This is a genomic window from Nocardia amikacinitolerans, from assembly GCF_900215415.1.
Taxonomy (GTDB): Bacteria; Actinomycetota; Actinomycetes; order Mycobacteriales; family Mycobacteriaceae; genus Nocardia; species Nocardia amikacinitolerans.
The window spans coordinates 853,028-910,698 of the sequence record NZ_OBEG01000002.1 but is presented as its reverse complement, the minus strand read 5'-3'; the positions used below and the strand labels follow the sequence as shown (position 1 = coordinate 910,698).

Here is a 57,671-nt window from a genome sequence, read left to right as displayed (position 1 = left end):
CCGGGGATCCGTCGGCGGCTGCGTCGTTCGAGGCTGCGGTTCGGTTTGCGCATGGCCCGCCCGGTGCGCAGGCACGAGACCAACTCACGGCGCAGCCCACCACGTCCTTGCAGGTAGAGTGCCTGATAGATCGCTTCGTGGGACACCTGCATCTCCGGGCGGTCGCGGTGTTCAAGGCGTAGGGCGCCGCTGATCTGGGCGGGGCTGTGCTTGGCGTTCAACCGATCCTGAACAGTTTCGCGCAACGCGTCGTTGAGGGCCAGTTTGCGTGGTTTGGGGCGACGCGCCCGCGTCTCGGACCGGGCCTGGGCCAGACTCGCTCGATACGGCGGTCTGGCCTCCCACCCGCCCCTGCGGGCGCCGAACCGGTGGGTGCTGCGGTAACGGCCGCGTCCGCCTCCGTTGTTGGCGATCTCGCGCATGATCGTCGACGGGTGGCGACCCAACCGCCGCGCGATCGACCGGATCGTTTCTTCGGCCGCGACGCCCACCGTGATTTCCTCTCGCTCCGAAAGCGTCAACCGCGACCGCGGGCCGCGGGTCTTCGGCTCGCCCAGTGCACGTTTCACCCCGCCAGCATCACGGAACCATCGCATCCCACTGGTCGCCGACGCGCCGACCGCCAACCCCGCGGCCGACGCAGACACACCACTACCAACAACCAAATCCCAAAACGAACGAGTCACCGCATTCAACGGCGGCAGGGCCATCGCAACACTCCACGGGGCTTGAGGGTGAGTGTTGCATCCACCCCCTGAACCCAAGATCTTCCAACGCCACCATATGACTCCCGTCGATCGCACGTAGTTGTCCGGCTCGAGGAGCGCAGTCGCATGCCGTTCGGGAGGCTCGACGAGCCCGACACGTCGTGGTACGTGTCCACCCGCTGGTCCAACTTGGTCTGATGGGCCGCGGGCGGTCAGCCACCGACTCCTCTGCCATGGACTGGGCAGCTTCGTCGCGCCCGACGTCAGTGCCGAGAGGTGAACTCCGGCGATCTCGTCGCGTCGGTCGTCAGCAGCGACGCGGTGGGCTGCGGCGATCCTGTCGCGTCGGCCGTCGCCAGCCCCGCGTGGACACCGGCGGCATATGCCGCAAGCGAAGGAGCGGTGGAGCCGGGCTGTGTCGCCGCTCTGGCGGTTGGAGCGGGGCCACTGGAACCGGGCCAATTCGGCGCGTAGGTGGTCCTGCGGGCTGAGGGGAAGATCGGGGTGGTCCCGGATGTGCGGGGCGCTGGAGGTGCCTACCGTCGAGGTATGCGTTTCGTACCGATCGTTGTGGCTGTTTCCGCGGTGGCCTTGCTGACCGCCGGGTGTGCGGCGGACAGCGCGACGGAGTCGGCCGGGGTATCGGATGCTCGGCTCAGCGCTGTGCAGGAGGACATCGACCGGGCGGTCGGGGCGGGGGTTGTCGGGGCGATCGCGACGGTGACCGAGAACGGCGAGACGGTGGTCCGCACGGCGGGGGTGGCCGACCTGAGCACCGGAGCGCCGATCCCGACGCAACCCGCGCAGCGGACTCGCGTCGGCAGCATCACCAAGACGTTCACCAGCGCGCTCGTGCTGCAACTGGTCGCGGAGGGGAAGGTGCGCCTCGATGAACCGATCGACACCTACCTGCCCGGTCTGCTGCGCGGTGACGGCATCGATGGGCGCGCGATCACGGTCCGGCAGATCCTGCGCCACCAGAGCGGCCTGCCGGACTTCGCGGACGACCCGCGCGTCGACGAATACCGCGCGGGACTCGAGAACCGCACGATGACGCCCGCCGACGGCATCGCGATGGTCAACAGCGGGCGGGCGGTGTTCGCGCCGGGCGAGCGGTACGAATACAGCAATGCGAATTACTTCGTCGCGGGGCTCCTGATCGAGCGGGTGACGGGGGCCCCGTACGCGGAGGAGTTGGAGCGGCGCATCCTGAAACCGCTGGGCCTCGCCGACACCTACCTGCCCGGTCCTGGCGAACGCGACATCCGCGGCCCGCACCCCGCGGGTTACGCGACCCTGGACGGCGTCGTCACCGACGTGTCCCGCATCGAGCCGTCGATCCCGTGGGCGTCGGGCGCGCTGGTCTCCTCGGGCACTGACCTGAACCGCTTCTACGGCGCGCTGCTGGCGGGCCGGGTGCTCGCCGCGGCGGAACTCGAGCAGATGCGCGACGGCGTGCCGATGGACCCGGAGTCGGGGATGGTCTACGGCCTCGGTCTCGGTTCCGTCCGATTACCCTGCGGCGCGGAGTACTTCGGCCACAGCGGCGGAATCCACGGCTACTACACGGTATCCGGCGCGACCGTCGACGGGCGCGCGATCACCGTAGCCCTCACGAAGGCGCCCGAGACCGAGCCCGACCTCATCGGCATGCTCGAACACGCGCTCTGCCCGTGAGCCTCGGCGCCCCACGAGACTCCACGACTTCAGCAGATGAGACCCAGCGCCGCTGAACCACTCACAGCGCTCATCGCAGCCCGAGCAGTTCACCCTGCGCACAGTCCAGCGCCAGCTGGAATCCCGAGGAAACCACGGCCACCATGGCGAGCGTGCACACGCCGGGCAGTACCGGCGAAACCACCTCGAAACGCGAAAACCACCGCACCCGAGTCCCTTCGGGCACGGACCGGAACGCCATGAACCCTTCGTCGTGCCGCAGCGGCGGCGTCGACCTGGTGATCCGATACCGCAGCAAGGTCGGCGGCCGATACTCGACGATCTCCTCCGTCAGACGCAGCAGCGGCGTGACCACCACCCGCACCGCACCGCGACCGTGGCAGTGCACATCACCGGGACGAATCAGCGTGACGCGCCGAACCACCGGCACCCGACGGTAATTCGTCGCGTCGGTGAGCCAGTCGAAGACGTCGGTGATCGGCGCTCGAATGGTCCGCTCGATGTCGACGGTGTGCATGCCCAGCCCTCAGACGAGGTTCTTTTCCTTGCGCATCCGGCGACGCAGATCGACCATCAGCGCGTGGCTGCCGCCGTGCCGCAGGAATCGCGGGATGAACCGGTTGACGAAGCCGACGAACACGAACAGGTGCTCGAAGCGGCGCTGATCGGCTGCGGTCCACTCCAAGCGCATCTGCTCGCGGAAGTACGGCGCGAGGAATCCGATGGTCAAGAACTTCAACAGATTTCGGAACGGCAGGCGCAGGTACCAGTGGATCATGCGCAGGTCCAGCAGGTCGTCGACGTAGGCGCGCACATAGTCGTCGAGTACGGCCTGCCGGCAGGCCTGGTTCCAGTAGACGTCGAACTCGGCGCGCGTCTTTGGCCACATGTCCTCGGTGACCTGAAGCGTGGTGCCCAGCGTCGAGGACGAGGCGTAGAAGGCTTCGGCCTGCTCGTCGCTCATCTTGCCTTGCAGCAGCTGGTAGGTGTCCTCGAAGCCGATGTAAAGGCATGCGGCGACCCACAATTGGAGGTTGCGGTCGAAGGCGTTGTACTTCACCGGTGCGCCCGGCTCGGACCGCACGTGGCGATGCACCGAGTCGACCGCCTTGCGGTAGGCCGCGCGCTCTTCGTCGGTGCCGAGGATCGCCACCGCCAGGTACTGGGTGGTGGTGCGGGCGCGCTTCCACGGATGCTTCATCAGCGCACCGGATTCCACCTTGCTCTCCGCGACGCCGTAACCAACACCGGGCCTTGCCATTTGCATCGCCACGTTGGCCGCCGCGCCCGCGAACGACCAGAAGTCCAGCGCGTCGGACAGTTTGATCGGCCGCTTGGTGAACGGGCGGTGCGCGGAGCTGATGGGGATGCGCGTCTGCTCCTTGGTCAGTGGCGCCGGTTCGTTCTGGTACGAGGGGTGGGCGACCGCGGTCATCGGAGTCCTTCCGTCGTCTTCCTCGGGTGTGATCACCCATCCGTCGATTATGTTACCGATCATTCTGCATGACAAGGCCGCGTCGTGTTCGGAGTTTGCCCAGTTTCTCGGGGGTATGAGCCGTTGGAAGTGTGGTCGGGTTCTGATCAAAAATATCCGCGGAGGCCTTCCGCTCCGCAGTGAATCGTGCGTAACATACGGGACCATGCCGGACCGGATCTCAGCGGTCGGGTACGCCGCGACGTCGCGATCTTCTTCGGTGTGCGCGGGTGACCTCGATCGAGTGCGGCCGGTGCAGGAAAGGATGCGACGTACATGCTCAAGAGGCTGGATCGAATATTCAGCTACGAGATGAAGGTCTCCGAGTTCCTCGGGACGCTCATCATCCTCGGAATCCCGTACGGGCTGATCGGAGTCGTCTGGACGCTGACCCACACGAGTCATCTGCGCGAGATGCACGGCATCGACGTGGTGATCTCGTTCCTCGGATCGATCGTGTGCTGGCCGGTGCTCACCTTCTCGAATGTGTGCATGACCTGATGATGATCTTGGTGTGGCTCATCGACATCTTGGTGATCGGCGTCAAGATCCTCGGTGGGCGGATGAAAGTGAATCCGATTCTGCGCTACGGGCTTTGGCTCACTGTGCTGAGCGCCCTCGCCGCGGGCGTCGCCGCCGTCGGCTACGGACTGGTGGAGCTACAGCACTTCCTCAGCGAACCGGCGTGAGCGGGTGTACCTGCTCGGGGCGTGGTTCTCTGCGTGAGTGCCTGCCAACGGATAAGGCCGGGTTGCCCGTGCGCCGTCTACGCATATGGGCACCTGCCATCCAGGGGTGCGCTGACCGGACGTGACGTGGATGGTGTCCGGAACGGATGTGATTGTCTGGTCACTTCTCCAGCGTCGAGCGTCTGATATGGGCGCGGAAGTACGGCGATCACCTGGACTTCTTCGCAGGTGAAACTGCCACTCGGTAGTCGAAGCCAGCTCGTCCCATGGGGAAGCATCCCATCGGAAATATTGAGAATTTCTATTCACATGTGACTTGTGTCGCCCGCCATCACTGTGCAACACTTCACACGCTCCGCGCCCTCGAGGGGGTCACCGTTACCGGTCGGCGAAGTGAGCGAAATCAGGCCGAGAAAGGACTCGGGCAGCGTGACAACCATCGAACGACCTCCGGGTCGGATCGAACCCGGGGACTCTCCGGAGCGCACCGACCTGGAGCAGACCGTCGAGGATCTGAAGGGTCTGTGGCGGCGTCATCCGCAGCGGTCGCTGGAAACACTGGGCAGGCAGGTGATGCTCGGGCGTGACGCGGTGATCGAACTGTTCCGTGCGATCGTCGCCCGGCGCTTCCCGTACCACGAGTTCATCCGGCAGTGCGCCTTCATGTCGAGCGTGTCCGCCGCGCCGACGGTGTTCGTCGCGATACCGATCGCCGTCGTCGTCTCGATTCAGGTCGGGGCGCTGGTCAATCAGGTCGGCGCGACGACGTTCATCGGCGCGGTCGCCGGCCTCGGCATCATCCGGCAGGGTGCGCCGCTGGTCACCTCGCTGATGATCGCGGGCGCCGTCGGCTCGGCGATCTGCGCGGACCTCGGCTCACGCACCATCCGCGAGGAGATCGACGCCATGATGGTGATGGGCGTCGATCCGGTGCGCAGGCTGGTCGCGCCGCGCCTGGTGGCGGCGGTGCTGGTCAGCATGCTGCTGTGCGGGTTCATCGTGTTCGTCGGCTTCGCGACGGCCTACATGTTCAACGTGTACGCCCAATCCGGCACGCCCGGTTCGTTCATCGGCTCGTTCGCGTCCTTCGCGGTGGCCAACGATCTCATCGTCGCGCTGGTGAAAGCGGCCATCTTCGGCGCGCTCACCGCGATCATCGCCTGCGACATCGGGCTGCACGCCAAGGGCGGCCCCGGCGGCGTCGCGAATGCGGTGAACTCCGCGGTCGTCACCTCGGCGCTGATGCTCTTCGCCACCAACATCATCCTCACCCAGCTGTACAACACGCTGTTCCCGACGAAGGTGATCTGAGGTGGGCACGAAGTACACCCCGCCCGCCCTGAAACCGTTCCGGGCCGTCGGTACCGCGGTCGCCGTCCCGTACCGGGCCAACCAGCGACTCGGCCACCAAGCCATCACATTCTTCCAGGCGCTCGCGGCGATTCCGTTCGTGCTCAAGCACTATCGCAAGGAAGTGCTGCGGCTGACCGCCGATGTCGGGTGGGGCAACGGTTCGCTCGTCGTCGGCGGCGGCACGGTGGGCGTGGTGATCATCTTGTGCGCGTTCGGCGGCATCACCGTCGGCATGGAGTCGTTCACCGCGCTCAACCTGCTCACGATGGGCCCGCTGACCGGCGCGATCTCGGGATTCGCCACCACGCGCGAGCTCGCTCCGATCCTGGCGACGCTCGCCTTCGCCATCCAGGCAGGTTGCCGGTTCACCGCGCAACTCGGCGCGATGCGGATCTCCGAGGAGATCGACGCGCTGGAATCCATTGCCATCCGGCCGCTTCCATATCTGGTGAGCACCAGGATGATCGCGTCCACGCTGACCATCGTCCCGCTCTACACCGTCGGCCTTGCCATGGCGTACCTGGCGACCAAGCTCTCGGTGCTCTTCCTCGGCGGCACCTCGGCGGGCACCTACGACCACTACTTCTTCCAATTCCTCATCGGGACCGATGTCTTCTTCTCGCTGCTCAAAGTCGTCGTCTTCGTGCTGCTCGCGTCGTTCATCCAGTGCTACTACGGCTACGTCGCCTCGGGTGGGCCGGAGGGCGTCGGCGTCGCGGCCGGTCAGGCCATCAAGATGGTGATCGTCGTGATGGTCTTCGCGAATCTGTTCATGACACTGGCCATCTGGGGCATCGACCCCGGCTTCCGGATCTCGGGATAGGGGCCGCGCATGCTTCTCGATCCCAGTGGCCGCGGGCCGAGCGCCCGCCAGCTCTCCCTGGCCGGCCTGGCCATGCTGACCGCCACCGCGATACTGCTCGGCCTGCTCATGCTGCGCTACAACGGCTTCTTCGAGGACAAGGTCCGCGTCACCGCCGAACTGACCAGCACCGGCGACGGCCTGCCCGCGCGCGCCGACGTGAAGTTCCGCGGCATGGTGGTCGGCACGGTCGCGGCCGTCGAGGTGGTCGCCAAGGGCGAACAGCAGCGCGCCGAGATCCACCTGAAACCCGCCGTCGCGCCGACGATTCCGGCCGGAGTCACCGCCAGGGTGGTACCCAACAACCTGTTCGGCGTCACCGCGATCGAACTCGTCGACAACGGCTCGGCGGGCGCGAAACTCACTGCCGGAGCCGTGATCCCGGAGGACACCAGCACCGCGACGATGCAATTGCAGACCACGCTCACCGTGCTGCGCGACGTGCTCGACAACATCCAGCCCGAGAAGCTCGGCCGGGTGCTCGCGACCCTCGCAGCCGCACTCGATCCCGCCGCGCGCGTGCCGGGTTCGACGATCGAGCGGCTCGACCGCTGGGTCACCGAAGTGCGTGCGATCCCCGGCGTCGGCGAGCTGCTCGGCGATCTCGGCCGTGCCACAACGGAGCTCAGCAAGTCGGCGCCCGACTTGGTCGGCGTGCTCGCCGAATCGGTGACGGCGGCCCGAACGCTCACCGAGCGTCGCGACAACCTCGTAGCCTTGCTGGCCAACGCGAGCAGCACCATCGACTCGGTCAATTCCTTGTTCGCCCGAAACCCGGATGCGGCAAAGGATCTGGTCCCCGGCTTGGACGAGCTGTTCGGCAGCTTGGCCCAGGACCCGCAGGCCATCCCGGACACCGCGCGCAACCTCAACGCGTCGCTGGCGAAGCTGGCCACCGTGTTCCACTTCGGCCCGAGCCGCCAGATGGTGTGGAAGATGGACGTCAGCTTCACGCCGTTCCAGCAGTACACTGCCGCGGACTGCCCGACCTACGGCTATCTCACCGGCCCGCGGTGCGGCGGCCCGACGGTGCCGGAAGTCGCACCGGAGCAGGAGTATCCGGCACAGTTGCAGCCGCGCTGGCTCGACGCGGCGGGTCCGCAGCCAACGCTCGCCCTCCCGGGAGTCGAAGGGGTCCCTGCGCTTCCTGGCCTTCCCGCCATTCCCGGCCTGGCCATTCCCGGTCTCCCCGCGATTCCCGGAATCACCGTGCCAGCCACGGGCACACCGGCGGCGCGGCCGATCGCGGGCGGCCGAGGGCACGCCGGAGTCGCGGCGATCGTCGGCGGCCAACCCACCGCCGCGCAGCTCCTGCTGCTTACGCCGCTGCTGGCCGGCGGGTCGGTGACCGTGTACGACACTTCACGCACCGAAGGGGGCAACTAAATGAAATCCAGAAAAGCCCTCGCGGGCTTCGGCTTCTTCGCCGTGCTGGCCATCACGCTGACCTACACCATCTGGTCTACCTTGCAACGCTCGGTGCCCGGTGACACGCACACATACTCGGCGACCTTCTCCGACGTAATGGGCGTGCGTGTCGGTGACGACGTCCGGATGGCGGGCGTGCGGGTCGGCCGCGTCGACCGGATCGACTTCGACGACGACTACAAGGCGGTCATCGATTTCCGCATCCAGGACCGCCAGCGGCTGACCACGTCGACCAAAGCGCTTGTGCGATACCAGAATCTGATCGGGCAGCGCTACATCGCGCTCGTCCCCGGCGAGGATGAGGGCGATCCGCTGCCGCCCGGCGGCCACATCACGCTGGCGAACACCGAACCGTCCTTCGACGTCTCGGCGCTGCTCTCCGGTTTCGAGCCGCTGTTCAGCGTGCTGCAACCCGATCAGGTGAACTCGCTGTCGGAGACGCTGATTCAGGCGCTACAGGGCGATGGCGTCTCGCTGAGCGCGCTGATCACCCAGGCCGCAGACCTGGCGGGCACCTTCGGCCAGCGCGACCGCATCCTCGGCGAGGTGATCACCAACCTGAGCAGCGTGATCGCCGGATTGGCCAACCGCTCAGCGGAATTGGAGACGCTCATCGCCCAGTCCAGGGCGCTCGTCGAGGCGCTCTACGCCGAAGGCGAGTCGCTGAAGCAGTCGGTCGATCTGGTGGCGAAGTCCACCGACTCGCTGGTCTCGCTCATCGCCCAGGTCCAGCCCGACCTGGCCGGGGCGCAGAACGACGCCACCACCGGCATCGCCATGCTGCTGCTCAACGGCGCCGCGCTGGACAAGGCCGCGGTGCAGTTCCCGACCCTGCTCAACGCGCTGGCCCGCTTCACCAGCTACGGCGCGTACGGCAACGCCTACATCTGCCGCCTGGACGTCTCGCTGTGGGGCGTGCTGCTCCCACCGGGCCTGGTCTCGCAGGTCGGCGGCGAATCCCAATCGGAGGTGTGTCGATGATGGCGCGGATTCGATTGCCGAGGTATTCGACGAACCGCTACCTCTGGCTCGGCGTGCTCGCCGCTGGCTTCGTCGCGCTGCTGCTGGTCGGATCCAGCGTAGTGTCCGAGGCGCGGCTGTCGGACAAGACGATCAAGGCCGAGTTCGCCCAGGCGGCGGGACTGCGGCCGGGCGCGACGGTCGACGTGTCTGGCATCGAGGTCGGTCAGGTCCGCGCGGTGCGGCTGGACGGCGACAAGGTGGTCGTCGATCTGCGCGTGCGCCGCGATCTGCGACTCGGCTCGAACGCGCGGGCCGCGATCAAGATGTCGACCATCCTCGGCAGGCTGCACATCGAGCTCACACCGGGCGACGGAAAGGGATTGCCGGACAATATCATCCGGCTGGCGAACACCTCGGTTCCGTACAACCTCGGCAAGGTCATCCAGGACCCGCAGTACAAGTCGTCCTTCGAGCGGATCGAGCGGATCGATCCGGACAAGCTGCGTCAGGCGCTGGACGTGTTCGACCAGCAGATGGGCGACTCGCCGCAGCTGACCGTCGCGGCGCTGGACAGCATCGGCGCGCTGGCCAAGGTGATCAACGACCGCCGCGACGAGGTCGACCTGCTGCTGAAGAGCATGGACGAGGTCTCGCAGCTGGTCGCGGACAACCAGAACAGCGTGCTGTTGCTGCTCACCCGTGGTGAGGCGATCGGCAACGCGGTCGCGCTGCGCCAGGACCTGCTGCGCCAGCTGCTCGACAACGTCGCGGCGCTGTCGGCGCTGCTCCAGGAGATGGGCATCGAGAACAACGACCAGCTCGGGCCGCTCATCCAGAACCTGAACACGATGACCGAGGGGCTGGAGAAGAACAGGGAGAACCTGGACCGGCTGTACGAGATCATGCCGGTGGCCATGCGGCAGTTCAACAACGCGCTCGGCAACGGGCCGTACGGCGAGGTCTGGGCGCCATGGGTTTTCCCGGACAACTGGCTGTGTTTCGCGCAAGCGGTACCGGGGTGCAACTGATGACTATTCGTGGAGTACTGAAACTGACCGCCCTCTGCGTGGTCGCGGCGGTGAGCAGCGGCTGTTCGCTGCTGCCCGAGAGTGTGAGTTCGCTACCCGACCGATATCTCGGCGAACAACTGCGGATCAGCGCGGATTTCGAGAACGTGGCGGGTCTGTACGCGGGCAACGAGGTGGCCGTTCTCGGTGTTCCGGTGGGCCGGGTCGACACCGTCACCGCGCGCGGCAGCTACGTCGAGGTCACCATGTCCATCGACAAGGACGTCGAGGTGCCCGCCGACGCCATCGCCGCGCTGGTCTCCCCGCAGCTGATCACCAACCGGCACGTCGAGCTGGCACCGGCCTACACCGGCGGCCCGACCCTCGCCGACGGAGCGCACATCCCGTTGGCGCGCACCAGGACTCCGGTCGAACTGGACCGGATCCTGGAGAATTTCGACCAGCTCGGCGCGGCGCTGAAAGGCGACAACGAGAACGGGCCGATGGCAAGCCGGGTGCTGTTCCCGCTGCTCGACGGCAACGGCGACCGATTGCGTGAGACGCTCGACGCGCTCTCCGCCGCCTTCGAGGTGACTCTCGCCAACAAGGACCAGATCGCCAACACCATCGTCAAATTGAACGAGATCACCCAGGTGATCGCGTCCAACGACCAGACGGTGCGCGACTTCAGCGGCAGGCTCACCGAATTGGTGCGTTTGATGGGTGAGCAGTCGCCCGGCCTGCACGCGGTGCTGACCCAGCTCAACGATTTCGTGAACAACACCTCGACGGTGGTCGGACAGAACCGAGACCAGTTGGCAGGCGCGCTCACCCGTTTCGTAGCGATCACCGAACAGATGCGCGCGAACTCGCGCCAGCTCACCGAGATCGTCGACGTCACACCGCTGTTCTTCGAGAACATCACCAACGCGATGAGCCGCGAGCATCAGGCCGTCCGACTGCACGGCCTGCTCGACAAAGCCGTGCTGGACGGCGAGGCGCTCGCACTGTTCTGCGAGCGAATTCAGCTGCGGCTGGACGGCTGTCGCACCGGAAAGATCCAAGACATGGGACCGGATTTCGGTCTCACCGCCGCACTGCTGGGGATCGCGAAATGAGGACGAAGGCGGCCTTGCGCCGCACCATCGCGGCCGGGCTCGTCGCCGCTAGCATCGGCGCCGCGACCGGCTGCGCGGTGACCGTGGACAACGTGCCGCTGCCCAAGCCGGGCATCGGCGCACCCGGCTACAAGATTCACGCCGCCTTCCGCGACGCGCTCAATCTGCCGGATCGCGCGCACGTCAAGATCGGCGGCACCGACATCGGCGTGGTGACCGCGATCAGCACCACCAACTTCGTCGCCGACGTGGAAATGGAGATCCGCGAGGACATCCGGCTGCCGCGCGGCACCACCGCGGAACTGCGGCAGGCCACCCCGCTCGGCGACATCTTCGTCGCCATGACCCTGCCCGCCGCGCAGGACAGCACGGAGATGCTGCGCCCGGGCGACACCATCGGCACCGAGCACACCTCCGCGGGCGCGTCGGTGGAGCAGTTGATGGTCTCGATCTCCATGCTGCTCAACGGCGGCGGGCTGAATCAGGCCGCCAAGATCACCGCCGAGATGAACTCCATGTTCGCGGGGCGAGCGCCGCAGTTGTCGCACCTGCTCATCGAATTGAGCAGCGCCATCGACGCGTTGAACCGGCGCACCGCCGACATCGACAGCGTGCTCTCCGGCGTCAACCTGTTGACCGGCGAATTGGCCGCGCGCAAAGCGGAACTCGGCGAGGCGGCCGACACCTTCCCTGCGCTGCTCGCACTGTTCGCCGAGAACAACAGGGACATCTCCGCATTGATCGGCAAGGTGTCGGTGACCATGTCCGCGCTCGGCGATTTCACCGAGACGACCGGGCCGGAGTTCGTCGGCCTCTTCGACAGCATTCAACGGCTGATGTCCGGATTCACCCAGATGGGCGACGAATTGGGACAGGCGCTGGAACGCTTCGATCAGATGTATCCGTCGGTCATGGCGTCGTTCGACGGGCCGAATCTGTCGGTGGCGGCGACGGTTTCGTATCTCAGCCTGGGCGCGCTGACCGATCCCAGTGGTAGCCGTCCGCCGGAACTCGGTGACGTGCCCGCCTTCATCGGCAGCCTCGCACAGGTCATCGAGAAGGTCATCGGCAGGCTCACCAGCCCGCCGCGCACGGAGGGCGGACGATGAACATCCCGCTCTGGAATTACCTGGTACGCAGGCGCATCGCCGTCGCCAACCTCGGCCTCGTATTGGTTCTCGTCGCGGGCTCGGTCTACTTGAGTTCGCAGGTGCTGCGCTTCAACCCGGTGCCGAACACGTACCTGGTCACCGTGCAGTTGCAGACCTCGGGCGGGTTGCTGGCGAACAACGACGTCACCTTCCGCGGCACCAGGATCGGACTGGTGCGCGAGATCCGGGTGGCCGACGTCGGCATCGAGGCCGTCGCCGAAATCCAGTCCTCGGCGCGCATTCCGATCGGCGGCACCGTCGCGGTCGGTCGCCTGTCCGCCGCGGGGGAGCAGTACCTGGATTTCCGGCCGGACTCCGACACCGGTCCCTTCCTCGGTGACGGCGATGTGGTGCCGGTGTCGCGGACGAAGGCGCCGGTCTCGGTGCAGTCCGTGCTGGCGAACGTGAGCGGCATGATCGGCGGGCTGAATCCGCAGCGGCTCACCGTGATCGTCGACGAGCTGGACAAGGCGTTGGCGGGCGGTCCGGATCGGCTGCGCAACATGATCTCCGGGATCAGCAGGGCCATGGCGGGTCTCGACGGCCTGCTGCCGCAGACCAGGCAGTTGATCGAGAACCTCGAGATCATCGCGGAGACGACCTCGCACGCCCAACCCGACCTGACGACCCTCACCACCGGTGCGGGCGCGCTGTTCGAACAGCTGACCGCCGCCGATCAGGAGGTCCGGCGCTTCCTCGACCTGGCGCCAGGCCAGCTGGCGACGCTGGGCGGCTTCGTGGCCGAGACCGAGGACCCCGTGACCAATCTGGTGACGAACTTCGTGGCCATCACCAAGTCGGCGAAGCTGCGCCAGCCCGCCATCGCGGCGCTGTTCCCGGCGCTGCGCATCGGCACCGAGGCGATCGGCGTCCCGGCGCACGACGGCGCGTTCCACACCCTCGTCGACCCCTGGCCGCGGCCGACCTGCGACTACGAGACGATCCCCGTCGTACCGACGCTGGCAACCACCGACACCAGGGTGCGGCTCTACAACTACTGCGTCACCAGCAATCCGGCGCTTCAGGTGCGCGGTTCGGCCAACGCACCGCGGCCAAACGTGCCCGACAACGGTTCCGGCCCGCCGCCGGGTGTGACCGGAAACGAACTGTCCCGACCCGTTCCCGGGCGATAGGAAGGAAAAGCCATGAGTGACAACGATGTCGACAAAGGCGCCGCGCCGGTGACGACGGGCGCGGCGGACACCGGTTCTGCGGAGCCGGCCGCCGCGGGTACCGAGGCGCAGGCTGCGCTGTCCACCGACAAGTCCTCCGCGGATGTGAAGGACACTGCGGTGGCGGCCACCGCCATCGCGTCCGCAGAGGCGAAAGGCGCTGCGGTGAAGTCGAGTTGGCGTGATCGTCTGCGAATCCCCCGCGGAACCAAGGGCGTGGTCGCGGCACGCGCCGCGGTAGCCGTCCTGCTGGGCGGCGCGATCGCGTCCACCGGATACTTCTTCGTGCAGAACAAGGACAACGAGGCCCTGCTCGCGGCGCACGAGGAGGCAAGGGCGGCGGCCTGCGCGTACGCGCCTGTGCTCGCGAACTACGACGCGAAGAACCTCGACGCCTACTTCACCGCGGTGCTGGACGGCGCGACCGGCGACTGGAAGAAGCAGTTCGACGACACCAGCCGCGAGCTGAAAGAGGTGCTGTCCCAGGGCGAGGTGGTCTCCAAGACCAACGACGTGCAGTGCGCGGTGAAGACCGGCGACGAGACCTCGGCCGAGGCGATCGTGGTGATCGGCCAGACCATCACCAGCGTCGGCACCCAGGGCAAGCCCGCGCCCGGCCAGCTGTCGATGGTGATGCGCATGGCCAAGGTGGACGGCAAGTGGTTGGTCAACAAGGTGAACTCGCCGCTCGTACCCGCTCCGCAGCAATAGGTTTCGGCCTAGCGGCGTTTCGGCAGTGCTGCGGGTGGTTCAACGCGGCGCCGCGGGCCTTCCGAACAGGATGACCTGCATCAGGTGGATGACCCGCGCCTGCGAGCTGGACGGATTGTCCGGTCCCAACCATTGACCGAGGTCGACGACCAAGGCGAAGGCGGCGTGCACCAGCACCCGCGACTCGGCGGCGGACAGTTCCGGGCGCACCCCGACGACGAGCTTCGCCCACTCTTCGACGTTGAGCCGCTGGATGTTTCGCAGTACCGTGCGGTCCTCCTGTGGCACGTTGCTGATCTCGGCGTAGTAGACGAAGGTCAGTTCGCGCTCGGCGAACGAGCCGGCGACGTAGAGCTCGATGAGCCTGGTGAGCGCGCGCTCCGGGTCACCGTCGGAGGCGGCGATGGCCGGACCGATGGCGGCCGAAACCCGGTCCGCCGCACGGCGAAACGCGGCCGCGAGCAGGTCGCCCTTGCTCCGGTAGAAGCGATAGACGGCCGAGGACGCGGGCAGCTCGGCGGCATTGGCGATGTCCTCGACGCTGACGTTCGGATAGCCGCGCTCGTGGAAGAGTTCGATGGCGCGCCGCAGCAGCAGCTCGTGCTTGAACCGGAGCGGGACCTCGGTGGCGCCCTCGGTGGCCGGCGCGTCGCCGACCGGCGGCAGGTCGCAGCGGACGACGTCCAAGCACGCCGTGCGCAGCAGCTTGGTCAGCGACCGTACCGGGATGGACACGTGGTGATCGGAGATGCTGCCGATGACGCTGAGCACCGCGGTGGCCAGAACGACGCTGTCCGCGTTCGCGAGTCCGGGCCGTGTCTCGGCGAGCAACGCGCCGACCACCCGATACGCCTCGATCAGCTGGTCGATCAGGATCCGGTAGTCGTCCTGCTCGAGGTAGCGGCTCTGCCACCGCAGCAGGGCCGCGCCGCGGCGGTTGGCGATCGACTTCTCGATGAAGGTATCGATGATGTGCTCGAGCCTGCGCTGCGCGTCGGCCTCGGCCAGGTCGTCCGGCAGGTGGACCGCCTCCGCGCAGAGCGCGCTCAGCCGCAGCGCCTCCTCGCGGAACAGCGCGTACTTGCTGGGGTAGTGGCGATACAGCGCGGTGGAGCTGATGTCGAGCCGGGATGCGATCTCTTCCATGCTGACGCCGTGGTAACCGAGTGCGCCGAAGGCCTCGGCGGAGGTCGCCGCGATCTGCGCCCGCCGGTTTCGCGGCCGACGACGGATCGCCCGTGCGTTCTCACCGCTCGCCGCCTCCCGGCGGGCGCCGCCTTTCTGCGCATCCATGCGGCGATGCTAACCCAAACGGATGCTCGGTAAAGCAGGCTTTCCCAGGCCGGAATCAAACTGAATGATAGATCACAAACAGGGAGTAACGGCCGCTATAACGGGCACGATTATACCGATGCGGACCAGAATGCTCGGTAACATTATCGCGGCATGGGCTCGGCTGTCGAACCCCGGTGCGGTGGTTTCAGCCCTGTGCCGGACGGCCGAACAACGCGACCTGCATCAGCAGTCGCACCCGGTCCTGCGCGGCGATCGGGTCGCTGCCGAACGCGCGGCCGAGATCGATCACCAGCGCGAAGGCCGCGTGGATCAGGAAGCGCGCCTCGGCGGGCGAGAGCTCCGGTCGCACCTCGCGTAGCAGCTTGGCCCACTCCTCGACGCTGAGCCGTTGGATATTGCGCAGGACGGTGCGCTCCTCGGCCGGAACATGTTGGAACTCGGTGAAATACACGAAGGTGAGGTCGCGCTCGGCGAAAGAACCGGAGACGTAGTACTCGATCAGCTTGGTGAGCGCGGCTTCCGGTCCGTCGGATGCGGCGACAGCGGGGCCGATCGCGTTCGAGACGCGTTCGGCCGCCCTGCGGAACGCGGCGGCGAGCAGATCGCTCTTGCCGCGGTAGAAGCGGTAGACCGCCGACGCCGCGGAAAGCCCTGCGGCGCTGGCGATCTCCTCGACGCTCACATTGGGATAGCCGCGGTCGTGGAAGAGCTCGACGGCCTTGTGTAGCAGCAGCTCGTGTTTGAACGACTCCGGGATCTCCACCGCCGCCGTGGGTTCCGCTTCCGCAGCGGCGGGCGGCAGTTCGGTGTTCGCCAGCGACCAGCAGGCCGAGTGGAGCAGGCGCGCAAGGGATTTGGCAGGCAGCGCGGCGTGGTGGTCGGCGATGCTCGTGATGGCGCTCAGCAGTGCGGCGCGGAGCACCCTGGCGTCGTCCTGGCCGAGTTCCGGGCGCAGCCCGCGCAATTCGGTGCCGAGCGCGTCCAACACGGTGGCCTGCTGCTCGGCCAGCGTCCCTTGGTCCTCCGGCTCCAGGTAGCGGCCCTCCCAGCGCACCAGCGTGACACTCGGGCGGTTCTCGATGGTGGCGCCGATCAATGCGTCCAGCACCGCGTGCAGCCGTTGCTCGGGGGAGAGTTCGGCGGCGTCGTCGGGCAGTTGGACCGACTCGGTCATCGCCCGGCCGACCCGCATGAGCTCCTCGCGGAACAGCGCGTACTTGCTCGGATAGTGCCGGTACAGCGCGGCCGAGCTGATCCCGAGCCCGGAGGCGATGTCCTCCATGCTCACGCCGTGATAGCCGAGGGCGCCGAAAGCGGCTGCGGACGCCGCGGCGATCTGCGCGCGCCGATTCTTCGGCCGCCGCTTGATCTCCCGTGGTGCCGAGTCGCCGCTGACTGCCTTTCGCGCCGTACGGCGATTGTCGACACTCATGCCGGACATCGTAACGACTTCGCGCCCGCCGTGATTTGCCCAGGTCGCGCTGCGTCGACCGGCTCGAGCGCTGGGCACGCGATCGAGCGCGGCGGCCGTTCCGTGTGGTCTCGATGCGCGGTCGCTTCGAGACCACACGGTTCGCCGTTCGGCTCGCCGCGGCGGCGAGGCGGGATGCGCCGCGCCGAACCGTTCGGAGATCGGCGATCGAACCATCCGCACTGGGGGCACCAGCAGTCTGTCTGTGTCGATAGCCGAACGGTGATAAACATACAGCAAAGTCGACCCAGGTAGATCCTAAATGCGGGTTCGAATAGTAAGTCACTACAGTGCCCTGGTCCGTTGTCGGCGGTGTTACCGTTGCGGTGGTCCGCCGCAGCGGCGGTCGTCGGGAGAAGGGGGCTGCCGTGTCGGCATGTCAAATCGCGGTGGTGTTGTATCCGGGCATGACGGCGCTCGACGCGATCGGACCGTACGAGGTGCTGCGCTTCGCGCCGGGTGCGGAAGTCCGCTTCGTCGGACACGAGATCGGACCGGTCGTCACCGACAGCGGCGCGCTCGCGCTCGGGGTGACCCACACCTTCGACGAGACGCCGGCCCCGCGGCTGGTCGTGGTCCCCGGCGGCCCGGCCGCGACCGCCGTCGCCGCGGACGAGCGGGTGCTGGAGTGGGTGCGCGCCGTGCACACCACCGCCGAATGGACCACCTCGGTGTGTACGGGCGCCCTAGTGCTCGCCGCGGCGGGCCTGCTGGATGGCCAACCCGCCACGACGCATTGGGCGGCGCAGCGCGCCCTCGGCCTGCTCGGCGCCGTGCCCCAACGCGGTGAACGGTTCGTGGTCGGCGACCGCATCGCCACGGCCGCCGGTGTCTCGGCCGGCATCGATCTCGCGCTGTGGTTGGTCGGCGAGATCTTCGGCGAGGAGCGCGCCGAGGCGATTCAGCTCGCCATCGAATACGACCCCCGACCGCCCTTCGACGCGGGCCACCCCGACAAGGTCGCGCCCGCGGTACGCCGCTCGGCGTTGATCGACCAGGTCCGGCTGCTCGGCGACCTGCGCCACAGCGAAACCCTGCTGCGCACCCTCACGGGCGCGCAGCAAGCGTTGTGGCGCAGCGCGATTCGCCGAACCCGCAGCTGACCGGCGGCCAGCCAGCTGAATGGCGACTACGACGAAGAGGAGGAGTGACCGTGGCACTCGAGGCCCAGAGCTGGAAGGACGTGCGCGCGAAGGCCGGGCTCGATCCGGCCAAGGTGCGGCAGGCTCGGCAGCGGGAACTGGATGCTCAGCGTGCCTTCCGCCGCACTCGGGTGCGCGACCTCCTCACCGGCGCGCAGCAGGCTCTATGGCGCAGTGCGATTCGCCGTATCCGCAGCTGACCGGCGCTTGGATTCAGCGCGCGGGGCGGATCTTCGCGTACCAGTCCAGCAGGTCCGGGTCGTCGACGGCGCTGCGCTCCACCACGCGGGCGGCCTCGGCGCCCTGGAACAGTTTCTTGATCGGCACCTCGAGCTTCTTGCCGGTGCGGGTGTGCGGGATGCCGGGGGCGACCAGGATCTCGTCGGGCACGTGGCGGGGCGAGACCTCGGTGCGGATGGTCGAGCTGATGCGGTCGCGCAGTTCGTCGGTCAGCTCGGCGCCGGGCGCGAGGACCACGAACAGCGGCATCCAGTACCCGCCGTCGGGCTGTTCCGCGCCGATCACCAGCGCCTCGGTGATCTCCGGCAGCCGCTCGACGGACTGGTAGATGTCCGCGCTGCCCATCCGGATGCCGTGCCGGTTCAGGGTGGAATCCGAGCGGCCGTGCACGACGATGCTGCCGTGCTCGGTGATGGTGATCCAGTCGCCGTGCCGCCAGACACCGGGGAACATGTCGAAATAGGCGTCGTGGTAACGCTTTCCGTCCGGATCGCGCCAGAAGCTCACCGGCATCGACGGCATCGGCTTGGTGATCACCAGTTCGCCGACCTCGCCGCGCACCGGCTTGCCCGCCGTGTCGAACGCGTCGAGCGCTACGCCGAGATACGGCGCCGAGAGCTCGCCCGGCCAGACCGGCACGGTGCGCACACCGCCGATGAAGGCCGAGACCACGTCGGTGCCGCCGCTGATGGAGGACACCGGAACATGCTCACCGACGTTGTCGCGCAACCACAGTGCCGAGGAGGGCGGCAGCGCAGAGCCGGTGATGCCGACCGTGCGCAGCGACGAGAGATCGTGCTCGTCGCGCGGGACGACGCCCGCCTTGATGCAGGCCAGCACGTAGCCGGGACTGGTCCCCACCACGGTCGCCCGGGTCTCGGCGGCGATGCGCCACAGCGCGTCCGGCGCGGGATAGGTCGGGCTGCCGTCGTAGCAGACGATCGTAGCGCCGACCAGCAGGCCGGCGATCTGGAAGTTCCACATCATCCAGCTCGGGCTGGTGTACCAGAAGAAGGTGTCATCCGTGCCGATATCCGATTGCAGTGCAATGGCTTTCAGGTGCTCGAGCAGCACGCCGCCGTGGCCGTGCACGATGCCCTTTGGCAGGCCCGTCGTACCGGAGGAGAAGACGATCCACAGCGGGTGGTCGAAATCCACGCTCTCGGTCTCGATGACGGCCCCGGCGTTGTCGGTGCTGACCGCCTCCGCCCACGACATGGCGTCCGGGACGTCGAGGCCGAGCCGCGAGACGACGACCGTCGTGCGCAGCGACCCGAAACCCGCTTGCAGCGCGGCGATGTCGGCGCGCTTGTCGTGCGCCTTGCCGCCGAAACGGTAGCCGTCGGCGGTGACGAGGACGGTCGGCTCCAGCTGGCCGAGGCGGTCGAGGGCGGCCTTCGGCGAGTAGTCCTGCCCGCACGCGCTCCAGATCGCGCCGAGGCTCGCGGTCGCCAGGAAGGCGATCACCGCCTCGGGGATGTTCGGCAGGTAGCCGACGACCCGGTCGCCCGGCCCGACGCCCAGCTCGCGCAGGGTGCGCGCGAAGGCGGCGGTGGCGTCGATCAGCTCGACCCAGGACACCTCGCGGGTCGGCTCGTCCTCGCCGACGGCCAGAATGGCGGGCCGGTCGGTGCGGGCCTGGCGCACGACCTGGTCGACGTAGTTGAGCTTGGTACCCGGAAACCATTGGGCCCCCGGCATCTCCGTGCTGGCCAGCACCTCGCCGTCGATCTCGCCGAGCTCGAAGTACTCCCACACCGCCCGCCAGAAGCCGGCCAGATCGTCCACCGACCACTGCCACAGCGAGTGATAGTCCGACGTGGCGACACCCGTGTGCTCGGCGACGAACCGCGCGAAATCGGTCACCTTGGCGTCAGCGATGTCCCGTTCGGTCGGCACCCACTGTGGTTGCACCGCAATACCTCCTGGCTCGTGGGGTGGATCAGTTCTGGCTGTGTGCGCGCCGCACGATTTGTTCCGCGTGCCGCAGCACCGGGGCGTCGACCATCCGGCCTTCGAAGGCGAAGACGCCGCGGTGCTTGGGTACCTCGTCGAGTACCCGCCTCGCCCAGGCGATTTCGTCGTCGGCGGGTGCGTACGCCGCCCGGATCGCCGCTACCTGGCTGGGATGGATCGCGACCTTGGCGTCGAACCCGATGGCCACCGCGTCGTCGGTCTCGTCCCGGAGGCCGTCGAGATCGCGGATGTTCAGGTACACCGAATCGAGCGCGAACTTGCCGTAAGCCTTGGCGGCGAGCAGCGCGCTGGATCGCACGTGCCGCGCCACGTCGCGGTAGCCGCCGTCGGCGTGCCTGCTCGCGGTGCCGCCCAGACCCGCGATCAGGTCCTCCGCGCCCCACATGACGCCGATCGCATTGGGCGCCGTGACCGCTTGCCCGATGGTCAGCGCGCCGAGCGGTGATTCGATGAGCGCGATCACCTCGTAGTCGGACAGCGCCGTGATCTGTTCGGCCGCCTCGGTTTTCGGCAGCATGACGCAGCGATATCCGGTCTCGGCCAAGGCGGCGAGATCGAGCGCGTGCTCGTCGGTGCCCGCCGCGTTGACCCGCACCACGGTGGTCTCCGGGTCGAGCGGGGACGCGATCAGGGCCGCGCGCGCCCCTGCCTTGTCACCGGCGGCGACGCCGTCCTCCAGATCGAGGATCACCACGTCGGCGGCCGCGGCGGCCTTCGCGAAGCGCTCGGGTCGGTCGGCGGGGCAGAACAACCAGCCCGGTCCCGCCATCTGCCACGTCATGCCTGCTCCGGAGCCATGCGCACCAGCGTCTTGCGGGTGGCGGTCGCGATGATCTCGCCGTGCTGGTTGCGCCCGGTGTGGGCGAAGGTCACGATGCCCTCGCCCGGGCGGGACTTGGACTCGCGCTTGTCGGTGACCACGGTCTCGGCGTACAGGGTGTCGCCGTGGAACACCGGGTGCGGGAAGTTGATCTCGGAGAAGCCGAGATTCGCCACGATGGTGCCCTGGGTCAGCTGGGCGACCGAGAGCCCGACCAGCGTGGACAGGGTGAACATCGAGTTCACCAGCCGCTTGTTGAACGGCGGCAGCGCGTCGCTGAACGCCGCGTCCAGGTGCAGCGCCTGGGTGTTCATGGTCAGCGTGGTGAACAGGACGTTGTCGGCCTCGGTGATGGTGCGACCGGGCCGGTGCTCGTAGACGACGCCGGTCTCGAACTCCTCGAACCACAAGCCGCGCTGGACGATTCGTCGTTCGGTCACAGGCCCAACTCCCGTCCGATCAGCATCAGCTGCACCTCCGTCGTGCCCTCGCCGATTTCCAGGATCTTGCTGTCGCGGTAATGCCTGGCCACAGCGTATTCGTTCATGAAGCCGTTGCCGCCGAAGATCTGGGTGGCGTCGCGGGCGTTGTCCATCGCGGCCTCGCTGGCCACCAGCTTGGCGATGGAGGCCTGCTTCTTGAACGGCTTGCCCGCGAGCATCAGCGCGGCGGCGTCGTAGTAGGCGGTGCGCGCGGCGTGCGCGCGGGTCTCCATGCGGGCGATCTTGAAGGCGATGGCCTGGTTGCGGCCGATGGGCTGGCCGAACGCGAGCCGTTCCTTGGCGTAGCGCACGCTCTCGTCGACGCAGCCCTGGGCCGCGCCCACCGACAGCGCGGCGATCGCGATGCGGCCCTCGTCCAGGATGCGCAGGAAGTTGGCGTAGCCGCGGCCGCGCTCGCCGAGCAGGTTCTCCTCAGGGACGCGCACGTCGGTGAAGCTCAGCGGATGGGTGTCCGAGGCGTTCCAGCCGACCTTGTTGTAGGCGGGCTCGGCGACGAAGCCGGGGGTGTCGGTCGGCACCAGGATGGTGGAGATCTCCTTCTTGCCGCCGGTCGTGCCGGTCACCGCGGTCACCGTGACGAGCTTGGTGATGTTCGTGCCGGAGTTGGTGATGAACTGCTTGCGGCCGTTGATGATCCACGTGCCGTCGTCCAGTACGGCCTTGGTGGTGGTGCCGCCCGCGTCGCTGCCCGCGTCCGGCTCGGTGAGCCCGAACGCGGCCAGCGAGCGGCCGCTGGTCAGCTGCGGCAGCCACTCCTGCTTCTGCTTCTCGTCGCCGAAGCGGTAGATCGGCATGGCGCCGAGCGAGACGCCCGCCTCCAGCGTGATGGCGACGCTCTGGTCGACCTTGCCGAGCTCTTCGAGCGCGAGGCACAGCGCGAAGTAGTCGCCGCCCATGCCGCCGTACTCCTCGGGGAAGGGCAGGCCGAACAGGCCCATATCGGCCATGCCCGAGACGACCTCGTACGGGAAGGTGTGGTTCGCGTCGTGCTCGGCGGCGACCGGGGCTACCACCTGCTGGGCGAAATCGCGGACCGTCAGGGCAAGGTCGCGGTAGTCCTCGGGCAGGGTGCCGGTGGACAGGAAGTCGGTCATGCGGAAGTTCCTTCTCGCTCAGAGGTATTCGTTTCGGCGACGATGCGGGCCAGCGGCTGGTCGAGGCGCACCTGGGCGCCCGGCTCGACCAGCACTTCGACGACGCCCGCGACCGGCGCGGTGAGCGTGTGCTCCATCTTCATCGCCTCCACCACGACGACGGGCGCACCCGCCGCCACCGTCGCGCCGGAGGCCACCGGGACGGCGATCACCGAACCCGGCATGGGACTGCGTATTTCGGCGTCGCCGACGTGTTCGCCGCCGCCTCGGACGTTGACCTCGGCGACCTCACGCAGCACCGAGACACCCGCGGGACTCGCCACCCAGAGCTGTCCGTCGTGTTCGGCCACCCGGTAGTCGCGACGGACGTCGTCCAGGGTCAGCGTCAGCACACCGCTTTCCGCGGTGTCTGCCGCGAAAGAGGCCGACAGCGTGCGGGATTCGCCGTCGCCGATCTGAACCCGAGCCGCTTCGGGGCGGCCCGTGAGGTAGACGTGCTCGGTGCGGTCGCCGCCCGCGAGCCGGATCGGGGTGGGCGCGTGGACGCCGATCCGCCAGCCGGACGGGATGTCCCACGGATCGTTCGCGTCGGCGGGCCAGCGGCGCAGCCAGTGATAGGCGGCCGCGACGACGAATTCCTCGTCGCGCACCGGTTCGGGCCGGAAGTCGCCGACCCTGCGGTCGAGCAGGCCGGTGTCGAGTCGTCCCGCCGCCACGTCCTGGTCGGCCAGCAGGAAGCGCAGGAACTCGATATTGCTGGTGACGCCGAGCAGCACGGTGTCGGCGAGCGCGCGGTCGAGCGCGCCGAGCGCGGCGGCGCGATCCGGGCCGTGCGCGATGACCTTGGACAGCATCGGGTCGTAGTCGCTGCCGACCACCGTGCCGACGCACAGACCCGAATCCACCCGCACGCCAGGGCCTTCCGGCTCCACCAGATCCAGCACCGTGCCGCCGGTGGGCAGGAACCCGCGGCCGGGATCCTCGGCGTAGACGCGCGCCTCGATGGCGTGGCCGGTGAGGCGGATCTCCTCCTGGCGCGCGCCGATCTTCTGGCCCGCGGCCACCCTGACCTGGCATTCCACCAGGTCGACGCCGGTCACCAGCTCGGTGACCGGATGCTCCACCTGGAGCCGGGTGTTCATCTCCATGAAGAAGAACTCGTCCGGCCGGTCGGCGGAGACGATGAACTCGACGGTGCCCGCGCCGACGTAGTTCACGCTGCGCGCGGTGTTGCAGGCGGCGGCGCCGATGCGCGCCCTTGTCTCCGCGTCTAGCAGCGGGGACGGGGCTTCCTCGATCACCTTCTGGTGCCTGCGCTGCAAGCTGCATTCGCGTTCGCCGAGGTGCAGGACGTTGCCGTACTGGTCGGCGAGGATCTGCACCTCGATATGGCGCGGCCTGGTGACGAACCGCTCCAGGAACAGGGTGTCGTCGCCGAACGCCGCGCCCGCTTCGCGCCGCGCGCTGACCAGCGCGTCGGGCAGCAGCGCAGGATCCTCGACCAGGCGCATGCCCTTGCCTCCGCCGCCCGCCGACGGCTTGACCAGCACCGGGTAGCCGATCTCGGCGGCCGCGGCGATCAGCTCGTCGTCGGTGAGTCCGGGCTTGGCGATGCCGGGGACAACGGGGACGTCGAAGGCCGCGACGGTGTTCTTGGCGGCGATCTTGTCGCCCATGATCTCGATGGCGCGGGCGGGCGGACCGAGGAAGACGATGCCCGCCTCGGCCAGTGCGGCGGCGAAAGCGGCGTTCTCCGAGAGGAATCCGTAGCCCGGGTGCACGGCCTGCGCGCCAGTGCGCACGGCGGCGGCCACGACTTTCGCTATGTCCAGGTAACTTTCGCGCGCGGGGGCCGGGCCGAGCCGCACGGCAGTGTCGGCCTCGACGACGTGCCTGGCACCGGCGTCCGCGTCGCTGTAGACGGCGACCGAGCGAATGCCCATGGCGCGCAGGGTGCGGATGACGCGCACCGCGATCTCGCCGCGATTGGCGACGAGCACGGTGTCGAAACCGACGGGGTGGGACTTGTTCAGCATCGCGATCACATCCGGAAGACGCCGTAGGAAACCGGTTCGAGCGGCGCCTGGGCGCAAACCGAAAGGGCAAGGCCGAGAATGGTTCTGGTGTCGGCGGGGTCGATGACGCCGTCGTCCCAGAGGCGGGCCGTCGAATAGTACGGATTGCCCTGGTGCTCGTACTGGTCGCGGATCGGCGCCTTGAACGCCTCCTGATCCTCCTCCGACCAGGGCTGCCCGCTGCTGTCCAGCTGATCGCCGCGCACGGTGGCAAGCACCGAGGCGGCCTGCTCGCCGCCCATCACCGAGATCCGCGCGTTCGGCCACATCCACAGGAAGCGCGGCGAATACGCGCGTCCGCACATCGAGTAGTTGCCCGCGCCGTAAGAGCCGCCGATGACGACGGTCAGCTTCGGCACCCGCGCGCAGGCCACCGCGGTCACCATCTTGGCGCCGTGCTTGGCGATGCCGCCCGCCTCGTAGTCGCGCCCGACCATGAAGCCGGTGATGTTCTGCAGGAACAGCAGCGGGATCTCGCGCTTGTCGCACAGCTCGATGAAATGCGCGCCCTTCATGGCGGATTCGCTGAACAGCACACCATTGTTGGCGACGATGCCCACCGGGTGGCCGTGGATACGCGCGAAGCCGGTGACGAGTGTCTTGCCGTATTCGGCCTTGAATTCGTGGAATCCGCTCTCGCCGTCGCCACCGTCGACGATGCGGTGGATGACCTCGCGCACGTCGTAAGGGGTGCGCAAGTCGACAGGCACCACGTCGTACAGCTCGGACTCCGGAAGGGCGGGCGGCCTGGAAGCCGTGATCTCCCAAGGGCTTTGCGGTCGCGGTCCGAGGGTGGCCACGATGCGACGCACGATGCGCAGCGCGTCCTGATCGTCCTCGGCCAAGTGGTCGGTGACGCCCGAGGTGCGTGAGTGCAGCGCGCCGCCGCCCAGTTCCTCGGCCGTGACCACCTCGCCGGTGGCCGCCTTCACCAGCGGCGGGCCGCCGAGGAAGATCGTGCCCTGGTCGCGCACGATCACCGCTTCGTCGCTCATCGCCGGCACGTACGCGCCACCCGCGGTGCAGGACCCGAGCACGGCCGCGATCTGCGCGATGCCCTTGGCGCTCATGGTGGCCTGGTTGTAGAAGATGCGGCCGAAGTGCTCGCGGTCCGGGAACACCTCGTCCTGGTGCGGCAGGAACGCACCGCCCGAGTCGACCAGGTACAGGCAGGGCAGCCGGTTCTGTAGCGCCACCTCCTGCGCCCGCAGGTGCTTCTTCACCGAGAGCGGGTAGTAGGTGCCGCCCTTCACCGTGGCGTCGTTGGCCACGATCACGCACTCGCGTCCCGACACCCGCCCGATCCCGGCGATCACGCCCGCGCCGGGACATTCGTCGCCGTACATCCCGTTCGCCGCGAGCGGGGAGAGCTCGAGGAACGGGCTGCCCGGATCGAGCAGCTGATCCACCCGCTGCCTTGGCAGTAGCTTGCCGCGCGCGATATGCCGCTCCCGCGCCTTGGCTGGCCCGCCGAGCGCGGCCGCCGCCAGCCGTGCGCGCAGGTCGCTGGTGAGCGCCTCGTGCGCCGCGCGGTTGCCGACCTCTTGGGTAACCGTCATCACGTCCGCCGTCCAGTTAGTCGCCGATAACTGGAATTCAGGTTAATATCGATTAACCGAGTTGTCCAGATCGGGTGAAAGGAGCGGGTGTGACCGGCACGGAAGCTGTGGCACTCACCCGCCGCGAGCAGCTGAAAGCGGAGCGGCGCAAGCAACTGCTCGAGGCGGGGGCGCGGCTCATCGCGGACCGGGGCTTCCTCGGCGTGCGGCTCGACGACCTCGGCGCGGCCGTCGGCATCAGCGGCCCTGCGGTGTACCGGCACTTCCCGAACAAGGAGGCGCTGCTCGTCGAACTGCTGGTCGGGGTCAGCCAGCGGCTGCTGGCGGGCGGCCGGGCCGTCGTGGTCGCCGCGAACTCTGCCGAGGCGGCGCTGGAAGGTCTGGTCGACTTCCACCTCGACTTCGCGTTCGGCGAGCCCGAGCTCATCCGTATCCAGGACCGGGACCTGGACAACGTGCCCGCCGGACCCCGGCGCGAGCTGCGGCGCACCCAGCGCCAGTACGTCGAGGTCTGGGTGGATGTGCTGCGCAAACTGCATCCTCGCCTGCCCGAGGACGGCGCGCGGGTGCAGGCGCACGCCGCGTTCGGCCTGCTCAACTCGACCCCGCACAGCGCGCCGCCCGCGACCGCGAGCAAGGCGCGGCCGATCCTGCGCGAGATGGCGCTGTCGGCGCTGAACCGAGCAGGCTGATCCCGCGCGGACCGACCGCCTCATCGAGCGCTCCACCCACCGTCCATGGTGTAGGACGCGCCGGTGACCATGCCCGCGTGCGGGCCGGTGAGCCAGCCGACCAGGGCCGCGACCTCGTCGGGTTCGACGAGACGTTTGATGGCGCTCTCGGTGAGCATGATCTTCTCGATCACCTGCTGTTCCGGGATGCCGTGCGTTCTGGCCTGATCGGCGATCTGCTTGTCCACCAACGGTGTTCGCACGTATCCCGGGTCGACGCAGTTACTCGTCACGCCGTGTGGGCCGCCCTCCAGCGCGGTGACCTTGGACAGCCCTTCCAGCCCGTGTTTCGCCGTCACGTAGGCGGCCTTGTACGCCGAGGCGCGCAGCCCGTGCACCGACGAGATGTTGACGATTCGCCCGAATCCGTTGCGGTACATGTGCGGAAGCGCCGCGCGGATGAGCAGGAACGGCGCTTCGACCATCAGGGTGAGGATGTCGCGGAACTGTGCGGGCGGGAAGTCCTCGATCGGGTGAATGCGTTGAACTCCGGCGTTGTTCACCAGCACGTCCACCTCGAGGCGCAGGTCTTCGAGCGCGGCGACATCGAGAAGGTCGACCTGCCAAGGCTTTCCGCCGATCTCGTTGGCCAGCTTCTGAGCGCCGTCGCCGTCGATGTCGGCTACGGTGACTTCCGCGCCGCGAGCGGCGAGTTCCCGCGCACAGGCCGCGCCGATGCCGCTCGCACCGCCGGTGACCAGCGCGCGTCGTCCGAGTAGGTCGGTCATCGAGCGGTCACCTCGGCGTCGGCCCGATCGACCGCCTGGAGGTCGAGACCGCTTGTCTCCCTGGCGAAGAGCACGGCCACCGCCGTGACGGCCGCGGCGCCCGCCAGGTACCAGGCGATCGGCACCGAGGAGCCGAAGCTGTCGAGCAGCCGGACCGCGATGATCGGCGCGAGCGAACCGGCCACGATGGAGGTCACCTGATAGCCGAGGGACACACCGGAATACCGCATCCGGGTGGGGAACATCTCCGCCATGATCGCGGGCTGGGCCGCGTACATCAGCGCGTGGAAGACCAACCCGACGATGATCGCCGACATGATGACCACGTGGTTTCCGCTGTCCATCATCGGAAAGGCGAAGAAGCCCCAGGTGCCCGCGGTGAGCGCGCCGACGAAATACACCGGCCGCCTGCCGAACCGGTCGGACAGGTGCCCGGCCAGCGGGATCGCCGCGAAGTGCACCGCGTGCGCCGCCAGCAGCCACCACAGGATGGTCTTGGTGTCCGCGCCGACGTGCACCTTCAGGTACGTGATGGAGAAGGTGACCACCAGGTAGTACATGATGTTCTCGCCGAAGCGCAGACCCATCGCGGTGAAAACGCCTCGGGGATAACGCTTCAGCACCTCGACCACGCTGAACGAGGTCGCCTTGACCTGTTCGGCCTCGCGCTGCGCCTCCAGGAAGATCGGCGCGTCGGTGACCTTGGTGCGGATGTAGTAGCCGACCAGGACAACCACCGCCGACAGCCAGAACGCGACCCGCCAGCCCCAGGACAGGAACGCGGCGTCCGACAGCGTCGAGGTCAGCGCGAGCAGCACGACCGTGGCCAGCAGATTGCCCGCGGGCACGCCCGCCTGCGGCCAGCTCGCCCAGAAACCACGACTGCGGTTGGGGCTGTGTTCGGCGACGAGCAGCACCGCGCCGCCCCATTCACCGCCCACCGCGAAACCCTGGATGAAGCGCAGCGTCACCAACAGCGCGGGCGCCCAGTAGCCGATCTGCGCGAAGGTCGGCAGGCAGCCCATCAGGAACGTCGCGCTGCCGACCAGCAGCAGACTGAATTGCAGCAGCTTCTTGCGGCCGTAGCGGTCGCCGAAGTGTCCGAAGACGATGCCGCCGAGCGGTCGCGCGGCGAAGCCGACCGCGTAGGTGACGAACGCGGCGAGGATCGCGTCCAGGTCGCTGGTCCCCTTGGCGAAGAACACCTTGCTGAACACCAGCGTCGCGGCCGTGCCGTAGAGGAAGAACTCGTACCATTCGACGACCGTGCCCGCCATCGAAGCGGAGACCACCCGCCGTAGGCCGGCCGGTGTGGGACTGGGGTCGCTGTCCGTCGCGATTTCGCGCACGCTCATCGAACTCTCCTTCATGACCTGGGCCGCATCACCCCTCATCTGTGATGCGGCCCACACAACATGGCTGAAACGAGTATTCGTGCAGATCTGTGTCGGTCGCAATGCCCAGATGTGCACGACCAATCTGCAAAGATGCAGACATGAGTCCGGCTTCCCCCGGATTCGGCCGCCGTCCCAGCGCCGATGACCTGCTGGTGTTGCTCGCGGTGGGCCGATCCGGTCGCTTCGTATCCGCCGCCGACGAGCTCGGCATCAACCACACCACCATCTCCCGCCGCATCGCCGCGCTCGAGGCAACCCTCGGCGGGCGCGTCCTCACCCGGGTGACCGGCGGCTGGGAACTCACCGACCTCGGCCGCGACGCGCTGGCCGCCGCCGAGGCCGTCGAATCGGCGGTCAAGTCGCTCGCCGCGGACCCGGCCGGTAACCGGACGCTCGAAGGAGTCGTGCGCATCTCGGCCACCGACGGATTCAGCGCCTACCTCGCGGCGCCCGCGGTGGCGCAGGTGCAGCGCAGGCACCCGAAGATCGCGGTCGAGATCGTGACCGCCACCCGCCGCGCCTCCCAGCAGCGCTCGGGGTTGGACATCGAGGTCGTCGTCGGCGAGCCACAAGTCCACCGCGCCAAAGCCATTCGGCTCGCCGACTATCGGCTGGGGCTCTACGGCTCGCGACAATACCTGCGCGAGAACGGCATTCCCTCCGGAATCGAGGACCTCGCGCGGTATCCGCTGGTCTACTTCATCGATTCGATGCTCCAAGTCGACGATCTCGACTTGGCGTCGAGCTTCGCGCCTGCGATGCGCGAATCCATCTCGTCCACCAACGTTTTCGTGCACGTGGAGGCGACGCGGGCCGCGGCGGGATTGGGTCTCCTTCCGTGCTTCATGGCCGATCGGCACGACGATCTGGTGCGGGTTCTGCGTGAGGAGGTTTCGGTGCAGTTGGCGTACTGGTTGGTGACGCGGACGGAGACGTTGCGGCGGCCGGAGGTGGCGGCGGTGGTGGACGCGATTCGCGAGCGGGTGTGGGAGCAGAAGGGGATGTTGCTGGGGGAGGATGGGTAGCTGCGCCCGTTAGGGTGTGCGCATGACCTCACTGTCGGATCCCAAGGTGCGCGAATTCCTCAACCACGGCACGCGGACGGGCAAGGTCGCTTTCGTTGCGGCCGACGGGCGTCCGATCGTCACGCCGGTGTGGTTCCTCGTCGAAGGCGAGGAGATCGTGTTCAACACCGGGAAGAACACCGCCAAGGGCAAGGCGTTCACGCGCGACGGCCGGGTCGCGCTGTGCGTCGATCTGGAGGAGCCGCCGTACGCGTCGGTCCAGATTCAGGGTGTTGTCACGATGTCCGAGGATCCTGACGAACTGCTGCGCACTGCGACGGCGCTCGGTGGTCGGTATATGGGTGAGGAGCGCGCCGAGGAGTTCGGGAAGCGCAACGGAGTTCCCGGGGAGCTCGTCGTTCGACTGCGGCCGACCAAGGTGATCGCCAACTTCGACGCCACCGCCTGATCGGGGGCGACGATTCGGCGCCTCGACCTTCGAGGGGAGTCGCGCGCTGTACCAAGGCCGCCCGCTATCCCGTGCGGCAGGCACGTTGCTCGGTTCGGCCGCCTTTCCGCTCGGCTTGTTCGAGGGCCGTCGAGTCGCCCATTCGTCCGATCGTCGTGCTGCTCGCTAGAGGCGGGCATCATGGACCGCTCGGACTTCCGCCCTCCGGGATCCCAGACGCCGAACGTCGCAAGACGGCCGAACAGCTCGCCTCCACATAGGAGCACCTTCAGTGCGCGGACTCCCAGCGGTCTCGATCCGCCGCGGCACCGAGACCGGCTCGGCGGGCCTGTCCTTTGGGGCGGCGGCGATGATCACCATCTGCTCGGGGCTTGCGGCGGGCTCGGCGAGGGCGGTTCTGCGGCCGAGTTCGGCGAATACATCATCGAGCAGCACTCCGACCACGTGCGGGGCTTGGGGCGACTGCGTCCAACGTTGCCCATTTAGACTCACCCGCATGACCGTGCACTTCATCGGAGCCGGGCCGGGCGCGGCGGACCTGCTCACCGTGCGAGCGGTCACCCTCCTGCGCACCTCCCCGGTCTGCCTCTACGCTGGCACCTACCTGGACCCCGAGGTGCTGGCGCACTGCGCGCCCGACACCGAACTGATCGACACCCAGCATCTCGACATCGACCAGATCACCGCCCACCTCGTACGCGCCCACGAGTCCGGCCGCGACGTCGCCCGCCTCTGTTCCGGCGACCCGTCCCTCTACTCCGCCCTCACCGAACAGACCCGCCGCCTCGACGCCCACGGCATTCCCTGGGACGTCACCCCTGGCGTCCCCGCCTACGCCGCCGCGGCCGCCTTGCTCGGTACCGAACTCACCGTCCCCGAACTCGTGCAGTCGGTCGTCCTCACCCGCACCCAAGCCCGCTCCACCGCCATGCCGGAATCCGAGGCACTGGCCAACTTCGCCCACACCGGCGCGACCCTCGTCCTGCACCTTGCCATCACCCGCATCCGAACCCTGGCCGCCGAACTGGTCGCCGACTACGGAGCCGACTGCCCCGTCGCGGTCGTGTACCGGGCCAGCCAGCCCGAACAACTGATCCTGCGCGGCACGCTCACCGACATCGCCGACCAGGTCGAAGGGGCCGACCTACGGCAGGCGGCCGTCATCCTCGTCGGCCGCGCTCTGGCACCCATGTTGTCCTGCGCCGACTCGCACCTCTACGATCCGGCCCGCGATCGTCACTCGGTCCAAGCGGACGGACCAGGTCGCCACTGACCAGCGCCTCGCGGGTAGGACCGACGCAGCCCGCGCCAGTATGGGGTTGCCACACAACTTTCGTACGCCTCACATAGCCACCGCCTATGTGAGGCGTTCAAAACCTCTGTGGTGACGTCGGCGACGCGGCGCAGAGGCACATCCTGGTTGCCGCAGGTTCAGAAGTAGGACAGCACCTCGGCATCGAACTCGTCGCTGTCCGGCACTTCGGTCGGCGGCCGATAGCCCGAATCCCGCACGTGGAACAGGAACTCCTCCGGAAAGTTGAATCGGTAGGTCGCCAAGTAGTGGATCGAATCCACCCGCCAAATCCACCGCCCATCCGAGATCAACGACGGCCCACCCGGGATCACCGTACTGTCGTCCAACAGATCGGTGACATCCTCCAGCACATCGAAAACCGGTGGGGCAGAACGCATGTACTCCAGGATCGCCTGCCGATCCGTCAGCGGCTGCGTCGCCTGAGCCTCCCGCAGCGACGGCAACCCCTCCTTCGGACTCCGATACATCTCCCGGTAGATCCCGACGGTGTTCAGGATGGGCATACGTCCCCCTTGTGTGCTGGTTTCGGTTCGCGGAGCCGACGCGGCGGTCCTGCGGCGTGAGGCTACCGACCTCGGAATTCCTGGTTCGGTGGGCTACCGAGCGATATATTCTGCCCACTCGGGGAGAGTCTCTCCTCGCTCGGAGATTCGATCCAGTGTCCGTCGGGCCTGATCGATCTTCGGGCGCATCGCATAGATCCATCCAGTGACACTGCCCCACTCTTCTCGGGCCGTCTGATTCTCGATCAACCATCGCACGGGCGGATCATCGAGTTGTAGGTCGGCACCGTCGATGATGTGATAGTCGGACCCCGGAAAGGCTGTGAGTACGAGCAAGTTTTCCGGATTCTGCAGGTCGTGGTCTATTTGACGGAGGGCGTTGAGGACCTGCTGTTTGGTATCGGCGCCAACCGCCTCTACTCCGAATTCGTAGCCATCGAGCCAGAGTCCATGTCGGATGCCGATCAGTTCGAGAATCCTTCGAACTGCGGCCGGAACCTGTGGGACACTTTGTCGTTCGGCAAAGTCGTCTATCTGGGTGTCGGTAGCCCCGGACACTGAGGTGCGCAGCAGTCCATCGGCGAATACTTCTGCAAAAATGTCGTCGATCCGTTGCCGTGGATCGTCGGATGGTCCGGTTCGCCCGGTCCGCGGTTCTATGAAATCTGCCCAAAAAGGCCGGCTGCGGTTGCCCTCTTCATATATTTCCAACTTTTCGCGATAGTTCTCGATGATCGGCTCCATGTCCTCGAGCCAAGCCGAAGTGCTGTTCCATCGTCGTGTCGAAACCTTCTCGACAACTTCCCAGACCGGCGGGTCATCTGCCTCGAGATCGGCGCCATCGATCAGGTGGTATGCGTACGCTTGGTGTGCCGTCAGAACCAGCGCGCCGTCTGGATTGCGTATATCGTGCTGCAGCCCATCCAGGGAAGCGACCGCATGTTCCTTCGTCGCAGCAGCGATCCCGCTCCGTGTACCGAATTCTGTACCGATGAACCACAGACCCGGTACGGCTCCGATCCACAGGAGGATCTCGCGGACTGCGGCGGGGATGGTGGAGACGCCCTGTTCAGCCGCATAACGATCGATGTCGTCCTCTGTTGCGCCGACCATGGAGTCTCGGCGCAACCCGTTCTGGATGACGCTCTCGAAGATCGAACGGATCCGCTCTGGTGCTCGCTCGTGGGCCGTCCTATTCAATGATTTGTACGCCGAGTTTCCGCAGGAGTTTACGACAGGCTTCGCATGGCGGAATCGTCTGTCCATGATTGGGATTATCCGGTTCGCGAATTGCTCGGGACGTGATGACAGCGCCTTCGAAGTGTGGAATGGCCTGATCCAGAGTAGTGCTCGCTCCGTCTGATCTTTCTGCATCCAGTCTCCATAACTGATCGGATACAAGTGCTGCCTCGGCGCACCGGCCACTGAAACGCGATTGCTCCCCTGGAGGTAGTGAGTGGATGAAGTCCGATATGGCGGGATGAAGATTCGCCTGTCCCGGTCCGATCAGACTCGTGTGGCTCAGGATCTTTCCGTCGATCAGTAGGGAGGAGGCGACCGCAGGAAACTCATCGGGCATCTAGTCGTTCCCCTCTTGGATGTAGAAGTCTTCGGCATCTGGTTCCTGGATCGTCCCCATGAACCGGCTCAGCATGTCCATGACATTCTCACCCATATAATAGGCGCCTGTGTGATGGAGCTGGAAGTATCGATCGCTCTCGTCTGCCAGGAGAATCCCATACTCGGACGCCTCATAGCCGACGGGGAACAATCTGAAACCCAGGTTCTGTGCTAATTTGTTGATTTGTTCGGCGTCACCTTTGTATCGGGCGGTTGGATCGAATATCAGGGCGCAACCATCGGTGCGAGGATGATTGATCCGAAGTAGACCGAAGTTATGTATGGTTCGTATTGCGGGCTCGATCGGTACCAGTGGAAAACCTTGTTCTATAGAATCCTCCACCCGTATTTTTATCAGATAGTCCGCCTCCGTGCCGATATCGCGTTCCGGGAACCATCCGCTTTCACCGAGCCGGTCCAAGACCTCTTGCTCGGTCGCCTTTTCTGGCATGTCGCAGTTTTCCTTTCGTATGGTTCACGGGTGCGGGGTAATACCAAGACTGGGGAGGATTTTACTGCAGGTCCGGCAAGGGGGTATGGGGTCGCCATCGCGGACCAAAACCTCCCCTTCCTTGCTGATGACATCGCCGATCTGTCTGGTATGCATGACCCCGCCTTCCAGTGCGTTCCTCGCATCTTCGACGGTTTTTATGGTGGTCCCGGTGGGATCGACTCGGCGCAATCGGTCACTGATCAGAGAGATTTCAGCACATTTTCCATGGCCTAGTCCTACCTTTTCTCCCTCGGCCGCCACTTCGTCCCGAGCTGCATCGAGTATCTGCCCCAGAACTGGGTGAGTTTCCGGAAACTTTTGGTTGTGCATCTTCACGGTACTCGTATGTGAGGTCAGCACATCGTCATGGAGGAAAGTGCCGGCGCAGCCGCTATCCCGTCGATGTTGGCCGCGGGGAACATTTTCCCCCGGGCCGGCCTTTGGGGCGGACTGGGCTTCATCGGCGAGAGTGGCCGATTCCTGCTGTAGCAACTCGAGCTGCTCTTCGCGCGTCAAGCCCGACACGTCCAGCGCAGGTCGCCGGTAGTGCTTCATGACGCCTGCGCTTTGGCCATGCCAACTGGGCTGTGGATCGAGTGGGGTACCCGGAGCAGATGGCGGCTGCTGATCGTCGCCCATGTAGTCGACGGGTTCGTCGGGGGCAGGTGGGGTGGAGGGGGTGGTTGGGGTGTGGGTTGTGGGGGCGGGGGTGTGGCCTTCGGGGGCGGTTGGGTGGTGGGTGGTCCAGGTGCCGTTGTTGCGGATGTGGGCGGGGGAGTTGGGTTTGTTGGGGGTGCCTACGGCGTCGGAAGGGGTGTGGACGGGGGCGCCGAGTTCGTTGGCTATGTGGCGGGCCAGGGCGGGGTTGTTGGCGGTGTTGCAGGCGATGAGGCGGATGGGGGTGCCGGGTTTGTAGTTGGGGTTGCTGCGGATGGCGTCGACGATTTGGTCGGGGGTGAGGTTGTTGAGGGGGGTGCCGTTTTGGTCGGCGTGGAAGATGACGTCGAAGTCGCCTTCGTTGCGGAGGTTGTTTTGGACTCGGCGGGTGGCGGGGTCGTCGCCGAGGGCGGTGCTGGTGGGGGTGTGAGTGACCGGTGGGGTGGTGGAGTCCGGGGGCGTGGGGTTGTCCGGTGTGGTTGTGTTCGTGGGGGATTGAGGGTTGCTCGGGGTGTTGGTGAGCGGTGTTGTCTGGTGGTCTGTGGGGTTGGTTTGCGCAGGCCCAGGGGTGGTTGGGGGAGTTTGTGATTGGGGTGGGGTGGGTGTGGGGTCGGTGGGGAAGCCCGCTGGGGTGGTGGCCCAGGGGTTGGAGTTGGGGTTGTATTCGTGCTGTTGGAACCGGCTTTGCCATTCCTCGAAGCTGCGTCGGTTCGGGTTCTGCGTTTTGTCTTGGGGCGCAGGGTTTTTGGTGTGGTAGCCCGGATCTGGCTGAGTGGGGCGGGGCTCCGGCCGGGTTGGCTGATCGGAGAATGGCTGCCGTGGTTCGGGGCGGGTCGGCTGGTTCGGGGTGGGAGTGCGGTGCTCCGGCCGGACGGACGCGCGGTCGTCGGGGCGGCCGGGTGCAGGAATTCGGTTATCCGGGCGTTTCTGGTCGCCGGGTGTGGTGGGCCGGTTGTCGACGCTGTTAGACGGGTCGCCGGTAGCAGGCGGCGGTGCGGTCGCCGGGGCGGATTGTGCTGTCCTGCTACTGGATTGGGCATCCCCGGAGAACGGGCTTTGCGCTGTGGGGGACGTCGCCGGTGTGGTCGTCGGGTCGTTGGCCGACGGGGAGTTCAGAACTCGAACGTCCCGGTCTCCGGCCAGGCTCCCGTCTGGCTGCGGGCTTGAGCCCAGCCCGCGGCCTCCCGGCAAGTCACGTGGATCGCCTCGGTGTTCGTGTAGTAGTGGTGATTGCGCTTGTTGATCGTCAGTTGATGGTCGATCGGCGGCTGGGACGGCCGGGTCAGCGACTCCGCCTGTACTCGGTACTCGATCTCGGCCGCTGTCTCCCAGTTCCGTTCGAGATGGACCCGCCAGGTCGGCGGGTACACCTGAATGCCCGGTATCGGTTGTCCCGCCTGTATCGCCGCCTCGTACTCCTGGCCGATCAGCCTCGGGGGAAGGCTCCGATGTTCTGTCACCACTCCGGTCTGTTTGTTGACCACGTAATTCCCCAGGCCCAGTCCCTGGCCGCTCTCGATCTCCTCCTGGTTCAGGACCGGTCGGCATACCCAACCGTGTTCGGTCTCCAGAATCCGGAACTCCCGATTCGGACCGAGGATCACCGCCAGGTACTCCAGCACTTGGGTTTTGGTTCGGAACCGATCCGGCATTGTTTCCTACTCCTTGATCAGGGGGTATCGGAATGGACCAGAGGCCGCATGAATCGTCGACCATCCAGTCGGGCGGCGTGTTGGAGGTCGACCCGGATTGCGGATCCCACCACACCGGCCCGGATGCGCCGGGCGGGTAGACGATGACCGTTGCGTGGGACCCGTCGACGACCGGGTTGCCTTTGTCGTCGTACTTGGGTTTGTCATTGGCGTCTCGAGCGTGCCATTCGTTGACGACGAGTGCTGACGAACCGGGGCCGAGGGAAGCGATCAAATTGTGCAACTCGGCGAACTGAGCCGACATCGGCTTGTTGCCTGCGGAGTGGTCGACCCACGGGTGGTTCAGCCACGCACCCGCGCGTTCGATTCCGCCGCGCTCGCCGCTTCGCGTGTCGAGACTGCCGTCGGGTAGTCGGTCAGCGTGTCGCGGCGCTGATACCTGCGGGTCGCCATAGAACGACGACAGCGCGGAGAGCGAACAGTCGAGGCAGTTGTTGCTGCGGCCCGGAACAAGCGGTCCGCCGTCGTTGACCAGTCGCCCGTACGGATGGGTGCGCGGGTCCGCGCCGACGGTGAACTCGTTGCCGTTGCGGAGTGAGTCTTCGACATCCCGCTGGTAGGCGGGGTTTTCGACGGGGGAGAGTCGACGCGGTCCTTCGATTCGTGTATCCGACGGATTGTCGAAACGGGTGTCGGTGTTGGCGGCGGCGATGTCGTTGCTGAGTTGGCGGAGGTCGTCGGGGGTGAAGCTGGGGTCGCCGTTGGCGGGGGCCGGCATCAGGCCGAGGTGCATGCGGAGGTTGTCGGCGAGGGTGGTGGGGGTGTCGCCTGGGGACCAGTTGTCGCGGCCCTCGCCAATGGGGGTGGCGTTGATGTCGAGGTGGGCGTTCGTGGGGTCGTCGGTGAAGACGACGTCGACGAGGACGCGGTCGCCGCTGAGCAGGCTCGGGGCCGAATTGAAGGCAGCGTCGGTGGCGTGCTCGGTGTTGGCTTGGAGGCGGCGGAGGTCGTCGGGGGAGATGCCCGCGGTGGGGGAGACGTGGACGCGGATCGTCAGGATCGAGACGTACTCGCCCGATGGGAGCCGGTGCCGGCGGACTTCGTAATCGGGTCTGCCGAGGCCCGCGTGGATGCCACGTGCTTGGACGGAAGTTGTTCCGCCCACAGGGGTTTGGGTGCGATAGAACTCGCGGGCCGAGCGGGCCTGGTCGATCTGACGCTGTTGCGGGGACGTCGGGTTTTGCGGTCGGTTCGGGGGGCCCGGTTGCGTGTTGGGGTTCTGTGCGGTCCGAACGGGGCCGGGGGGCTGCTGATTGGTGCGGGGGTCTGCGTTTTGGGGCGTGGTGTGGGGAGGCTGGGGTGCGGGCCGGTGGGGTGTGTTGCGTGGGTCGGCGTTCTGTGGGGTGGTGCGTTGTGGCTGTGGTCCCGGGCGGTGCGGTGCGTGGCGCAGGTCGACGTTCTGTGGAGTCGTGCGGTGTGGTGGTGGTGCGGGGTGGTGTGGGGTGTTGCGCGGGTCGGCGTTATGTGGCGTGGTGCGGGGAGGCTGGGGTGCTGGCCGGTCCGGTGTGTTGTGCGGGTTGGCGTACCGGGGAGTCGTGCGGGGAGGCTGCGGACCGGGGCGGTGGGGTGTGTTGTGTGGGTTGGGGTTCTGCGGGGTCGCGCGGGTGTGCGGCTGACCGTGTTGCGGGGGAGATGATTCCGGTGCGCGGACGTTGGGGAGGGGTGTCTGTGGGCGGCCCGGATCAGCAGGCGTGCTTGTCGGTGTCGTCGCGTTGGGCTGCGGCTGGACCGGGTAGGCGCTGTTGCCGGGATGTGTTGGGGTGTTGGAGGTCTGGTCGGTCGACGTGGTGTTGGTCGTGGTGTCCGTGCCGCTCGAGTTGTTCTGGAGTTGCTCGCGTTCGGCGCGGATTTCGGCTTCGGTGGGCTGGTAGCGGCCGATGTGCGGGTTGTATTGGCCCGCGTAGAACGGGTCGCGGGGGATGGGGCGGCCGTCGTTGTAGTGGGCGATGTATTTGTGAGTCGTGGGGTCGAAGCCGGGGCGGTTGGCGGGGCCAAGCGGGTTCGGTTTCTGTTGCGGGGGAGTCGAATTCGTGGGGGCTTCGGTGGACGGACGGGGCTGTGTCGGGTGGCCGGGGTCGGCCTGACGGTTGGGGATGTCCGGGCGCGCAGTGGTTGCGGGCTGGGTGTTTGTGGGCGTGTCCGGGCGCGGAGGCTGGGCGTCGGTGGGTGTGCTCGGTGCGGCCTGAGCAGTGCTGTTCGGGGTGGTTCCGGGCTGGCCGGTCGTCGGCGTGCCCGCCGGTGTGGACGCGGGCGCTTCGGTGCGCTGGCTCGGTGCGGACCGATCCGCGGCGTTCGGGGTGGTTCCGGTCGGATGGGCGGCGTTCGTGGGGGTTGCCGGAGTGCCGGGGGTTCGCGTGTCTGCCGGAGATGTGTTGGGGGACGCGGGGTTTGGTGAGGTGCCGGGGCGTTGGGTCGGCTGGCTTTGCGGGTTGGTGTTCAGGGTGGGCGCCGCCGGTTGGTTCGAGGTGGTTCCGGGTTGGGCGGTGGTCGGCGTGCTCGGCGCGGTGGCGGCGGGTGTGCTGTCGCCCGGACGTGGGGTTTCGATGGGAGTGGACGCTGGGAACGCGGGTGCCGGTGGGGTGGCGGTCGCCGTTGCGGAGGCGGTGCTGGTGTCCGTAGATACGGGGCTGGGCGGATTCGGCGTGGTCGGGCTCATTGGGGTGGGCTCGGTGGGGTTCGGCGTGGTGGGTGCGGAGGGGGCGGGGGTGCCGGTGGTCGTTGGCGCAGGGGTGGTCGGAGCACTCGAAGTGGGAGCGCCGGTGGTGCCCGGAGGAGTGGCAGTCGTGTTGTCCGGGTTCGATGCGGTCGGGGTGGACGGTGTCGTTGCGGGGTTCGACGGCGTCGTGGCTACTGAAGTCGACGGTGTAGACGGACCGCCGTTCGCTGGAGTCGACGGTGTAGACGGGGTGCGGTCGTCTGTCGTGCGGGACGGTTCTTGGGGAGGAGTCGTTCCTGGAACACCTGAGGTCGGGGTGGTGGGGTTGCTCGGTGCGGACGGCGTGGTCGGTTGGGTGGGGACCGAACCGGCCGGAGTGCTCGAGGTGGGGTTGTTCTCCCGGCCGGACTGGTCGGAGGTGTCCGGAGCGGGGTGTTGCGTGGATGGGTCGCTGCCGGTCGAGGGATCGGTTGTCGTGCCCGTGGGGCTTGGGGTGGTCGGTGGCGAATTGGGGTGCTGAGGCTGGGTCGGGTTGGTGCTCGACGGCTGGTCCGGCTGAGTGTCCTGGCCGGGCGGGGTCGACTGGCCCGTTGGCGGCTGCGCGGGATTGCCCGACTGTCCCGACGGCTGCGCCTGCTGGCCGGAGGGTTGGTCTGCGGGTAGGGACGGCTGGCCGGCCGACGGGGTCTGCTGGCCGGTCGGCTGCTCCGACTGTTGGCCGGAAGGCGCGGTGGGCTGCTCCGACGGCTGCGTCTGCTGACTCGAAGGCCGACTCGTCTGGTCCGACGGCTGGCTCTGTTGCCCCGACGGCTGGCTCTGTTGCCCCGACGGCTGGCTCTGTTGCCCCGACGGCTGGCTCGACTGATCTGACGACTGCGGCTGGCCGGAGGACTGTGGCTGTTGCTCGGTCGACCGGTTCTCTGGCTGCGTCTGTTGGCCTGCGGGTTGGTCCGACGACTGCGTCTGTTGGCCCGACGGCTGACTCGGTTGATCCGGCGGTGCCGGTTGGCCGGACGGCTGCGTGGACTGGTCCGGCGACGGGTTCTGTTGACCGGTCGGCTGGGTCGGTTGCTCTGACGGCTGGTTCTGCTGGCCCGTCGATGGCTGGGTTGGCTGATCAGACGACTGTGACTGCTGCCCGGATGGCTGACTCGGTTGATCCGGCGGTGCCGGTTGGCCGGACGGCTGCGTGGACTGGTCCGGCGACGGGTTCTGTTGACCGGTCGGCTGGGTCGGTTGCTCCGACGGCTGGTTCTGCTGGCCCGCCGATGGCTGACTCGACTGATCAGACGACTGCGACTGCTGCCCCGACGGCTGAGTCGACTGCTGCTGCGAGGGCTGCGACTGCTGATTCCCCGGGGGCTGGGCCTGCTGACCAGTGTCGTTCTGTGTCCCCGACGGCTGCGTCCGCCCCGGATCCTGCTGATTCTGCCCCGGACCGTCCTGCTGACCCTCATCCTGACTCTGCCCAGGCTCCCCATCCCCGGACCCATCACCATCCTGGCCCTGATCCCCGGAACCCTCCGCACCCCCACGATCCCCCGCCGACTCGATCCCCGACTGCACACCCCCCGCCAACGACGAAGTCAACGTCTCCGTCGTCAACACCTCCCCCAAATCGAACGGCTTGTCGTTCAACGCCGCATCCGTCGCCGCCGCCGCGACCTCCCCCGCCAACCCCGTCAACGTCTCCTTCCCCGCCTCCTTCAACCCCTCCGAAAGCGGACTCCCACCCCGCCCCGGACCACCCGACCCACCCAACAACCCCTCCGTCGCCCCCGCCACCCCCGCGGTCAACAACGTCTTGCCCGACTCGACCCACTCCTCCTTCGACAACGGATCCCGCCGATCCGCCGCCACCTGCGCCAACTTCAACCCCACATCCAGGAAGGCCTCCTCCAACACCGCCTCCCACGCCCCACGCAACGCCGCCCGCCCCGCCGCCTTCGCCGCCGCCTTCGAGATGATCCGCTTCACCAACTGCTTGATCGCCACCCGGATCGCCACCTGCGTCGCCGCCCGCGCCGCCGCACCCGCCGCCGCCCCCGCCGGCGCACCCACCCCCGTCGCCATCGCCGCCAACGCCGCAGCCATCTCCACCGCGAAAATCACCAACGACGCGATGATCACCAACTTGGTGTGCTCGATATCAGCAGCACCATCCCCGATCTGATCAGCCAACGTCTCCACGTGCTTGATCAGCCCATCGAACGCCCCCGCACCCCCACCCAACTTCTCCCAATGCGACGTCAACGCCGCCCCGGTCTCACCATCCAACGCCGAGATCGCGGCCTTCACCACATGCGTCGCCTCGGAATCCAACCCCCGCAACGTCTCCGCCAAACCCGACCACGCCGACTCCACCCGACGCATCGCGGTCTCATCACCCTCGGGCCAATCCCCAGCCCCCACAACATATTTCGCAGCCCACTGCAACGGCTCCGGAATCTCGATGCCCACGCCCGACCCCTCCGCTACTCCGCCCCAACCGTGCTGGGCATAGAACATACCGACAACCCACTAGACGTTGCCGAGCTCGCATCGGTTCCACCCACACCCACGAAAAGTGGACGCCGGACGTGTCCGTGCGGGTGGCGAAGCTGAAGCGGACTGGGCGGCATGGTATGTCCAGATCGCGCCTGGGAAGACCCTCCGGCGGATCGGGTCTCGGCGTGGGAGCATCATGGACCGACCTAGCCCGGTCCGACGCAGTGAGCGACATCGCTGTGAGAACCGCTACACCGGATTCAGCAAACTCCACCCGAACGCCCTGCCAGCGGTGATGTTCCGACGCTATGGATCTTGGTTGGTCGGTGCGGGTAGGCGCGGGTAGATTGTTCCGGTGATCTGCGAGAAACGTCCCGGCTCGGCCGGTCGGTGGGTAGTGGGCGCGGTCGGCCCCATGTAACAAGATCGGCCCACTGGACAGATAGTGCCAGTGAACTTTTTTGCCTGATTGAGTATGAGAACTGAACCCGGGGAACGCAGGCGCCACGCTGTGAAAGGTGTGCGCCCTGTCCGGGTGTCGTCGGGGAGCGCTTGCGTGGTGTTCCGGAAGCGAGGTTACGGTTGGACCGGCTGGATTTCGGCGGGAACGGCGAAGCTGGTGGCGAATTCTTCCCGCTGTCGCCCGCACAGCTGGGCATCTGGTATGCCCAGCACGTCGATCCGCAGGTGCCGATCAACATCGCGCAGTATGTCGACCTGCGCGGTGACCTCGACGTCGCCGCGCTGGAGCAGGCCAGCCGCGAGGCCGCGCTGGAGCTGGGTTCCGGCTTCCTGAAGGTCGTCGAGCGCGACGGTCAGCCGTTCCAGACCGTCGACCCGACGCAGGACTCCACGCTCGAATACGTCGACCTGCGCGACGCCGACGACCCGGAGGTCGCGGCCGCCGAGTGGATGCGCGCCGAGTACAGCCGTCCCCTCAACATCGTCGGCGATCGTCTGGTCCGCGCCGCCGCCCTGCGGCTGGAAGATGCCCGCTGGTTCTGGTACTCGCGCGCGCACCACATCGCCCTCGACGGCTTTGGCGCGATGACCTTCGTCACCAGGATCGCCGAGCGGTACACGGCCCTGGTGAACGGCGTCGAGCCTGCCCCGGCCAAGAACGCCGACCTGAAGTCGCTCTACGAGTCGGAGATCGCCTACCGCGACAGCTCCCGTTTCCAGTCGGACCGCGAGCACTGGGCCGAGCGGGTCGCGGGTCTGGAGGAGGGCTCCAGCCTGGCCGGTCGCTCCGCACCGCCCGCGCCGGTCAACGGGGTCTCCAGCGCCGCGCTCTCGCCGGAGCAGGACGCGCTGCTCGCCGAGGCCGTCGCCAAGCACGACAACTCGCCCGCGGGCCTGCTCATCGCCGGTTTCGCGACCTACCTCGCCCAGCTGACCGGCGCCGAGGACGTGATCCTCAGCCTGCCGGTGACCGCGCGCACCACCGCGACCATGCGCCGTTCCGGCGGCGTGGTCTCCAACATCGTGCCGCTGCGCCTGCGGGTCGGGCACGACACGACCGTCGCCGAGCTGCTGAAGTCGGTGCAGGTCGAGGTGTCCGGCGCGCTGCGGCACCAGCGCTACCGGCACGAGGACATCCGCCGCGATTCGGCGGGCGACGGCGTGGTCACCACGGAGTTCTTCGGCCCGTGGGTGAACGTCATGCTGTTCACCAGCGAGATGGCGCTCGGCCCGATGGCAGGCCAGATGCACGTGCTGTCCACCGGCAGCATCGATGACCTGGGCGTCAATTTCTATCAGTCGGGCACCCGCTCGCACATCGACTTCGAGACCAACCCGAACCTCTACACCGCCGACGAGGCCCGCGCCCACCACGGCCGGTTCCTGGAGTTCTTCGACCGGTTCCTGGCCGCCGACGCCCAGGCGCGGGTGTGGGAGCTGCCGGTCACCACCGAAGCCGAGCGGGAAACCACGCTGGTGGAGTGGAACGACGCCGAACAGGACGTTCCCGAGACCACCTTGGCGGCGTTGCTCGACGCCCAGATCCCGCTGACCCCGGACAACATCGCCCTCGATTTCGAGGGCGAAACGCTGACCTACGCCGAGTTCGGCGCGCGGGTCAACCGGCTGGCGCGGTTCCTCATCGCCGACGGCGTCGGCCCGGAGTCGCTGGTCGCGCTGGGTATGCGACGTTCGCTGGAGCTGGTCATCGGCATGCACGCGGTGCTCAAGGCCGGTGGCGCGTACGTGCCGATCGATCCGGACCATCCGGCCGATCGCACCGCCTACATCCTCGAATCCGCCGATCCGGTGTGCGTGCTGACGCTCTCGCACGACGAGCTGGAACTGCCGGAGTCGGTGCGGCGAGTCGAGATCGACACCCTGGACGTGTCGCGGTTCTCCGACGCCCCGGTCACCGACGTCGACCGGCTCGCGCCGCTGCGCCCGGCCAACACCGCCTATGTCATCTACACCTCCGGTTCCACGGGTCGCCCGAAGGGCGTGGCGGTCACCCACCACGCCATCGTCAACCAGCAGCTGTGGATGCTCGACGAGTACCGGCTCACCGCCGACGACGTCTACTTGCAGAAGACGGCGACCACCTTCGACGTGTCGCTGTGGGGCTACTTCCTGCCGCTGATGGTCGGCGCGAAGCTCGTCGTCGCCGCACCGGACGGTCATCGCGATCCGCTGTATGTGGCGCAGATGATCCAGCGCCACGGTGTGACGGTCACCGACTTCGTGCCCTCGATGCTGACGGTGTTCGTCGCGCACGCCACCGCCGAGCAGTGCGCGACGCTGCGCGCGGTGTTCGTGATCGGCGAGGCGCTGCCGCCGGAGACCGCCGCGGGCTTCCGCGCGATCACCTCCGCGGGCCTGCACAACCTGTACGGACCCACCGAGGCCGCGGTCTCGGTGACCTACTGGGAGGCCACCGCCGCCGACACGGTGACGGTGCCGATCGGTATCCCGGAGTGGAATGTCGAAGTCTACGTGCTGGATTCGCGGCTGCGTCCGGCCGCGATCGGCGCCCCGGGTGAGCTGTACCTGGGTGGACGCCAGCTGGCTCGCGGTTACCGCGGCCGCCCGGATCTGACCTCGGATCGCTTCGTCGCCAACCCGTTCGGCACGAACGGCGAGCGCATGTACCGCACCGGTGACCTGGTGCGCTGGAGTCCCGCGGGCACGTTGGAGTACATCGGTCGTACCGATTTCCAGGTCAAGTTCCGCGGTCAGCGGATCGAGCTGGGTGAGATCGAGACCGTGACGCTGGCGCACCCGGCGGTGAGTCAGTCCGCGGTGCTCGTGGTCGACACCGCGACCGGTCAGCAGCTGGTGGCGTATGTGGTTCCCGCGCCGGGTCATTCGATCGATCCTGCGGAGCTGACGCGTTTCGCCTCCGAGCAGTTGCCCAGCTACATGGTCCCCGCGTCGGTCATGGTGTTGGAGGCGTTCCCGCTCAACACCTCCGGCAAGCTGGATCGAAAGGCGTTGCCGGAGCCGGTGTTCGCCGCGGACGCGGGCTATCGCGCGCCGCGCACGCAGGCCGAGCACATCGTGGCAGGCATCTTCGCCGATGTGCTGAGCCAGCAGCAGATCGGTATCGACGACAACTTCTTCGATCTGGGTGGCAACTCGCTGGTCGCGACCCAGGTGGTATCGCGGATCGGTGCGGCGTTCGGCATCCAGCTCGGGGTGCGGGCGCTGTTCGAGACGCCGACGGTGGCCGGTATCGCCGCGCGCGCGGAGACCGCAGGCCCGGGTGAGGGTGCGCGTCCGCCGCTGGTGGCGCAGCAGCTGCCCGCCCGTGTGCCATTGTCGTTGGCGCAGCAGCGAATGTGGTTCATCAACCAGTTCGATCCGACCGCGCCGACCTACAACCTGCCGTTCGTGGTGCGGTTGCGTGGCCATGTCGACATTCCGGCACTGAAGGCCGCCCTCAACGACGTGATGGCGCGGCAGGAATCGCTGCGCACGGTGTTCCCGGAGTCCGGCGACGGCGGCTATCAGCAGGTCGTGCCGGACGACGAGATCAACTTGGCGATCTCGGTGCAGGCCATCGACGAGTCCGAGTTGTCCGGTGTGCTCACCGAATTCGCCAGCGCGGGCTTCGATGTGGCGCGTGAACTGCCGATTCGGGTGCGGATCTACCAGGTCACCGGCGGGTCGACCAACGGAACACCCGATCACGCCGTCGCTTTCGTTGTGCATCACATCGCGGCCGACGGCTTCTCCTTCGGCCCGCTCTCGCGGGACGTGGCCACCGCGTACCTGGCGCGGGCCGCCGGTGAGGCGCCCGCCTGGTCGCCGCTGCCGGTGCAGTACCAGGACTACAGCATCTGGCAGCGCGAACTGCTCGGCTCCGAAGCCGATCCGGGTTCGATGGCCGCACGCGAGATCGCCTACTGGCGACGCCAGCTCGGCGGCCTGCCCGACCAGCTGGACCTGCCCACCGACCGGCCGCGTCCGCCGGTGCAGAGCTTCCGCGGCAGCACGGTGCGCTTCGACATCGACGCCGAATTGCACACCGCGCTCGCGGGTTTGGCGCGCGCGCAGGGCGTCAGCCTCTTCATGGTCGTGCACGCCTCGCTCGCGGTGCTGCTCGGTCGCCTGTCGGGCACCAGCGACATCGCCATCGGCACCCCGATCGCGGGCCGCGGCGAGCAGGCGCTCGACGACCTGATCGGCATGTTCGTCAACACGTTGGTGCTGCGCTCCGACGTGGACAGCGGTGCGTCGTTCGCCGACTTCCTCGCGCGCACAAGGGAAACCGACCTCGCGGCGTTCGCCTACGCCGACGTGCCGTTCGAGCGGCTCGTCGAGGTGCTCAACCCGACCCGCTCGCAGGCGCGGCACCCGCTGTTCCAGGTGATGCTCTCCTTCCAGGAGATGGCGCACGGCGCGCTCGAGCTACCGGGGCTTTCGGTGACCGCCACCGAGCTCGAGGTCGACATCGCCAAGTTCGACCTGCAGTGGACCATCACCGAGGAGCGCAGCGGCAACGGTGAGCCCGAGGGCATGACGGCGGCGGTGCAGTTCGCCACCGACATGTTCGACCCCGAGACGGTGACCTCGTTCACCGAGCGCTTCGTGCGCATCCTGCGCAGCGTCGTCGCCGACCCCGCGGTCGTGGTCGGTGACATCGACGTGCTGGCCGCCGACGAGCGGCTCGCCGTCTCGCGCGACTGGGTGTCCTCCGGCACTGACGGTGGCGCCGGCCGTTTCGCCGACCCCGAAACCACGTTGGTCGCGCTGTTCGATCAGGCGGTCGCCGCCTACCCCGAGCACGTCGCCGCGCGGTTCGGCGCGGAGTCGCTGACCTACGCCGAGCTGGACAAGCGCGCGAATGTGTTGGCGCGCAGGCTGATCGCCGACGGCGCTGGCCCCGAGTCGCTGGTCGCGGTGATCCTGCCGCGTTCGATCGAACTCGTCGTCGCGCTGCTCGCCGTGGTGAAGACCGGCGCCGGTTACGTGCCGGTGGACCCGACCTACCCGGCCGACCGTATCGCCTACGTGCTGTCGGATTCGCGTCCGGCCAGCGTCGTCATCGACTCCTCGGTGGACGTGGCCGTCCCGGACGAGCTGCCCACCGTGGTGCTGGACGAATTCGCCACCGCCGCACACGGTTTCGCCGATACGCCGATCACCGACGCGGACCGCTCCGCGCCGCTGAATCCCGACAACGTCGCCTACGTGATCTACACGTCGGGTTCGACGGGTCGTCCGAAGGGTGTGGCGGTCGCGCATCGGAATGTGGTGCGGCTGTTCGCGAATACCGATCGTGATTTCGGTTTCGGTCCGGATGATGTGTGGACGTTGTTCCACTCGTACGCGTTCGACTTCTCGGTGTGGGAACTGTGGGGTCCGCTGCTGTTCGGCGGCACGGTGGTCGTGGTCGACTACTTCACCTCGCGTTCCCCTGAGCAGTTCCTGGAACTGTTGCGAGACGAGCGCGTGACCGTGCTGAACCAGACGCCGTCGGCGTTCTACCAGCTCGCCGAGGCCGATCGCGCCGCGGGACCCGCCGCGCCGCCGCTGTCGCTGCGCTACGTGGTGTTCGGCGGTGAGGCCCTCGAGCTGCGTCGTCTATCGGATTGGGTTGCCCGCCATGGCGATTCCGCGCCGGTGCTGGTCAACATGTACGGCATCACCGAGACCACGGTGCACGTGTCGTACCGCGCGCTGGACGCGGCGACCATCGAGGCTGCCTCCGGCAGCATCGTCGGCCGCGCCATCTCCGGTCTGAGCGTCTACGTCCTCGACAACCGGCTCCAGCCGGTCCCGGTCGGCGTGGTCGGCGAAATGTACGTCGCCGGACCGCAACTCGCGCGCGGTTACCTCGGCCGCCCCGACCTCACCACGACCCGCTTCGTCGCCAACCCCCTCGCCGACGCCGACAGCGCGGGCTCGCGCCTGTACCGCTCCGGCGACCTCGCGCGTTGGAACCGCTTCGGCGAGCTCGAGTACCTGGGCCGCGCCGATGATCAGGTCAAGGTGCGCGGTTTCCGCATCGAGCTCGGCGAGATCGAAGCCGCCATCCTGGAACAGCCGGGCATCGCCCAGGCCGCGGTCATCGTGCGCGAGGACCAGCCCGGCGGCCAGCGCATCGTCGCCTACGTCGTCGCCGAGCCCGGTATCGAGCTCGACCTCGACGACGTCCGCCGCGCCGCCTCCGACCGGCTGCCCGCCTACATGGTGCCCTCGGCGTTCATGGCGCTCGACGCGATCCCGCTGACCGTCAACGGCAAGCTGGACCGCCGCGCGCTGCCCGCGCCGGTGTTCGAGGTGCGCGAATTCCGCGCTCCCGCAACGCCGATCGAGGAGATCGTCGCCCAGGTCTTCGCCGACGTGCTCGATCTGCCCCGGGTCGGCGTCGACGACGACTTCTTCGACCTCGGCGGAAACTCGCTGATCGCCACCCAGGTCGCCTCGCGCGTGGGTATCGCGCTGGACACCCGCGTCCCGGTGCGCATGCTGTTCGAGGCGCCCACCGTCGCCGCGCTCGCCGCCCGCGTGGAATCGCAGGCAGGCGACGGCGCGCGCAAGGCACTGGTCGCGCGCGAGCGGCCCGAAGAGGTGCCGCTGTCGCTCGCCCAGCAGCGCATGTGGTTCCTGAACCGCTTCGACACGTCCTCGGCGGTCAACAACATCCCGGTCGCCATCCGGCTCTCCGGTGAGCTGGACGTGGCCGCGCTGCAGGTCGCGGTCATCGACGTGATCGACAGGCACGAGTCGCTGCGCACCGTCTTCCCGGAGACCGGGAACGGCCCGGTACAGGTGGTCCTCGACGCGGCCCAGATCGTGCCGGACCTCACCCCGTACCGGGTGACCGAGGAGACCCTGCTCGAGCACCTGATCGACCTGGCAACCATGGCCTTCGACGTGACGAGCGAAGTCCCGCTGCACGCACGGCTTTTCGAGATCAGCGAGACCGAGTACGTGCTCGGCATGGTGGTGCACCACATCTCCGCCGACGGCTGGTCGATGGGTCCGCTGTCGCGCGACGTCATCGTCGCGTACGCGGCGCGCACCACATGGGAGGCGCCGACCTGGGCCGAATTGCCCGTCCAGTACGCCGATTACGCGCTCTGGCAGCGCGAGATCCTCGGTTCCGAGGACGACCCGAGTTCGCTGATCTCCAGCCAGATCAGCTACTGGACACGCGAACTCGCCGACTTGCCCGACGAGCTGGTGCTGCCGTCCGATCATCCGCGTCCCGCGGTCGCCTCCTACCAGGGCGGCACCTACGCGTTCGTGATCTCCGGCGAAACCCAGCGCGCCCTTGTCGAATTGGGCCGCCGCTACAACGCCTCGCTGTTCATGGTCATGCACAGCGCCCTCGCGGTGCTGCTCGCGCGGGCCAGCGGCACCTCCGACATCGCCATCGGCACGCCCGTCGCGGGCCGCGGTGAGGCCGCGCTCGACGACCTGATCGGCATGTTCGTCAACACCCTCGTGCTGCGCACCGAGGTGGACGGCGCGGGCACCTTCGCCGAGCTGCTCGACCGGGCAAGGGAAACCGACCTACAGGCGTTCGCGCATTCCGACGTGCCGTTCGAGCGGCTGGTCGAGGTGCTCAACCCCGCCCGCTCGCAGGCGCGGCACCCGCTGTTCCAGGTGATGCTGGCCTTCCAGAACACCAAGCAGGCCACCCTGCAGCTGCCCGGCCTCTCGGTCAACGGCATCGACTACGACGCCCGCCTCGCCAAGTTCGACCTGCAGCTGACCCTGCAGGAGACCCAGGACGAGCTGGGCGAGGCCGCAGGCATGTCGGCCGAATTCTCCTACGCCCTCGACCTTTTCGACGAGCCGACGGTGGCCGCCTTCGCGCGCCGCCTCGACCGCATCCTCGCGGCCGTCATCGCCGACCCGGACGTGCCGATCGGTGACATCGATCTGCTCGCGCCCGAGGAACACGCGCAGGTTCTCGTCGACTGGAACGACACCGACCGCGCGGTGCCCGCTGAGACGCTTGTCTCGCTGTTCGACGCGCAGGCGGCGGCAACCCCGGACGCCATGGCGCTGGTCTACGAGGACGAGCAGCTCACCTATCGCGAGCTCCAGGAGCGCGCCAACCGCATCGCCAGGGAACTGATCGCCTCCGGCGTCGGCCCGGAATCGCTGGTGGCGCTTGCCATGCGGCGTTCGACGGAGCTGGTCGTCGCCATGTACGCGGTGCTCCAGACGGGCGCGGCCTACGTGCCGCTCGACCCCGATCAGCCCGCCGACCGCATCGGCCACATCCTCGACACCGCGCGGCCAAGCCTGCTGCTGACCACTCGCCGCGACGGGTTCGTCTCCGAAGGCGCGGTCGCCGCGCGGTACGTCGAGGACCTGCCCACCTCCGCGCAGACCTCCGGAGCCCCGATCACCGACGCCGAGCGGGTGCGTCCGCTGCGGCCGGGCAACACCGCCTACGTCATCTTCACCTCCGGTTCGACCGGTCGGCCGAAGGGTGTGGCGGTCAGCCACGCCGCGATCGTGAACCGTCTGCTGTGGATGCAGCACGAGTACCCGATCGGCGCCGACGACGCCGTGCTACAGAAGACCCCCGCCACCTTCGACGTGTCGGTGTGGGAGTTCTTCTGGCCCTTGCAGACCGGCGCGCGCCTGGTCGTCGCGAAGCCGGACGGCCACCGCGATCCGGTGTACCTCGCGCAGATCATCGCCGAACAGGGCATCACCACGGCGCATTTCGTGCCGTCGATGCTTTCGGTGTTCGTCTCCACGCTTGGCAACGAGAACGGCGACGCCGCGAACGTGCCCGCCCCGCGCCTGCGTCAGGTGTTCGCCTCGGGTGAGGCGTTGCCCGCGCCGACCGCGCAGCGTCTGCGTGAGTTGACCGGTGCGCGCCTGCACAACCTGTACGGCCCGACCGAGGCCGCGGTCGATGTCACCTACCACGAGGTCGTTGACGCCGACGTGGTGTCGGTGCCGATCGGCCGTCCGGTGTGGAACACCAAGGTGTTCGTGCTGGATTCGCGTCTGCACCCGGTCGCGCCGGGTGTCGCGGGTGAGCTGTATCTGGCGGGCGATCAGCTGGCGTTGGGCTACCTGGGCCGCAGCGACCTGACTTCCGATCGCTTCGTCGCCAACCCTTACGGTGCCGCTAGCTCGCGTATGTACCGCACGGGTGACCTCGTCGCCTGGACCAAGCATGGCGAGCTGGAGTACTTGGGCCGCACCGACTTCCAGGTGAAGTTGCGCGGTCTGCGTATCGAGCTGGGCGAGATCGAGGCGGCGCTGCTCGCGCAGCCGGGTGTCGCGCAGTCGGTGGTCGTGGTGCGCACGGATCCGCACGCCGGTGATCAGCTGGTGGGTTACGTTGTCGCCGAACCGGATTCCGTCGTCGACAGCACCGCGGTCAAGGCGGGCTTGGCCTCGACGCTGCCCGGGTACATGGTGCCGGCGGCGCTGGTCGTGCTCGACGCGTTCCCGCTCAACGCCAGCGGCAAGCTGGACCGCAAGGCGCTGCCCGCGCCGGTCTTCGAGGCCAAGAGCTTCCGCGCGCCGTCCACCCCGATCGAGGAGATCGTCGCGGACATCTTCGCCGACCTGCTCGGCGTCGACCGGGTCGGCGTGGACGACGACTTCTTCGAGCTCGGCGGCAACTCGCTGGTCGCGACCCAGGTCGCGGCCCGGCTGAGCAAGGCGCTGGACGCCGAGGTCGGCGTGCGCACGCTGTTCGAGGCGCCGACGGTCGCGGCGCTGGCCGCCCGCGTCGAATCGCACGCGGGCACCGGTGTGCGCCAAGCGCTCAGCGCGCGCACCCGTCCCGAGCACCCGCCGCTTTCCCTTGCGCAGCAGCGGATGTGGTTCCTCAACCGCTTCGATCTCGGCACCGAGCCGGGCGCGGCGGCGGGCACCTACAACATCCCGGCCGCCGTCCGGCTGCGCGGTCTGCTGGATCTGAGCGCGCTGCGCGGCGCGCTCGGCGACGTGATCGCGCGGCACGAGTCGCTGCGCACCGTGTTCCCGTCGCACGAGGGCGTCCCGTACCAGCGGGTGCTTCCGTCCATCCGGGCCATCCCGGAGCTGGACCTCGTCGAGGTCGACGAGACCGAGATGTACGGCGCGCTCTACGAATTCGTCAACCGCGGCTTCGACGTCACCGCCGAGCCGCCGGTGCGGCTTCGCATCTACGAACTGGGCGAACGCGATTACGTGCTCGCGGTCGTCGTGCACCACATCGCCGCCGACGGCTTCTCCATGCGGCCGCTGGTGCGCGACCTGATGACCGCCTACGTGGCGCGCACCTCGAACTCCGAGCCCGGCTGGCCGCCGCTGGCCGTCCAGTACGTCGATTTCGCGCTCTGGCAGCGCGAAACCCTCGGCGACGAGGACGATCCCACCTCGCTCATCTCCGAGCAGCTCGACTACTGGCGTACGGCGCTCGCCGACCTGCCCGACGAACTGCGCCTGCCGGGCAAGCCGCGCCCGACCGTCGCCTCGTATCAGGCGGGCACGCACCGCTTCCGGGTGCCCGGAGAGCTGATCGACGAGCTGAACCGGGTCGCGCACGGGCACGGCACCACGCTGTTCATGGTGGTGCACAGCGCCTTCGCGACGCTGCTCGCGCGCCTTTCCGGCGCCGACGACATCGCGATCGGCATCCCGGTGGCCGGCCGCGGCGAGCAGGCGCTCGACGACCTCGTCGGCATGTTCGTCAACACCCTGGTGCTGCGCACCCAGATCGACACCGCAGCCTCGTTCGCCGACCTGCTCGCCCAGGTCCGCGAGCGCGACCTGCAGGCGTTCGCGCACGCGGACGTGCCGTTCGAGCGGCTGGTCGAGGTGCTCAACCCGGCCCGTTCGCAGGCGCGGCACCCGCTGTTCCAGGTGATGCTCTCGTTCCAGAACATGGGCCGCACGTCGCTGGAGCTGCCCGGCCTGACCGTGTCCGAACTGGGCATCGATCAGCCGACGGCCAAGTTCGACATGCAGCTCACGCTGAGCGAGGTGCCGGACGGCGAGTCCGAGATGGACGCCGAACTCGTCTACGCCACCGACCTTTTCGACGCCGCCTTCGCCGACACCTTCGGCGCCCGCTTCCTGCGCGTGCTGCGCGGGATCGCCGCTGCGCCGTCCACCGTGATCGGCGACATCGAACTGCTCGACGACGCCGAGCGCGCGCTGGTGCTGCGGCAGTGGAACGACACCGAATTCGCGGTGGACGCGGCGCTGGCCTCGCCGGTGGGCGACGACGCGGCGACGCTGGTCGCGCTGTTCGAGGCGCAGGTCGCGCGCACGCCGGACGCGACGGCGCTGACCTTCGAGGGGACGAGTCTGTCCTACGCCGAGTTCGCGAGCCGGGTGCACCGCCTGGCGCGCTGGCTCAAGCAGAACGGCGTCGGCCCGGAATCGTATGTGGCCCTTGGCATGCGCCGTTCGCTCGACCTGCTTGTCGGCATGTACGCGGTGTCCGCGGCCGGTGGCGCGTACGTGCCGCTGGACCCGGACAACCCGACCGAGCGCATCGAGCACATCCTCGACACCGCCCGCCCCGTCTGCGTGCTGACCTCCGGCTCGGACCTCGGCGTCGCGCTCGCGCGCCAGGTGCGCATCGATGAGCTGGACCTGTCGGCCTACTCCGACGAGCCGCTCACCGACGCGGACCGGCACCGCCCGCTGCGCACCGGCAACACCGCGTACGTGATCTTCACGTCGGGTTCCACCGGTCGCCCGAAGGGTGTCGCTGTCTCGCACGCCGCGATCATCAACCGCCTGGTGTGGGGCCACGCGCAGTACGGCTTGGCCGCCGACGACGTGGTGTTGCAGAAGACCCCGGCCACCTTCGACGTGTCGGTGTGGGAGTTCTTCTGGCCCTTGCAGGTCGGTGCCCGCTTGGTGATCGCCAAGCCGGACGGCCACCGCGACCCGGCCTACCTCGCCCAGCTGATCATCGACGAGCAGATCACCACGGCGCACTTCGTGCCGTCGATGATGTCGCTGTTCGTCGTCGAGCCGCGCGCGGCCGAATGCACCGGCCTGCGCAACGTTTTCGCCTCCGGTGAAGGCCTGCCCGCGGTCACCGCGCAGCGCCTTCGCGAGCTGACCGGCGCGCGCCTGCACAACCTGTACGGCCCCACCGAGGCCGGTGTCGAGGTGACCTTCCACGAGGTGACCGACGCCGACACCGTCACGGTGCCGATCGGCGCCCCGGTGTTCAACACCCAGGTGTACGTGCTGGATTCGCGCCTGCGGCCGGTCCCGGTCGGCGTGCCCGGTGAGCTGTACCTGGCCGGCGCGCAGCTGGCCTACGGCTACGTCACCCGTCCGGATCTGACCACCGAGCGCTTCGTCGCCGACCCGTTCCACGACGGTGTGCGCATGTACCGCACCGGCGACCTGGTGGCCTGGACCCCCGCCGGTGAGCTGGAGTACTTGGGCCGCACCGACTTCCAGGTGAAGCTGCGCGGTCTGCGCATCGAGCTCGGCGAGATCGAGGGCGCGCTGACCGCGCTGGACGAGGTCTCGCAGTCGGTCGTCGTGGTGCGCACCGACGAGCGCACCGGCGACCAGCTGGTCGCCTACCTCATCGCCAAGCCGGGCACGGCCATCGACATCGAGCGCGTCAAGTCCGCGCTCGCCACGCAGCTGCCCGCCTACATGGTGCCCGCGGCCTTCGTGGTGCTCGACGCGTTCCCGCTGAACACCTCGGGCAAGCTGGACCGCAAGGCGCTGCCGGAGCCGACGTTCGAGGCCAAGGTCTTCCAGGCGCCGGTCACCCCGGTGCAGCAGATCGTGGCCAGCGCGTTCGCCGACGTGCTCGGCATCGAACGCGTCGGCCTGGACGACGACTTCTTCGCGCTCGGCGGCAACTCGCTGGTCGCCACCCAGGTGGCGGCCAGGCTCGGCGAGGCGCTGGACACCCAGATCCCGCTGCGCACGCTGTTCGAGGCCTCCACCGTCGCCGCGCTGGCCGCCAAGGTGGAATCGGCCACCGGTACCGGCGCGAAGGCGCCGCTGGTCGCACAGGCACGGCCGGAGCTGGTTCCGCTCTCGCTCGCCCAGCAGCGGATGTGGTTCCTCAACCGCTTCGACAACCGCACCGCGGTGAACAACATCCCGGTCGCCATCCGGTTGACCGGCAGGCTCGACGCCGTCGCGCTGCAAGCCGCGATCCGCGACGTGATCGCCCGCCACGAGGCGCTGCGCACCATCTACCCGGAGGTGGAGGGCGAGGGCTATCAGCGCGTCCTGTCCGCCGACGAGGTGGGCTTCGACCTGAACACGGAGTGGGTGCCGAGCACCGAACTGCCCTCTCGCATCGTCGAACTCGCGAGCGTGCACTTCGACGTGACCAGCGAGATCCCGTTCCGCGCCGACCTGCTCACGATCGACGAGCGCAGCAACGTCGTTGTGCTCGTCATGCACCACATCAGTGCCGACGGCTTCTCGCTGCGTCCGCTGCTGCGCGACGTGGTGGTGGCCTACACCGAGCGCGCAGGCGGGGAAGCGCCCGGCTGGGCGCCGCTCGAGGTGCAGTACGCCGACTACGCGCTGTGGCAGCGCGAGGTCCTCGGTTCCGAGGACGACGCGGAGTCGGTGGCGGCCAAGCAGATCGCCTACTGGACCGAACAACTGCGCGACCTGCCCGATCAGATCGAATTGCCCGCGGATCGGCCGCGGCCGGAGATCGCGTCGAACGCCGGTGGGCTGCACGCGTTCTCGGTGGACGCCGAGCTGCACCGCGCGCTCGAGGACGTGGCGCGCGCGCACGGCGTGACGTTGTTCATGGTTGTCCACGCCGCCTTGGCGACGTGGGCGGCACGGTTGTCCAACAGCACCGATATCGCGATCGGCACGCCGATCGCGGGTCGTGGCGAGCGCGCGCTGGACGATCTGGTCGGCATGTTCGTCAACACGCTGGTGCTGCGCAACGAGATCGATCTGGGCGGGAAGTTCAGCGATCTGCTCGAGCAGGTGCGGCGTACGGATCTCGCGGCGTTCGCCAACGCCGACGTGCCGTTCGAGCGGCTGGTCGATGTGCTGAGCCCGGCGCGTTCGCAGGCGCACCATCCGCTGTTCCAGGTGGCGTTGACCTTCGAGGCGGCCTCGGCTGCCGACATGGGTACCGTCGCGCTGCCCGGCTTGGATCTGGATGTCGTCGAGTTCGACGCGGGCACCGCGAAATTCGACGTGCAGCTGACCGTTGGCGAGGCCCGCGACGGTGGGCTGGCGATGTCGTGGAACTACGCGAGCGAGTTGTTCGATCCGGAGACGGTCGCCTCGTTCGCCGATCGTCTGGTGCGCATCCTGCGCGGTGTGGCCGAGGACCCGTCGGTGGTCGTCGGTGACATCGATCTGCTGGGTGAGGCCGAGCGGCTGGACGTTTCGCAGCGTTGGGTGTCCGCGGGCGCTGATGCCGGTGTCGGCCGGTTCGCCGAGCCCGGCGTCACGCTGGTCGAGTTGTTCGATCAGATGGTCGCCGCGCATCCGCATCGGGTCGCCGCGCGGTTCGGCGCGGACTCGTTGAGCTACGCCGAGCTGGACAAGCGCGCGAATGTGTTGGCGCGCAGGCTCATCGCCGACGGGGCGGGTCCGGAGTCGCTGGTCGCGGTGATCCTGCCGCGCTCGTTGGATCTGGTCGTCGCGCTGCTCGCGGTGGTGAAGACCGGTGCGGGTTACGTGCCGGTGGACCCGACCTATCCGGCCGACCGTATCGCGTACGTGCTGTCGGATTCGCGTCCGACCAGCGTCGTCCTCGACTCCACGGTCGAGGTCGAGATCCCGGCGGGCCTGCCCTCGGTGGTGCTCGACGGGTTCGCGGTGGAAACCGGCAATGTGGTCGACGCCGACGACGCGCCGATCACCGACGCCGATCGCCGCGCCGCGCTGACACCGGACCATGTCGCCTACGTGATCTACACGTCGGGTTCGACGGGTCGTCCGAAGGGTGTGGCGGTCGCGCATCGGAATGTGGTGCGGCTGTTCGCGAATACCGA

Annotated in this window: 39 protein-coding genes and 1 pseudogene (1 of these 40 cut by a window edge); 21 read left to right on the top strand and 19 right to left on the bottom strand. The window is 67.8% G+C overall.

All coding sequences use genetic code 11. The annotated features are described in order from the left end of the window. On the bottom strand, positions 1-710 hold the 5' portion of the coding sequence (locus CRP45_RS12380; RefSeq protein ID WP_097245157.1) for an IS30 family transposase. 532 nt of this gene lie to the left of the window's left edge; 710 of the gene's 1,242 nt are visible here — the first part of the coding sequence; the start codon lies at positions 708-710; its stop codon lies beyond the left edge, outside the window. 546 nt (positions 711-1,256) lie between these two features. Between CRP45_RS12380 and CRP45_RS12370 the strand changes: the two genes are divergently transcribed. Beyond that, positions 1,257-2,384, top strand: coding sequence for a serine hydrolase domain-containing protein (locus CRP45_RS12370; RefSeq protein WP_097245155.1), 1,128 nt, complete (start codon positions 1,257-1,259; stop codon positions 2,382-2,384). Positions 2,385-2,454: 70 nt separating this feature from the next. On the opposite strand, the gene CRP45_RS12365 is transcribed toward CRP45_RS12370, so the two are convergent. Both CRP45_RS12365 and CRP45_RS12360 read right to left on the bottom strand, forming a co-directional pair. Further along, the gene (locus CRP45_RS12365; protein WP_097245154.1) at positions 2,455-2,901 is read right to left on the bottom strand and encodes an SRPBCC family protein; all 447 of its coding nucleotides are present in this window, start codon (positions 2,899-2,901) and stop codon (positions 2,455-2,457) included. Positions 2,902-2,910: 9 nt separating this feature from the next. Next, positions 2,911-3,819 carry an oxygenase MpaB family protein gene (locus CRP45_RS12360; RefSeq protein WP_097245482.1) on the bottom strand — a complete coding sequence of 303 codons (909 nt, stop codon included), beginning with the start codon at positions 3,817-3,819 and terminating at the stop codon, positions 2,911-2,913. A gap of 315 nt (positions 3,820-4,134) precedes the next feature. Between CRP45_RS12360 and CRP45_RS12355 the strand changes: the two genes are divergently transcribed. The 11 genes from CRP45_RS12355 (at position 4,135) to CRP45_RS34600 (ending at position 14,312) form a co-directional block, all read left to right on the top strand. Continuing rightward, on the top strand, positions 4,135-4,359 hold the full coding sequence (locus tag CRP45_RS12355) for a hypothetical protein (protein ID WP_097245153.1): 225 nt from the start codon (positions 4,135-4,137) through the stop codon (positions 4,357-4,359). Continuing rightward, the gene (locus tag CRP45_RS12350) at positions 4,359-4,547 is read left to right on the top strand and encodes a hypothetical protein (protein ID WP_067784213.1); all 189 of its coding nucleotides are present in this window, start codon (positions 4,359-4,361) and stop codon (positions 4,545-4,547) included. The genes CRP45_RS12355 and CRP45_RS12350 overlap by 1 nt, the downstream gene beginning before the upstream one ends. Positions 4,548-4,976: 429 nt before the next feature. Then, entirely contained in the window at positions 4,977-5,858 is an 882-nt protein-coding gene (locus CRP45_RS12345) for an MlaE family ABC transporter permease (protein ID WP_372507950.1), read from the top strand. A 1-nt stretch (position 5,859) separates the two neighbouring features. Next, a complete protein-coding gene (locus tag CRP45_RS12340; protein ID WP_067784089.1) occupies positions 5,860-6,723 on the top strand; it encodes an ABC transporter permease in 864 nt (287 codons plus the stop codon). Positions 6,724-6,732: 9 nt separating this feature from the next. After that, positions 6,733-8,148 (top strand): MlaD family protein, encoded by a 1,416-nt coding sequence (locus tag CRP45_RS12335; RefSeq protein WP_097245152.1) that lies wholly within the window; start codon positions 6,733-6,735, stop codon positions 8,146-8,148. Next, positions 8,149-9,171, top strand: coding sequence for an MlaD family protein (locus CRP45_RS12330; protein WP_067784093.1), 1,023 nt, complete (start codon positions 8,149-8,151; stop codon positions 9,169-9,171). Next, the gene (locus CRP45_RS12325) at positions 9,171-10,181 is read left to right on the top strand and encodes an MCE family protein (protein WP_097245151.1); all 1,011 of its coding nucleotides are present in this window, start codon (positions 9,171-9,173) and stop codon (positions 10,179-10,181) included. The genes CRP45_RS12330 and CRP45_RS12325 overlap by 1 nt, the downstream gene beginning before the upstream one ends. Beyond that, positions 10,181-11,278: an MCE family protein gene (locus tag CRP45_RS12320; RefSeq protein ID WP_097245150.1), complete on the top strand. Its 1,098-nt coding sequence runs from the start codon at positions 10,181-10,183 to the stop codon at positions 11,276-11,278. Before CRP45_RS12325 ends, CRP45_RS12320 begins: the two co-directional genes overlap by 1 nt. Next, on the top strand, positions 11,275-12,387 hold the full coding sequence (locus tag CRP45_RS12315) for an MCE family protein (RefSeq protein ID WP_097245149.1): 1,113 nt from the start codon (positions 11,275-11,277) through the stop codon (positions 12,385-12,387). The genes CRP45_RS12320 and CRP45_RS12315 overlap by 4 nt, the downstream gene beginning before the upstream one ends. After that, on the top strand, positions 12,384-13,562 hold the full coding sequence (locus tag CRP45_RS12310; protein ID WP_097245148.1) for an MCE family protein: 1,179 nt from the start codon (positions 12,384-12,386) through the stop codon (positions 13,560-13,562). The genes CRP45_RS12315 and CRP45_RS12310 overlap by 4 nt, the downstream gene beginning before the upstream one ends. A gap of 12 nt (positions 13,563-13,574) precedes the next feature. After that, positions 13,575-14,312 (top strand): hypothetical protein, encoded by a 738-nt coding sequence (locus CRP45_RS34600; protein ID WP_245910085.1) that lies wholly within the window; start codon positions 13,575-13,577, stop codon positions 14,310-14,312. 39 nt (positions 14,313-14,351) lie between these two features. Here the strand turns inward: CRP45_RS34600 and CRP45_RS12300 are convergent, their stop codons facing one another. Together CRP45_RS12300 and CRP45_RS12295 are read right to left on the bottom strand one after the other, a co-directional pair. Then, the gene (locus tag CRP45_RS12300; RefSeq protein ID WP_097245147.1) at positions 14,352-15,605 is read right to left on the bottom strand and encodes a TetR/AcrR family transcriptional regulator; all 1,254 of its coding nucleotides are present in this window, start codon (positions 15,603-15,605) and stop codon (positions 14,352-14,354) included. A 187-nt stretch (positions 15,606-15,792) separates the two neighbouring features. Continuing rightward, a complete protein-coding gene (locus CRP45_RS12295; RefSeq protein WP_097245481.1) occupies positions 15,793-17,040 on the bottom strand; it encodes a TetR/AcrR family transcriptional regulator in 1,248 nt (415 codons plus the stop codon). Positions 17,041-17,447: 407 nt separating this feature from the next. Between CRP45_RS12295 and CRP45_RS12290 the strand changes: the two genes are divergently transcribed. Both CRP45_RS12290 and CRP45_RS12285 read left to right on the top strand, forming a co-directional pair. Next, positions 17,448-18,182 (top strand): DJ-1/PfpI family protein, encoded by a 735-nt coding sequence (locus CRP45_RS12290; protein ID WP_281256190.1) that lies wholly within the window; start codon positions 17,448-17,450, stop codon positions 18,180-18,182. Positions 18,183-18,232: 50 nt separating this feature from the next. Beyond that, entirely contained in the window at positions 18,233-18,421 is a 189-nt protein-coding gene (locus CRP45_RS12285; RefSeq protein WP_143861418.1) for a hypothetical protein, read from the top strand. A gap of 13 nt (positions 18,422-18,434) precedes the next feature. Here the strand turns inward: CRP45_RS12285 and CRP45_RS12280 are convergent, their stop codons facing one another. Genes CRP45_RS12280 through CRP45_RS12255 form a run of 6 tightly spaced genes read right to left on the bottom strand, consistent with a single transcriptional unit; the run spans position 18,435 to position 26,489 of the window. Beyond that, positions 18,435-20,375: an acetoacetate--CoA ligase gene (locus CRP45_RS12280; RefSeq protein ID WP_097245145.1), complete on the bottom strand. Its 1,941-nt coding sequence runs from the start codon at positions 20,373-20,375 to the stop codon at positions 18,435-18,437. Between the two features lie 28 nt (positions 20,376-20,403). Continuing rightward, positions 20,404-21,219 (bottom strand): HpcH/HpaI aldolase/citrate lyase family protein, encoded by an 816-nt coding sequence (locus tag CRP45_RS12275; protein WP_097245144.1) that lies wholly within the window; start codon positions 21,217-21,219, stop codon positions 20,404-20,406. Next, entirely contained in the window at positions 21,216-21,698 is a 483-nt protein-coding gene (locus CRP45_RS12270; protein WP_067784111.1) for a MaoC family dehydratase, read from the bottom strand. Before CRP45_RS12270 ends, CRP45_RS12275 begins: the two co-directional genes overlap by 4 nt. Next, positions 21,695-22,855 (bottom strand): acyl-CoA dehydrogenase family protein, encoded by a 1,161-nt coding sequence (locus CRP45_RS12265; RefSeq protein ID WP_067784113.1) that lies wholly within the window; start codon positions 22,853-22,855, stop codon positions 21,695-21,697. The genes CRP45_RS12270 and CRP45_RS12265 overlap by 4 nt, the downstream gene beginning before the upstream one ends. Further along, the gene (locus tag CRP45_RS12260; RefSeq protein WP_097245479.1) at positions 22,852-24,891 is read right to left on the bottom strand and encodes an acetyl/propionyl/methylcrotonyl-CoA carboxylase subunit alpha; all 2,040 of its coding nucleotides are present in this window, start codon (positions 24,889-24,891) and stop codon (positions 22,852-22,854) included. Before CRP45_RS12260 ends, CRP45_RS12265 begins: the two co-directional genes overlap by 4 nt. Before the next feature lie 5 nt (positions 24,892-24,896). Then, positions 24,897-26,489 (bottom strand): carboxyl transferase domain-containing protein, encoded by a 1,593-nt coding sequence (locus tag CRP45_RS12255; RefSeq protein WP_097245143.1) that lies wholly within the window; start codon positions 26,487-26,489, stop codon positions 24,897-24,899. 89 nt (positions 26,490-26,578) lie between these two features. Between CRP45_RS12255 and CRP45_RS12250 the strand changes: the two genes are divergently transcribed. Further along, positions 26,579-27,181: an SACE_7040 family transcriptional regulator gene (locus CRP45_RS12250; RefSeq protein WP_097245478.1), complete on the top strand. Its 603-nt coding sequence runs from the start codon at positions 26,579-26,581 to the stop codon at positions 27,179-27,181. Between the two features lie 20 nt (positions 27,182-27,201). Here the strand turns inward: CRP45_RS12250 and CRP45_RS12245 are convergent, their stop codons facing one another. Continuing rightward, a complete protein-coding gene (locus CRP45_RS12245) occupies positions 27,202-27,948 on the bottom strand; it encodes a 3-hydroxybutyrate dehydrogenase (protein WP_097245142.1) in 747 nt (248 codons plus the stop codon). Beyond that, positions 27,945-29,303 (bottom strand): MFS transporter, encoded by a 1,359-nt coding sequence (locus CRP45_RS12240; protein ID WP_097245477.1) that lies wholly within the window; start codon positions 29,301-29,303, stop codon positions 27,945-27,947. Before CRP45_RS12240 ends, CRP45_RS12245 begins: the two co-directional genes overlap by 4 nt. 140 nt (positions 29,304-29,443) lie before the next feature. On the opposite strand from CRP45_RS12240, the gene CRP45_RS12235 reads away from it, so the two are divergent. The 3 genes from CRP45_RS12235 (at position 29,444) to cobM (ending at position 32,091) form a co-directional block, all read left to right on the top strand. After that, on the top strand, positions 29,444-30,370 hold the full coding sequence (locus CRP45_RS12235) for a LysR family transcriptional regulator (protein WP_245910084.1): 927 nt from the start codon (positions 29,444-29,446) through the stop codon (positions 30,368-30,370). A gap of 22 nt (positions 30,371-30,392) precedes the next feature. After that, entirely contained in the window at positions 30,393-30,818 is a 426-nt protein-coding gene (locus tag CRP45_RS12230; RefSeq protein WP_097245141.1) for a PPOX class F420-dependent oxidoreductase, read from the top strand. Positions 30,819-31,314: 496 nt separating this feature from the next. Next, positions 31,315-32,091 carry a precorrin-4 C(11)-methyltransferase gene (gene cobM / locus CRP45_RS12225; RefSeq protein WP_097245140.1) on the top strand — a complete coding sequence of 259 codons (777 nt, stop codon included), beginning with the start codon at positions 31,315-31,317 and terminating at the stop codon, positions 32,089-32,091. Between the two features lie 158 nt (positions 32,092-32,249). Here the strand turns inward: cobM and CRP45_RS12220 are convergent, their stop codons facing one another. The 5 genes from CRP45_RS12220 to CRP45_RS34945 form a co-directional block, all read right to left on the bottom strand. After that, positions 32,250-32,636 carry a hypothetical protein gene (locus CRP45_RS12220; RefSeq protein WP_097245139.1) on the bottom strand — a complete coding sequence of 129 codons (387 nt, stop codon included), beginning with the start codon at positions 32,634-32,636 and terminating at the stop codon, positions 32,250-32,252. A 93-nt stretch (positions 32,637-32,729) separates the two neighbouring features. Further along, on the bottom strand, positions 32,730-33,902 hold the full coding sequence (locus tag CRP45_RS12215) for an SMI1/KNR4 family protein (RefSeq protein WP_143861417.1): 1,173 nt from the start codon (positions 33,900-33,902) through the stop codon (positions 32,730-32,732). Further along, entirely contained in the window at positions 33,829-34,215 is a 387-nt protein-coding gene (locus tag CRP45_RS35280) for a YwqJ-related putative deaminase (protein WP_097245137.1), read from the bottom strand. The genes CRP45_RS12215 and CRP45_RS35280 overlap by 74 nt, the downstream gene beginning before the upstream one ends. Beyond that, entirely contained in the window at positions 34,216-34,707 is a 492-nt protein-coding gene (locus tag CRP45_RS12205; RefSeq protein ID WP_097245136.1) for an SUKH-3 domain-containing protein, read from the bottom strand. It lies immediately after the preceding gene. 24 nt (positions 34,708-34,731) lie between these two features. After that, positions 34,732-38,223: a toxin glutamine deamidase domain-containing protein gene (locus tag CRP45_RS34945; RefSeq protein WP_143861416.1), complete on the bottom strand. Its 3,492-nt coding sequence runs from the start codon at positions 38,221-38,223 to the stop codon at positions 34,732-34,734. A 1,084-nt stretch (positions 38,224-39,307) separates the two neighbouring features. Between CRP45_RS34945 and CRP45_RS12185 the strand changes: the two genes are divergently transcribed. Next, the gene (locus tag CRP45_RS12185) at positions 39,308-40,294 is read left to right on the top strand and encodes a hypothetical protein (RefSeq protein WP_097245134.1); all 987 of its coding nucleotides are present in this window, start codon (positions 39,308-39,310) and stop codon (positions 40,292-40,294) included. Between the two features lie 1,107 nt (positions 40,295-41,401). Further along, on the top strand, positions 41,402-41,947 hold the full coding sequence (locus tag CRP45_RS33815) for a hypothetical protein (protein WP_179830854.1): 546 nt from the start codon (positions 41,402-41,404) through the stop codon (positions 41,945-41,947). Here CRP45_RS33815 and CRP45_RS35390 read toward each other — a convergent pair. After that, positions 41,845-42,282, bottom strand: a pseudogene (locus CRP45_RS35390) (WXG100-like domain-containing protein); the annotation flags it as partial. The gene CRP45_RS33815 and the pseudogene CRP45_RS35390 sit on opposite strands and share 103 nt — an antisense overlap. A 561-nt stretch (positions 42,283-42,843) precedes the next feature. Between CRP45_RS35390 and CRP45_RS34580 the strand changes: the two are divergent. After that, a partial coding sequence (locus CRP45_RS34580; protein WP_245910083.1) for a non-ribosomal peptide synthetase occupies positions 42,844-57,671 on the top strand: 14,828 nt, incomplete at its 3' end.

Excerpts from the sequence above, each read along its gene's own strand:
- CRP45_RS12355 (WP_097245153.1), top strand. The coding sequence starts at position 4,135 with ATGCTCAAGAGGCTGGATCGAATATTCAGCTACGAGATGAAGGTCTCC.
- CRP45_RS12230 (WP_097245141.1), top strand. The coding sequence starts at position 30,393 with ATGACCTCACTGTCGGATCCCAAGGTGCGCGAATTCCTCAACCACGGC.
- CRP45_RS12325 (WP_097245151.1), top strand. The coding sequence starts at position 9,171 with ATGGCGCGGATTCGATTGCCGAGGTATTCGACGAACCGCTACCTCTGG.
- CRP45_RS12240 (WP_097245477.1), bottom strand. The coding sequence starts at position 29,303 with ATGAGCGTGCGCGAAATCGCGACGGACAGCGACCCCAGTCCCACACCG.
- CRP45_RS12275 (WP_097245144.1), bottom strand. The coding sequence starts at position 21,219 with ATGACGTGGCAGATGGCGGGACCGGGCTGGTTGTTCTGCCCCGCCGAC.
- CRP45_RS12320 (WP_097245150.1), top strand. The coding sequence starts at position 10,181 with ATGACTATTCGTGGAGTACTGAAACTGACCGCCCTCTGCGTGGTCGCG.
- CRP45_RS12295 (WP_097245481.1), bottom strand. The coding sequence starts at position 17,040 with ATGAGTGTCGACAATCGCCGTACGGCGCGAAAGGCAGTCAGCGGCGAC.
- CRP45_RS34600 (WP_245910085.1), top strand. The coding sequence starts at position 13,575 with ATGAGTGACAACGATGTCGACAAAGGCGCCGCGCCGGTGACGACGGGC.
- cobM (WP_097245140.1), top strand. The coding sequence starts at position 31,315 with ATGACCGTGCACTTCATCGGAGCCGGGCCGGGCGCGGCGGACCTGCTC.
- CRP45_RS12255 (WP_097245143.1), bottom strand. The coding sequence starts at position 26,489 with ATGACGGTTACCCAAGAGGTCGGCAACCGCGCGGCGCACGAGGCGCTC.
- CRP45_RS12205 (WP_097245136.1), bottom strand. The coding sequence starts at position 34,707 with ATGCCAGAAAAGGCGACCGAGCAAGAGGTCTTGGACCGGCTCGGTGAA.
- CRP45_RS12330 (WP_067784093.1), top strand. The coding sequence starts at position 8,149 with ATGAAATCCAGAAAAGCCCTCGCGGGCTTCGGCTTCTTCGCCGTGCTG.
- CRP45_RS12215 (WP_143861417.1), bottom strand. The coding sequence starts at position 33,902 with ATGGACAGACGATTCCGCCATGCGAAGCCTGTCGTAAACTCCTGCGGA.
- CRP45_RS12300 (WP_097245147.1), bottom strand. The coding sequence starts at position 15,605 with ATGGATGCGCAGAAAGGCGGCGCCCGCCGGGAGGCGGCGAGCGGTGAG.
- CRP45_RS12360 (WP_097245482.1), bottom strand. The coding sequence starts at position 3,819 with ATGACCGCGGTCGCCCACCCCTCGTACCAGAACGAACCGGCGCCACTG.
- CRP45_RS12310 (WP_097245148.1), top strand. The coding sequence starts at position 12,384 with ATGAACATCCCGCTCTGGAATTACCTGGTACGCAGGCGCATCGCCGTC.
- CRP45_RS12220 (WP_097245139.1), bottom strand. The coding sequence starts at position 32,636 with ATGCCCATCCTGAACACCGTCGGGATCTACCGGGAGATGTATCGGAGT.
- CRP45_RS35280 (WP_097245137.1), bottom strand. The coding sequence starts at position 34,215 with ATGCCCGATGAGTTTCCTGCGGTCGCCTCCTCCCTACTGATCGACGGA.
- CRP45_RS12315 (WP_097245149.1), top strand. The coding sequence starts at position 11,275 with ATGAGGACGAAGGCGGCCTTGCGCCGCACCATCGCGGCCGGGCTCGTC.
- CRP45_RS12370 (WP_097245155.1), top strand. The coding sequence starts at position 1,257 with ATGCGTTTCGTACCGATCGTTGTGGCTGTTTCCGCGGTGGCCTTGCTG.
- CRP45_RS12335 (WP_097245152.1), top strand. The coding sequence starts at position 6,733 with ATGCTTCTCGATCCCAGTGGCCGCGGGCCGAGCGCCCGCCAGCTCTCC.
- CRP45_RS12245 (WP_097245142.1), bottom strand. The coding sequence starts at position 27,948 with ATGACCGACCTACTCGGACGACGCGCGCTGGTCACCGGCGGTGCGAGC.
- CRP45_RS12260 (WP_097245479.1), bottom strand. The coding sequence starts at position 24,891 with ATGCTGAACAAGTCCCACCCCGTCGGTTTCGACACCGTGCTCGTCGCC.
- CRP45_RS12350 (WP_067784213.1), top strand. The coding sequence starts at position 4,359 with ATGATGATCTTGGTGTGGCTCATCGACATCTTGGTGATCGGCGTCAAG.
- CRP45_RS12235 (WP_245910084.1), top strand. The coding sequence starts at position 29,444 with ATGAGTCCGGCTTCCCCCGGATTCGGCCGCCGTCCCAGCGCCGATGAC.
- CRP45_RS12265 (WP_067784113.1), bottom strand. The coding sequence starts at position 22,855 with ATGACCGACTTCCTGTCCACCGGCACCCTGCCCGAGGACTACCGCGAC.
- CRP45_RS12365 (WP_097245154.1), bottom strand. The coding sequence starts at position 2,901 with ATGCACACCGTCGACATCGAGCGGACCATTCGAGCGCCGATCACCGAC.